46 protein-coding genes and 3 pseudogenes (2 of these 49 running past the window's edge) are annotated in these 57671 nt (G+C 51.7%); 24 read left to right on the top strand and 25 right to left on the bottom strand.

Translation table 11 applies throughout. The features are described 5' to 3' along the window. A protein-coding gene (locus WC598_RS03050; RefSeq protein ID WP_372959995.1) for a type II toxin-antitoxin system RelE/ParE family toxin crosses the window boundary here: on the bottom strand, positions 1-275 show its 5' portion. The gene continues 58 nt to the left of window position 1, outside the view; 275 of the gene's 333 nt are visible here — the first part of the coding sequence; its start codon is at positions 273-275; its stop codon lies beyond the left edge, outside the window. 670 nt (positions 276-945) lie between these two features. On the opposite strand from WC598_RS03050, the pseudogene WC598_RS03055 reads away from it, so the two are divergent. Next, positions 946-1922 (top strand): annotated as a pseudogene (locus WC598_RS03055) (IS5 family transposase). An 18-nt stretch (positions 1923-1940) separates the two neighbouring features. Here the strand turns inward: WC598_RS03055 and dpdA are convergent. The 6 genes from dpdA to WC598_RS03085 all read right to left on the bottom strand — a co-directional run bounded on the left by dpdA (position 1941) and on the right by WC598_RS03085 (position 10201). Beyond that, entirely contained in the window at positions 1941-3665 is a 1725-nt protein-coding gene (gene dpdA, locus WC598_RS03060) for a tRNA-guanine transglycosylase DpdA (protein ID WP_372959996.1), read from the bottom strand. Between the two features lie 58 nt (positions 3666-3723). Continuing rightward, positions 3724-4707: a PD-(D/E)XK nuclease family protein gene (locus tag WC598_RS03065; RefSeq protein WP_372959997.1), complete on the bottom strand. Its 984-nt coding sequence runs from the start codon at positions 4705-4707 to the stop codon at positions 3724-3726. Between the two features lie 10 nt (positions 4708-4717). Continuing rightward, positions 4718-7018 (bottom strand): UvrD-helicase domain-containing protein, encoded by a 2301-nt coding sequence (locus WC598_RS03070; protein WP_372959998.1) that lies wholly within the window; start codon positions 7016-7018, stop codon positions 4718-4720. Between the two features lie 138 nt (positions 7019-7156). After that, positions 7157-8338 carry a BREX system ATP-binding domain-containing protein gene (locus WC598_RS03075; protein WP_372959999.1) on the bottom strand — a complete coding sequence of 394 codons (1182 nt, stop codon included), beginning with the start codon at positions 8336-8338 and terminating at the stop codon, positions 7157-7159. Next, positions 8331-9173 (bottom strand): hypothetical protein, encoded by an 843-nt coding sequence (locus WC598_RS03080; RefSeq protein ID WP_372960000.1) that lies wholly within the window; start codon positions 9171-9173, stop codon positions 8331-8333. The genes WC598_RS03075 and WC598_RS03080 overlap by 8 nt, the downstream gene beginning before the upstream one ends. Continuing rightward, the gene (locus WC598_RS03085) at positions 9170-10201 is read right to left on the bottom strand and encodes a tRNA-guanine transglycosylase (protein ID WP_372960001.1); all 1032 of its coding nucleotides are present in this window, start codon (positions 10199-10201) and stop codon (positions 9170-9172) included. The genes WC598_RS03080 and WC598_RS03085 overlap by 4 nt, the downstream gene beginning before the upstream one ends. A gap of 78 nt (positions 10202-10279) precedes the next feature. Between WC598_RS03085 and WC598_RS03090 the strand changes: the two genes are divergently transcribed. From WC598_RS03090 to WC598_RS03100, 3 genes and pseudogenes are all read left to right on the top strand, one after another. Continuing rightward, positions 10280-10561 carry a hypothetical protein gene (locus WC598_RS03090; RefSeq protein WP_372960002.1) on the top strand — a complete coding sequence of 94 codons (282 nt, stop codon included), beginning with the start codon at positions 10280-10282 and terminating at the stop codon, positions 10559-10561. Next, entirely contained in the window at positions 10558-11214 is a 657-nt protein-coding gene (queC, locus tag WC598_RS03095) for a 7-cyano-7-deazaguanine synthase QueC (RefSeq protein ID WP_372960003.1), read from the top strand. Before WC598_RS03090 ends, queC begins: the two co-directional genes overlap by 4 nt. A gap of 99 nt (positions 11215-11313) precedes the next feature. Beyond that, positions 11314-11700: pseudogene (locus tag WC598_RS03100) on the top strand (hypothetical protein). Between the two features lie 256 nt (positions 11701-11956). Here WC598_RS03100 and WC598_RS03105 read toward each other — a convergent pair. From WC598_RS03105 to WC598_RS03115, 3 genes are all read right to left on the bottom strand, one after another. Further along, positions 11957-15049 (bottom strand): DUF3427 domain-containing protein, encoded by a 3093-nt coding sequence (locus WC598_RS03105; protein WP_372960004.1) that lies wholly within the window; start codon positions 15047-15049, stop codon positions 11957-11959. Positions 15050-15868: 819 nt separating this feature from the next. After that, positions 15869-16129 carry a helix-turn-helix domain-containing protein gene (locus WC598_RS03110; protein WP_372960005.1) on the bottom strand — a complete coding sequence of 87 codons (261 nt, stop codon included), beginning with the start codon at positions 16127-16129 and terminating at the stop codon, positions 15869-15871. Between the two features lie 211 nt (positions 16130-16340). Then, positions 16341-16649, bottom strand: coding sequence for a hypothetical protein (locus WC598_RS03115; protein ID WP_372960006.1), 309 nt, complete (start codon positions 16647-16649; stop codon positions 16341-16343). Positions 16650-17126: 477 nt separating this feature from the next. Between WC598_RS03115 and WC598_RS03120 the strand changes: the two genes are divergently transcribed. After that, entirely contained in the window at positions 17127-17414 is a 288-nt protein-coding gene (locus WC598_RS03120; protein WP_372960007.1) for a hypothetical protein, read from the top strand. Positions 17415-17445: 31 nt separating this feature from the next. On the opposite strand, the gene rhuM (WC598_RS03125) is transcribed toward WC598_RS03120, so the two are convergent. The 4 genes and pseudogenes from rhuM (WC598_RS03125) to WC598_RS03140 form a co-directional block, all read right to left on the bottom strand. Beyond that, positions 17446-17919, bottom strand: coding sequence for a RhuM family protein (gene rhuM / locus WC598_RS03125; protein WP_372960008.1), 474 nt, complete (start codon positions 17917-17919; stop codon positions 17446-17448). A gap of 52 nt (positions 17920-17971) precedes the next feature. Continuing rightward, positions 17972-18436: pseudogene (gene rhuM, locus WC598_RS03130) on the bottom strand (RhuM family protein); the annotation flags it as partial. Positions 18437-18655: 219 nt separating this feature from the next. After that, complete coding sequence (locus tag WC598_RS03135; protein WP_372960009.1) at positions 18656-18796, bottom strand: hypothetical protein; 141 nt, start codon at positions 18794-18796, stop codon at positions 18656-18658. 69 nt (positions 18797-18865) lie between these two features. Continuing rightward, complete coding sequence (locus tag WC598_RS03140) at positions 18866-19006, bottom strand: PIN domain-containing protein (RefSeq protein ID WP_372960010.1); 141 nt, start codon at positions 19004-19006, stop codon at positions 18866-18868. A gap of 67 nt (positions 19007-19073) precedes the next feature. Between WC598_RS03140 and WC598_RS03145 the strand changes: the two genes are divergently transcribed. After that, positions 19074-19211, top strand: coding sequence for a hypothetical protein (locus WC598_RS03145; protein ID WP_372960011.1), 138 nt, complete (start codon positions 19074-19076; stop codon positions 19209-19211). A gap of 118 nt (positions 19212-19329) precedes the next feature. On the opposite strand, the gene WC598_RS03150 is transcribed toward WC598_RS03145, so the two are convergent. Continuing rightward, entirely contained in the window at positions 19330-19587 is a 258-nt protein-coding gene (locus WC598_RS03150) for a MarR family transcriptional regulator (RefSeq protein ID WP_372960012.1), read from the bottom strand. A gap of 109 nt (positions 19588-19696) precedes the next feature. Between WC598_RS03150 and WC598_RS03155 the strand changes: the two genes are divergently transcribed. Both WC598_RS03155 and WC598_RS03160 read left to right on the top strand, forming a co-directional pair. Then, positions 19697-20548 carry a hypothetical protein gene (locus WC598_RS03155; RefSeq protein WP_372960013.1) on the top strand — a complete coding sequence of 284 codons (852 nt, stop codon included), beginning with the start codon at positions 19697-19699 and terminating at the stop codon, positions 20546-20548. Positions 20549-21147: 599 nt separating this feature from the next. After that, entirely contained in the window at positions 21148-21957 is an 810-nt protein-coding gene (locus WC598_RS03160) for a MarR family transcriptional regulator (RefSeq protein ID WP_372960014.1), read from the top strand. A gap of 320 nt (positions 21958-22277) precedes the next feature. Here WC598_RS03160 and WC598_RS03165 read toward each other — a convergent pair whose 3' ends face one another. From WC598_RS03165 to WC598_RS03185, 5 genes are read right to left on the bottom strand one after another with little or no spacing between them, the layout of a single operon-like run. After that, positions 22278-23264 (bottom strand): hypothetical protein, encoded by a 987-nt coding sequence (locus tag WC598_RS03165; protein WP_372960015.1) that lies wholly within the window; start codon positions 23262-23264, stop codon positions 22278-22280. Next, positions 23261-23695 (bottom strand): type IV pilin N-terminal domain-containing protein, encoded by a 435-nt coding sequence (locus WC598_RS03170; RefSeq protein WP_372960016.1) that lies wholly within the window; start codon positions 23693-23695, stop codon positions 23261-23263. The genes WC598_RS03165 and WC598_RS03170 overlap by 4 nt, the downstream gene beginning before the upstream one ends. 9 nt (positions 23696-23704) lie before the next feature. Then, on the bottom strand, positions 23705-25555 hold the full coding sequence (locus tag WC598_RS03175; protein ID WP_372960017.1) for a type II secretion system F family protein: 1851 nt from the start codon (positions 25553-25555) through the stop codon (positions 23705-23707). Then, on the bottom strand, positions 25539-27614 hold the full coding sequence (locus WC598_RS03180; RefSeq protein ID WP_372960018.1) for a type II/IV secretion system ATPase subunit: 2076 nt from the start codon (positions 27612-27614) through the stop codon (positions 25539-25541). The genes WC598_RS03175 and WC598_RS03180 overlap by 17 nt, the downstream gene beginning before the upstream one ends. After that, complete coding sequence (locus WC598_RS03185) at positions 27611-28498, bottom strand: hypothetical protein (protein ID WP_372960019.1); 888 nt, start codon at positions 28496-28498, stop codon at positions 27611-27613. The genes WC598_RS03180 and WC598_RS03185 overlap by 4 nt, the downstream gene beginning before the upstream one ends. 342 nt (positions 28499-28840) lie before the next feature. Between WC598_RS03185 and WC598_RS03190 the strand changes: the two genes are divergently transcribed. The 13 genes from WC598_RS03190 to WC598_RS03250 all read left to right on the top strand — a co-directional run bounded on the left by WC598_RS03190 (position 28841) and on the right by WC598_RS03250 (position 40042). After that, positions 28841-29473 carry a type IV pilin N-terminal domain-containing protein gene (locus WC598_RS03190; RefSeq protein WP_372960020.1) on the top strand — a complete coding sequence of 211 codons (633 nt, stop codon included), beginning with the start codon at positions 28841-28843 and terminating at the stop codon, positions 29471-29473. Next, entirely contained in the window at positions 29470-30144 is a 675-nt protein-coding gene (locus WC598_RS03195) for a type IV pilin N-terminal domain-containing protein (protein WP_372960021.1), read from the top strand. The genes WC598_RS03190 and WC598_RS03195 overlap by 4 nt, the downstream gene beginning before the upstream one ends. Positions 30145-30266: 122 nt before the next feature. After that, positions 30267-30632 carry a hypothetical protein gene (locus WC598_RS03200; RefSeq protein WP_372960022.1) on the top strand — a complete coding sequence of 122 codons (366 nt, stop codon included), beginning with the start codon at positions 30267-30269 and terminating at the stop codon, positions 30630-30632. Positions 30633-30819: 187 nt separating this feature from the next. Next, the gene (locus WC598_RS03205) at positions 30820-31767 is read left to right on the top strand and encodes a FecCD family ABC transporter permease (protein ID WP_372960023.1); all 948 of its coding nucleotides are present in this window, start codon (positions 30820-30822) and stop codon (positions 31765-31767) included. After that, positions 31764-33059: an ABC transporter ATP-binding protein gene (locus tag WC598_RS03210; RefSeq protein WP_372960024.1), complete on the top strand. Its 1296-nt coding sequence runs from the start codon at positions 31764-31766 to the stop codon at positions 33057-33059. The genes WC598_RS03205 and WC598_RS03210 overlap by 4 nt, the downstream gene beginning before the upstream one ends. Beyond that, entirely contained in the window at positions 33056-33805 is a 750-nt protein-coding gene (locus WC598_RS03215; RefSeq protein ID WP_372960025.1) for a sugar phosphate isomerase/epimerase family protein, read from the top strand. The genes WC598_RS03210 and WC598_RS03215 overlap by 4 nt, the downstream gene beginning before the upstream one ends. Continuing rightward, on the top strand, positions 33806-34843 hold the full coding sequence (locus WC598_RS03220; RefSeq protein ID WP_372960026.1) for an ABC transporter substrate-binding protein: 1038 nt from the start codon (positions 33806-33808) through the stop codon (positions 34841-34843). 115 nt (positions 34844-34958) lie between these two features. Then, positions 34959-36296: a cobyrinate a,c-diamide synthase gene (locus WC598_RS03225; protein WP_372960027.1), complete on the top strand. Its 1338-nt coding sequence runs from the start codon at positions 34959-34961 to the stop codon at positions 36294-36296. 94 nt (positions 36297-36390) lie between these two features. Then, positions 36391-37500 (top strand): adenosylcobinamide amidohydrolase, encoded by a 1110-nt coding sequence (locus WC598_RS03230; protein ID WP_372960028.1) that lies wholly within the window; start codon positions 36391-36393, stop codon positions 37498-37500. Positions 37501-38178: 678 nt separating this feature from the next. Continuing rightward, a complete protein-coding gene (locus tag WC598_RS03235; RefSeq protein ID WP_372960029.1) occupies positions 38179-38388 on the top strand; it encodes a hypothetical protein in 210 nt (69 codons plus the stop codon). After that, positions 38385-38771 carry a hypothetical protein gene (locus WC598_RS03240; RefSeq protein WP_372960030.1) on the top strand — a complete coding sequence of 129 codons (387 nt, stop codon included), beginning with the start codon at positions 38385-38387 and terminating at the stop codon, positions 38769-38771. Before WC598_RS03235 ends, WC598_RS03240 begins: the two co-directional genes overlap by 4 nt. Before the next feature lie 133 nt (positions 38772-38904). Continuing rightward, a complete protein-coding gene (gene nikR / locus WC598_RS03245; protein ID WP_372960031.1) occupies positions 38905-39327 on the top strand; it encodes a nickel-responsive transcriptional regulator NikR in 423 nt (140 codons plus the stop codon). Between the two features lie 379 nt (positions 39328-39706). After that, positions 39707-40042 carry a hypothetical protein gene (locus tag WC598_RS03250; RefSeq protein ID WP_372960032.1) on the top strand — a complete coding sequence of 112 codons (336 nt, stop codon included), beginning with the start codon at positions 39707-39709 and terminating at the stop codon, positions 40040-40042. A gap of 345 nt (positions 40043-40387) precedes the next feature. On the opposite strand, the gene WC598_RS03255 is transcribed toward WC598_RS03250, so the two are convergent. From WC598_RS03255 to cobN, 3 genes are read right to left on the bottom strand one after another with little or no spacing between them, the layout of a single operon-like run. After that, positions 40388-41113 (bottom strand): ABC transporter permease, encoded by a 726-nt coding sequence (locus WC598_RS03255; RefSeq protein ID WP_372960033.1) that lies wholly within the window; start codon positions 41111-41113, stop codon positions 40388-40390. After that, positions 41110-42066: an ATP-binding cassette domain-containing protein gene (locus WC598_RS03260; RefSeq protein WP_372960034.1), complete on the bottom strand. Its 957-nt coding sequence runs from the start codon at positions 42064-42066 to the stop codon at positions 41110-41112. The genes WC598_RS03255 and WC598_RS03260 overlap by 4 nt, the downstream gene beginning before the upstream one ends. Positions 42067-42106: 40 nt before the next feature. After that, positions 42107-45913, bottom strand: a complete 3807-nt coding sequence (cobN, locus tag WC598_RS03265) for a cobaltochelatase subunit CobN (protein ID WP_372960035.1) — start codon at positions 45911-45913, stop codon at positions 42107-42109. A 230-nt stretch (positions 45914-46143) separates the two neighbouring features. Here cobN and WC598_RS03270 point away from each other — a divergent pair, with 230 nt between their 5' ends. From WC598_RS03270 to WC598_RS03280, 3 genes are all read left to right on the top strand, one after another. Beyond that, complete coding sequence (locus tag WC598_RS03270) at positions 46144-48093, top strand: putative cobaltochelatase (protein WP_372960036.1); 1950 nt, start codon at positions 46144-46146, stop codon at positions 48091-48093. Positions 48094-48161: 68 nt separating this feature from the next. Next, complete coding sequence (locus tag WC598_RS03275) at positions 48162-49334, top strand: FecCD family ABC transporter permease (protein WP_372960037.1); 1173 nt, start codon at positions 48162-48164, stop codon at positions 49332-49334. Between the two features lie 10 nt (positions 49335-49344). Then, on the top strand, positions 49345-50112 hold the full coding sequence (locus WC598_RS03280; protein ID WP_372960038.1) for an ABC transporter ATP-binding protein: 768 nt from the start codon (positions 49345-49347) through the stop codon (positions 50110-50112). Positions 50113-50292: 180 nt separating this feature from the next. On the opposite strand, the gene WC598_RS03285 is transcribed toward WC598_RS03280, so the two are convergent. Both WC598_RS03285 and WC598_RS03290 read right to left on the bottom strand, forming a co-directional pair. Then, a complete protein-coding gene (locus tag WC598_RS03285; protein ID WP_372960039.1) occupies positions 50293-53508 on the bottom strand; it encodes a DUF3344 domain-containing protein in 3216 nt (1071 codons plus the stop codon). Between the two features lie 547 nt (positions 53509-54055). Then, positions 54056-57671: the 3' end of a DUF2341 domain-containing protein gene (locus WC598_RS03290; RefSeq protein ID WP_372960040.1), read on the bottom strand. It continues 3842 nt past the right edge of the window; only the last 3616 of its 7458 coding nucleotides appear in the window; its start codon lies off the right edge, out of view; the stop codon is at positions 54056-54058.

Here is a 57671-nt window from a genome sequence, read left to right on the forward strand (position 1 = left end):
TCAATCCTGCCATCTTTTGTTGGAACTGGTGAGTTCGCCGGTACGAATGTTAATCGGACAAGTCCAACAAGAGATAATGAATACTCTCCAGCACGCTCTCTTTTAAGTTCATGAGGATTTCCGGCGGGTAAATTTGTCGCAAAAGGAGCAGCCTGAATTTCTGAAAGACGAGTTCTCAATTTTTTTGCACAGGGAGCACCGAGTTTACGATTGGCTTCTCTTTCGCTTTCACAGATCGCCTGCAGCTCCGGAGTTTTAAAGCCCACGATGTCCATTTACGGCAAGATATTATTTACCTTGTAGGTAAATAACACTGTCGCTAGAAACTTACTGATTTGTCAATTTGAAATTCTAATGGCGAGGTTTGGGATGAATTGAGATTGCTCTGTTACGATCAAGATCCAAACGGAAACCCGGGACAAACTTGCGGATACCTGGAAAAAATCGGAGAGCTATGACACAACTCACATTCCGTAGAGGTTCCAACAAAGCTAAACATTTTGCTAACGCATCCCACGGGAGTGTCTCTCGGGCATGCCAATACGGGCCCGATACGGGTCCCGATTAGCCGTTTCCGGATCCAGACCATCCACTTACTGCAAAAACGCAGCCATTTGACCCTCCCTTTACCCGTGGAAATCTGCGGATTTCCGCCGGAATTCCATCCCCCCTTAACCATCCCCATATGGGTCAATTGGGATGGCGGAAGTCTCCTCAAATCGGACATCTGGGGGGGACCGGAGATTGGAGCGGGGTCCGGGAGACCTCTCCCCGGTACCTTACCATCATATGACGGAGATCGGTTCATGGTGGAAAAACGTGAGGAAGATCGGGATTTTGGGAACGGGTTGTTAAAAAAATTGCTCTGTAGAAAAGATTTCTTTGAGTGAGAATCGAGCAGAGATTAACCAAAAGATCTAAGGTACGGTGTCTCCTTACAATGTTATGCGAGTAACGAATAAGGAGACAATAAAGAAATCGTCAGGCCGGTTTATCAGTTTTATCAAACATGCATTCTCGTTAGTACGTTCATCTCATCTCTCGCTGTATTCCTGCAAATATTCGAGAAGAGATTATACCCAGCATCAACTTCTGACATTACTTCTCTTCAAAGAATATCGAAAAGAAGACTACCGAACGGTTATCTGGAATCTCGAAGAGATGGACCGGATCCGGGAAGCCTTGGTCTTACGACAATTCCGCACTTCACCACGCTTCAGAAATTTCTCTGCCGAATCAAACCCATCTACTTCGATATTCTCTTAAAATGTACCCTGAAACTATTCTATTTCCCCGAAGACACAATTCCGATTACTGCCATCGATTCATCCGGGTTTACCAGCGGATATTGCAGTCATTATTACTCGGAAAGAACCGGAAAGATCCGAAAACATTTCCTGAAAACTTCGATTGTTGTCGATATCGAACTGCAGGTTATCATCGGATTTATGATATCGAACAGCCGAGTCCATGATTCCCGACATGCTTTCTCTCTTCTGAAAAAATGTCACAAACTCCTTAAATCGCAGTGTTATGTCATGGACCGTGGATACGACTCCGAGAAAATGCACCGGTTTATTCGCGAATCTCTTCATGCAGACTCGATTATTCCAGCTCGTTCTCATCAATTTTCCACGAATGTCTGGGGGAAATATCGAAAGGAGATGACCGAGAATTTTGATTCAACTCGCTATCGAAAACGGTTCCTGGTCGAAACCAAGTTCTCCGTCATCAAACGGAGGTTCGGAGCTGACCTGAAATCCCGAAAATTTCAGACCCAGATGAAGGAAATCTCTTGCAAGATCATTCTCGCTAACATTGACAGGTTCATACAATTTGTTTGGAGAATGGTTTTCTACAGAGCAAAAAAATTATGCGTGACCAGGAGATCTGAGAAATGTTGGGTTGAAGTATTCTTGTGACATTTTCTATTTGATTATTCAATCAACAAATTCGGCCAATTTTTTATTTTTTGGAACAGCTTTCGATACAATCTGTATCATATCTCCGATACCTTTTGCCTTGATGAATCTAAATTTATTATTTACTAAATTTCCGAGAACAAGTCGATACTTATCCCCAGCAATAACCGCGATCGTATCATATTGAATGAGATCTTGTTTCAATTTAATTTCAACATTCGGGCGGATTTTTTCCACGTCACAAATAGTATTTAGGCGTTGATCATAAGTCTCTAGGGAGAACTCTGGAGTTATTAACCCATGTTTTGCTGAAATAATACGATAGTCAAAATGCATAGCTTCTGCATAAGCACGTACTTTTTTAAACAGGGTTCCTTGGTAGAGTTCTTTTGCCATTACCTTGCCGTTTGATCCCTCTTCACAAGTGAGTTTGTTTTTCGAGCACCCGGTAATTACTAAAACATTTTCTTTCCCTTTTAAAAAATCCAGATTTGTTCGTTCGAGTGATCTGATTTGTTTCTCTAACTCTTTCTTTTTACACCGTTCCCATTTTGCTTTATCTTTCAAAATTTCATTAAATACGAACACATTATGAAAACCTCTCCTCCGGTTGCGATTATTTCCACGAAATATCACGACATCAATTTTAATTTCCTTGCAAATTGGGCAGGAGCATTGTTTCCAAGGTTTAGATTCCAATGTCCGTTGATAATACTTCAATAACTCTGGGTCTTCATGCATTCGCTCAATAAATTTTTTTAATTTTTCCATGACTTTCTTAAGAGAGATCTCATCGTCATCGAATTTTCTTAAAGAGTTAAGACAATCGTTTGATAAACTCGCATATTCATCAGGGTCGATGAATTCTAATTTTTCTTTCGTTAACTTTGATGGTATCCGGATTGCTGAATACCCTGTCCACGATTGATCTATATAATTAAATTCTGTATGTGCAGAAGTCAACCACGCTTTTCGGAGATGTGATGATGAATCAAACGACGTGGAAATTCCCATATCATCAAGCTCTTTGAATTTAGAGAATAGTGAATATCGTGCCACTCCGAAAAAATGAATTAACTCTGGCTTCTTTTTTGTTTTATTGATATCTTCAATTAAGGCCTCGATTAGTTGAATAATAAATGTGGTTTGTGTTCGTACCAAACCACCAAATGCGAAATGTCGAATTCCATTTTTGTAGAACTTATTGAACATTAGAAGATAATCACGAATTTCAGCACCTTGAACCGCAACGATTAGCTGAAAATCTTCCTTATACTTATTTTTCCACTCATTATGTGCTTCAACACCGTTTTTGAATGTAATTTCTATACGTTGTTTGTTTTTTTCCTTATGCATAGGAACAACTAAATGGTCAATGCTAACTCCATAATTGAAATCTAAGTCGCTGTAAATTTTTAAAACATCGGATGTTTTATAGGGAGGAATTTCTTGATCGATATATGAAAAAGCGCCACAATCCGCGAGAATTTGAAAATCCTGTGGTAGTCCTAAAAAGCTATGAATGCCTTTATCGAGAATCGATTTGTATTTTCTTGTGTTTTGCTGAAGATTCGCAATAGAGACAAGAACTCCATCAAAAGGGACTTTTTCTTTCTCGAAGATATCCCACATATAGGAGTCGTTTTCCATAGGATTTGCATTATGCATCGCAGAATGGGAATCGGTTGAAAAATCATAGCCGGGATCGACCCGGTCGTCCCACTCGGGGATGAAAAAGCGCATTAATATGATTCTGTTTCGGATAGTGAAATTTGTTTTTATTTTATGTATTATGGATGAATTACGGATATCTTAACTCATGAGGACTGCTCGGACAATCCCATCGTTTATCACAAGTTGTACAGGTATCATCTCCAGGAAGGTTCTCCGCAGTTGGAGCATCCCAACGTTCAACTTGTTTACAGTGTTCAATATTTTTAACAGTATGGTGAAATTCGTCGAGCGCTTCATGAATATTTTCTATATTTGCGGGATCAGTAAAATCTAATGAAAAGATTGCTTTCTGTCGCATCATTAAAATTTGTTGTTCTGATGGATTTGGAATTGCTCGACTGGATAATTCATTTAAAAAATATAATACTCCTTTTTTTGGGTATTTTCCAGTTTTCAAATGATACATATAAGCGTAAACAAGTAATTGAAAACGATAATTTTGCATTCTTCTTTGATTTTGTTGATTTTGTGGTTGATGCAATGGATTTTTTGCAGCTTTATAATCCCAAATTTCTACTAGATCATATTCTTCTGGGATCTCTTCGTCAGATGTATCTTTTAGTACGTCAACAACACCCTGTAAGATATACCCATTCTGTTGATTCTGAAACCGGTATTCAGTATCTCTAATATTGGGATAAAGGGATGCACCTTCGATCGCATTAAATTGCTGTAATATTCTTAAAGCATGTTGTTCGTCGCCATCTCGGTCTAATGTTCGACTATATGATTTAATTCCGCGAACTCGCAAACTTTCATTTATCTGAATAAAAAAAACTTCAACATCATTTTGGGTGGGGAGTTGTCCTTGGCGTTCAGGATTCAAACGACCTTGATATTGTTGATGTAGTTTATCAAGAACCTGATGAATAATTGTTCCAAACCACAGTTGAATATTATGAGCAGGGGTATAACCTCGTTGTGAAAAAAAGCCATACTGTCTTGGACAGGTTTTATACGCCAAGATATCTCCAGTGATGCTATATGTGGGTAATGGTTCGTGAAGATCTCTTCGTGTTACAGTTATGGAATTAAATTCTTCAAATGGCATGAAATTCCCCCTAAATAAAATGAACAATTTGTCGAAAACGATTTGGATCTCTTCCAATAATACCAAATCCAGTTTGGTTATCACCAGTTCGACTTATCCGAAGTTCCTGTTGTGTCAATAAATGAATCAATGCGCATCTTGCTCTTGAATAAGCTACAAAATAAAATCTTATTTTGTCTTGAGCGGATTTGTCGTGACATGCAATATTGTTTTGAATTTGGTTTTGACAAAATGGTGCATAATCACATTCAATATGAATTGATTCATCTTCATCGTCTTCTTGTTGACTTAATCCCCAAATAAAAACAAAATCGAATTCTAAACCTTTTGCTTGGTGAACAGTCATAATTGGTAAGTGATTAGGAGGTGCGATAATCTCATCATCCTCAGGATCATTTTCGCCGTATGCCATTAGACGAGTAACAAAGAGTTTATAAAAATCCATTAACCATTTATGACTGGCATACCCTCCCCGACTACTCGCCCAAATTTCTCCACGATTCGATCTTCGATTTTGATCAAAATAAGGTATTGCAGAAAATTGTTCAAATAATGATGATAATTTTCCTAATCGGTACGTTCGTTCAGGATCTTCTTTCCAGTTAGAAAACGGTTGCCGAGAAATAATAAGATAGAATAATTCCGCCATTGACAGTTTTAGTTTTTCTTGAGGTTGTTTTTGTCGAATACGCCTAGTGGCTTCGTTAACATACATCGATAATTCGGCAGAATTAGGTGCAATTCGTTGATATTCCTGGATCCATTGCTGTACATTTCTTCCAATATTATTTTTTACCGCCGTTCCTCCTCTCATATACCTAATTCCTTCCAGGTCAGGATCAATAATTGATATAAATGCTCCAAGAGCAACCGCAATTTCTTCTTGAACCAAAAATTGTCGAGATCGGGGGTTATAAGGAGTGATTCCTTGATTTTTTAATTCATTTACAAATTGTAATGCATGTCTACTCGTCTCTCTAACGGATTTCATTAAAAGAACGCATTGGCTATAATCTTGAATTTTATTATTGTCATGTAACCATTTGACCATCGAAGCAAACTGACGTGCAGTATCAGATTTTGTATTCGTGCGAATACAGGTAACAGAGGGATAATTTCCATGAACTTGTGAACCGAATACCAATCTCGGTTTGTTTTGGATTCGAGCTCCAGGCATATTCATTTGAGGAAATGAAAGAAGATATTCGTTACAATATTCAACGATTTTTTCATGTGAACGATAATTTGTATTTAAGTAACGAGATGTACATTCGACGCTCCATTGTTGTTGACATCTTTGACTAAAATTAACAATGCATTCAACAGTGCCTCCTCTGAAACGATATAAGGCTTGATCATCATCACCAACAATACAAATATTATGAGGGGCATTTCGTGACAGAGAGAAATAAATTAATTCCTGGATTGGATTTGTATCTTGATATTCATCAACCATCAAATACTCAAGTCGAGGATACATTTCATAATTCTCGGGATCTCCATCGACAAACAACCGTCCGTGAGGGGTGTTAAGAAATTCTAAAAATTTTGATTGTAACGTTGAAAAATCACATCTTTGAAAATGTGTTAATTGTTCTTGATATTGCTCGAATCCCTCAACAAGAAGTCGCCACGAATCCCCAGATTCGCGCATTAAATTTAAGTTAATTCGATATTCTGTAATCCGGTTGAATAAATTAATTGCAGCTCTCGTGAGCGCCCATTTATTTGGTGGATATTGATGATTATTCCACCCTCTATATCCACTTACGGGGTCATATTTTTCAAATAAATAATCAAATTGCTCGTAAACAGGAAGATAATGATCATCTTCTTGAACGAGATTCGAATGTTCAAATGTGAAAAGGAATTGTTCAAAGTCATCCATTAATCGGAAATTTTGATAATCCGGTGAATGATATTCTTGCATCACATCATTACAGAGACTATGAAGAGTACAAATTCTAAGATTGTAAATATCAATTGATTCCTGTAATTTTGGATGGTGCTCAAAAAAATATTCTGCGCCAGTGATAATCCTTTCTTTGATATTTTTTGCAGCCTTTTCAGTGAACGTTGTAACAATTATTGATTTGGGATCAACATTTCGAACAAAAAGAAGATAAAGCGTTCTTAAAACAAGCGTTTCAGTTTTTCCCGACCCAGGACCAGCAATTATGTGCAATGGACCATTTGTGTGAGTGATGATTTTTCCTTGTTCATTTAATATAATCTCACCGGCGGCATTCGTATTATAAATTCTATATCCTAAACGAGGTTCCAATAATTGACTGAATTCTTGAAATTCCATGTTATCCATCCGGTGGTTGTACTTGTTTATTACGGATGTCACCGATAAACTTATTCATTTGGTGACCATTTAAACGAAAATAAGTTTTTAGGGGAATGATTATCATCAAAATATGTAAAAGTTAATCACCGAAAAAATTTAATTAGAAATAATCGAAATTAAAACATCTTGCTCTATCGATTTTTTATCCAGATCTAAAGATACATCTAATGCTTGACTGGAAAGCGAAATGACTCGTCGTGTATTTCCCTGCGAATGGATGTAAATTTGTTCAATGGATCTCTCAGTAAATGGAGAGAATGAATCATTTTTCTTTGTTCGTTTGTTATTCAGATAGGATATCAAGAGCATCCGGATCTTTTCCTGATCAAGAGGTTTGAGATTCGCTTCTTTACCGATTCGTTCTGAGAACGCATGATACTCAGCAACAATATTCTGCCAGACTTCCGGTGCACAAGCGATGATGAGGGATAATCCCTCCCCGTTGAGATCGATAACGTGCCGGAGATAATTGAGCATTTTTTGTTTCTTCAATGAAGGGAGTGTTTCTATGTATTCAAATTCATCAATGAGAAGTATGAGCGAAGAAAAACCAAGCTCCTTAAGAATAAATTTTAGAGATCCCAATGCTCGAATTGAATTGGTATCATTGATATTTTTTCCAAGAGAAAGCTCCTGCCGTTTTGTATATTCTACACCCTCCCCACATAGCCACTCCCAAGAATAGATGGAGTTTTCTTCATAGGATAATGCAATGAAAGCACGTGTATAATCGACGAATTTAATTCCATCATTAAGTCGTTGAATAGCCTTTGGAACAATATCTGAGATAAGTACATCTCCTTTTTCAATCTGTTTCCAACCTTGTCCTTTCCGGATTTTTTCTTCGATCAATCCTTCTTTCGATAATTGGTACGCGATAAGGCCGAGATATTCTTGGGAGATATGTTTGACAAATGAATATCCAAGATCATACATAAATTTTGTATAGATATCGAGAAAATTCTCACCAGGTTGAGAGACATATCCAACACAGATCGGGGTATCGGATTTTTCCGAGAATTGATCTCGGATATGAGATTTAATGAATTTCAATGTATGACTTTTTCCATTCCCATATGAGCCTGTCACAATTATATGATTTGACTGTCCAGTGAGGACTGTCGATGATAATACCGAATTAATTTTTGTGAGAACCTCATCCTGTCCGATATACACATTGGGATGTTCATCAGGAACCCCGGAAAACGGAAAGGGGTTTCCAGTTAGCCCGTACTTTGAGTAATCTTTATTTTTTAATGTCAAAGTAAATTCAGTCAATTAGTTCACCGCCGTGATATGCAACATAGTAGTATGATTTTGGTCCAACATTCAGACCGTTGAGATACTGATTTGAGGATAGTTTCATCGTTATTTTATCAGGGAGTTCGAGGAAATGTACATTCTTCACTTTGTTAGCTGATCGTTTGGCGTGGGTTGTGACCGGAGCTCCTGCAAGCTCAATCTTTCCGATATTTTTCATACACAGCTGAATGAATCGTGAATCAAAGGAGTCCCGGGAAATCCTCATATTCTGGCAGATATACTCGCGGATCTTGGGAATTTCTACATATCTTTGCCGGAGAGAAAGTCCGGTTTTGATATTGAGCGATTGATAGGAATCGAGAAAGGCGGGGATAATAGAGGATGATAACTCAGTGATGGTAAAATATTGGTTGGTGAAGATATTACGTTGAATGGATCCGATACGTTCTCCCCAATCGCATAATACATCACAGGAGGCCTGATTGAAGTGAACCGGAGAAGATTGCAGGCAAGTAAGAATCTCTTCAGGTGTGGAAGGTTCAATTGATTGAAGTTGAGTGAAAAATGTCTGATAAAATGAGTAATCCATCATCAAATTATGAATACTAATCCAATTGTTTGTCCGAATATCATCTAGAAATTCAGAACCTTTTTTTGTTTCATAATATTGTGTCCCATCTTTTTCTAACAACCCAATATTCACAATCTCATCAGCAACATCTTTTCCGCGCTCTTCAGAAGATTTTAGAAATGTCGTTAGCTCTTGTTTTGAAAACGCTCTTGTCATCTCGGCGAAATAAAGTGTTTCCACAACACGACTCAACGTGACCGGGCGCATCGTAAGCCTCATACAAAACCTCCGACTTTAGATTTTGCATATTTGTACGCAATTTTAATCTGAGCGCTATTCATGAAACGATAATCAAGGTACGATTCAAGATCGCCTTCAAGAATGTGCATCTTCAATTTTCTGATTTCATATGAGATCATCCAGAGGTTATGCATCCCGATAAGTCGTCGTTGAGATCGAACTTGTTCAAAGGAATTTTTACTACAAACCGGACAAACACAGGGAAGCATTTCAGTTTGTGGCAATTCATTGAATGCAAATGATTTCTGTTCCGGAGCAAAGTATACCCGATTTGATCCGGCGGATAGGAAGGATGATGAATCGAATGAATCAACACCAAGGTATGTCAACAAGGGAATCATTGCTGGTCCACCTAATCCGAACACATGCAATGGTTTCTCCCCGGTCCGTTTTCTGATAGCGAGGATAAGGTCAATAAGATGACGATAATTCGATCGTTTTAAAATTAATCCCCCGATTGCAAATCCATTAAAATTTCCTTTACGGTTGAGATAATCGATCATATTCGTCATTACTTTGATATCATTGCCGTGAATGACTGCATAGAGGAGCATATCTTCTCGCTCTCGGTTTTTCGAAGCGAGGAGGGCATTTTTTACTGTTCTTTGGATATACTCAGCATGTTTATCGTCAGAAATATTGTCAGTGATGAAAACAGGTGCATCGAGTGTTGCGGCGATATCGGCGCCAATTTCTTCCTGGATTCGTAAAATTTCTAGTGGATCTATAATTGCATTATTCAAACGACTTTGTAATCCGCCACTATCTGCAAAAAAGATCCCGTTAAATTGGAAATGGTTATGAAGTCCTTTTGTACTTATTCGTTTGAATTTTTCTGATTTACTTATATAATGGGCATTCACAAGCATTGTTCTCATTTCAGGAATTTCATTCCAATATTTCGGAAATGATCCGGTTCCTTGTTTATTCAGATGAAATACAGGAAAGAAGATCGGAGTTTCTAAGTTACCGTGCGCAGTTTCTATAATTTTAATATTAAACGGCATTTGAAATACACCACTTATTGATTAGCCTAATTTATAGTTTAGCTAATCATAACTATAAGTATCTTTTGAAATAATGTTGTGAAGGATATGGTATCATTTATTCCAAAATTTCTTTTAACAGATCTCGCGGTGTTATTTTCAAAATTTGGTTACAACGAATTTGCTTTTCAAAATGCACTCGAATTGCTTTCACATGATTATAGATATACCTCAATAATTTTATCAAAACTTGAAAAATCGGGATATATTTCAAAACGTCAGGATCCTTCAGATGGGAGAAAAAGATTCTACAAAATTAATAAAATTAATTTTGAGGATATCATGAAAGAAATAGGAGGAAACAGGAGGGAGAGTAAATGAACTCACGTGCTGTGATAATTCTATCCGGGGGAATGGACAGTACAACTCTTCTTTATGATCTCATCAACCAGAAATACTCAATCCATGCAGTCACTTTCGATTATGGACAGAAACATAAAAAAGAGATTTCCTATGCGATAAAAACCTGTGAGCGATTAAAAATTCCACAGAAGATAATTGATATAAATATTCTGAATGATCTCGCACCATCTTCACTAACGCGAACCGATTGGGAAGTCCCTGAGGGGAATTATGCAGATAACAACATGAAGCAGACCGTTGTTCCCAACCGGAACATGGTTCTGCTTAGTCTTGCTGCAGCTTTCGCAATTGGGATCAAAGCCACTCACCTATATTACGGTGCACATTCTGGAGATCATGCAATTTATCCGGATTGCCGACCGTCATTCGTTAGCGCAATGGCGACTGCATTTCATCTCTGCGACTGGGATGATCTGACCTTATCTGTACCATATCTTCAGATGTCCAAAGGAGATATTGTCAAACGCGGATTGTCCCTCGGTGTTGATTATTCCAATACATGGACGTGTTACAAAGGAGAGGAAAAATCCTGTGGAAAATGTGGCTCGTGCGATGAACGATTAGCTGCGTTTCGGGAAGCAGGTGTAGACGATCCGTTGGAATATCAATAATTTCCCATTTTTGCATATCAATCTCAAATTAATCACCGGATTTAAATATTTGATTCGCATGATTGTTAATTAAAAAAAACCATCGTGTGATGATGACCTATGGGTAGATATGGAGAATGTGCAATTCTTGCAACAAAATTCTTAGCAGAAAAGAATATAAAAAATCCAAGGGACGCATGGGAACTAGCTATTTCTAAATTAGTGAAGAATGACCCGAGTGAATGGGTCATGAAGAAGGGATGTCCAAGAGCTGCATTCCTTAGCCTTTGTGAGGAGGGCCTTGTTCGAGGAGTGGACTGTGGAAAATATACGAGATCAACTAAAAATTAGGCATATGCATTAAATGCTGTAAAGGAATTAGGTCAAATCTCAAAACCAGTTAAACAATTGGAATTATGGCGAAAAATAGGAAATCAATTTGCTCATTCAGGACAGATGGACGTCGTTCTATCCCTATGGGACAATGATCTAATTTTGAAAAAATAATTTTTTTGGGATCCAGTCCTACACGGATCTTCTTTATTGGTGTTAAATCACCAGTCATCTTAAAAATTATATCTCTTTCATGCTTCTTCATCCAATCAATCCCCGATTATCCAACCATAACAATCTTCCCCCCCCCGCCCCCACAAGCGCCGCATACGTTGTCTCCATCTCAACCTCATTCGGCATAAAAAGAAAAACTCACCCGGCCCCGAGTCCAGCCGAAAGTTATTCACTAGCAACCGGTGGGGTACTTCGCCTAAATCCCCTTCCCCGCCTTCTTCATAAACCACGCCGGAATCTCCGCATCCAACCGCCACACAATACTCATCGGCTTACTCCCCTCGTGACTCACATACCTCGCCGTACCTAAGCACACAAACGGCTGCGAAACATTCCCGACCTTATTGAACTCCCGGACAAACAGCAGCACCTTTGAACCACTTATGTACCGCTGCCCCGTAGGAGACGATGCCGATGTTGTGCTCTGGGACTGCCAGTGAAAGAGCCGCTCGCTTATCGCGTAATCGTTGTACATCGTGGACGGCGAGAAATGCTTCTCGGATTTATTGAGCGTGATGAAAAACACATCCAGATTCTTCTCCCGGAGATACAACACACCCTCGCGTTTGCCGGCAACGCTGATCTGGAATGGCGTCCAATGCCCGAGCCCCGCAAAGATCTGGTCGCGGGAATAGGTACAGTGAAGGGACAACCCGGCGGGGAACCCGAGGTCGAGCGGGCCTTCGAGCACTTCGGTCTTATCTTCCAAGTACGCAAGGAGGCTGTCAATCTCGCGGGTCATCCAGTCAACCGAAAGGAACGGCTGCATACCCGTGAGGAGATCCGTGGTCCCCGCAAGTGGCTGCGTGTGGAATGAATAGTAGAGTATCGCAAGACAGGTGTCACGCCGGGGATCTTCCTTTCCGGCAAACTCAAAACTTTTCATTGCAAGGAACTGTCGGATGAACCGGATCATCGAGACCGAGTTGAGCGGCAGCAACCGTCTCGCAGCAGTGACAATGCGTTCCTCCTCATCGGGCGTAGGAGCGGAACACAGATGAGCCTCAGCACACAATTGCCGGAAACTCGACCGCCCGTAGATCTCCCGGGGTTCGAGCACAAAATATTCTAAGAAATTCCCAACCTCCAGCGCCTTCCCGGACTCCGCTTCGAACCGGGCAATCTTCTGCACCAGCCCCTTCCGTCGGGTGAGCGATTGTTCAATATGCGCAAGGACCGTCTGTTGCGCAACCTTCTCCAGGCTGATGAAACAACCCCGGGGAAGGGAAAATGTATTCTCCCGAATCTGCTGCACGAGCGGCACATGCGCATCCGCCAACAGGGCCCGGTACTTTGCATCGAAATGATAATTCGCATGCTGCCGCCCGACAAAATCCAGCACCGTGAGACATTCCTTCCCCTCACAGAGCCGGAGCCCCCGGCCCAACTGTTGGAGAAAGACGGTCATGCTCTCGGTGGGACGGAGGAATAGGATCGTGTTCACTTCGGGAATATCCACACCTTCGTTGTACAGGTCAACAACGAAAATAAACCGGATCTCTTTTGCCCTTAATTGTTTCTGGACCGATCTCCGCAAGTCATCCAAGCTTTCGGAACTCAAGGAGACTGAGGGAATACCAATTTTCGTGAAGATCTCCGCCATATAGTTTGCATGCTCGATACTCACACAAAACCCGAGGCCGATGATATCGTCAATATCTGTGACATATTTCTTGAGCGAATCCGCAATAAGACCCGCTCGGGTATCATTCCCCGTATAGCGTTTCGAGAGTACGCTCTGGTTGTATCTTCCTCGGGTCCATTCCACATCATCGAGATCAACCGAATCCGCGACACCAAAATAATGGAAGGGTGCAAGGAGATTTCTCCCAATGGCTTCCGCAAGCCGAATCTCCGCTGCAATCCGGCCATCGAAATATCCCATGATGTCCAGATTATCCATCCTCTCGGGAGTTGCTGTCAGCCCCAACAGAATCTTCGGCTGGTAATGGGATAGGAGACGCTGGTACGATGCCGCTGCCGCGTGATGGAATTCATCCACGATGATAAAATCATAATGATCGAGTGCAGTCCGGTCGGAAAATTTCGTACTGTTGAACGTCTGGATCGACATGAAGACGTGATCGGTCTGCGCAGGAATCCTACCCGCGACCGCAATATCCCCAAAGTTCTGGTCTTTCAAAATTCCCCGGAATGTCTGGAGACTCTGCTTTAAGATCTCCTCGCGGTGCGCAACGAAGAGCAGCCGGGCCCGAGGATTCTTCTCCCGGAAGCGGCGGAAGTCGAATGCCGAGATAACGGTCTTTCCGGTTCCTGTTGCCGCCACGACGAGGTTCTTGTAATGGTTGTGGATCGTTCGTTCCGCTTCAAGGCGTTCGAGAATCTCTTTCTGGAAGGGGAATGGGGTGATGTCGAAAAAGTACGAGTTGCCATCATCTCCGGGTACTTTCCGTTCCTTGCGAACCGCCTCTTCAAAGGTTGCCCGGTCGTTCTCTGTATATCTCAAAAACTCCGGGTCATTCCAGTAACTCTCAAACGATGCCTGGATCTTCCGGATGAGCGGCTTTGCATCTTTCTCCGTCAGCTTGACGTTCCACTCAAGTCCCGACGTGATAGCGGGATTCGAGATATTCGATGACCCGACATATGCGGTCGAGAACCCGGACTCCCGTTCGAAAAAGTAAGCTTTGGCGTGGAGCCGTGTATGTGCTGTATCGTAGGAGATCCGTACCTCTGTATTCGGTAACGAAGAAAGGAAATTGATTGCCTTGATTTCGGTTGCACCCGTATAGGCAGTCGTGATCACCCGCAACCGGCCCTTTGTACAGAATTGTTTCAGTTCCTCCATGAGAAGCCGGATACCACTCCATTTAATGAATGAGACGAGGAGATCAATCCGGTCAGCCGACAGGATCTCAGCCTTAAATTCCTGAATCAGGTTGGGTTCAAGTGAGGAGCCGGTGAACAGGCTGCTTTGCGCAAGGGGGGTGACGGGCCGGGCTGATGATCCTTTTTCGTCGCCGACCGAAAAGAGAATTTCTCCATCGCCCGATATCACACACTCGCCAAGACATTCTTCGTTCGTAATCGATGCAAGCAGTCTGATGATCTCATTACAGCAGGTGATTTGTTCTGTGGCTGACCCTTCTGAATTCTCCAGGAACGTGAGAGACTTCTTTAGGATCGGGCCGAGGTACTGAGCGAGAAGAACGGGCGAATCGAAATTTTTCAGGGTGTCCTTGCGGATTGTTTTATTCTGCCCACGAAGTTTTTCTTCAAGATGAGTGTTGATCAGTTGTTCGTAGAGACCAGGAGGGAGTGATTTCATCAGACTTGCCTTTTAGTGAGATTGTATTTGGGAGTGATTAAGATGTCAGGTTTTACTTTTTTTCACTCAATCCGATCTCCTCAAATTATCCTTTCATATTTTTTATTTTACTCTCAAAAACGTGGAGTTTTTTTAAAATCCTAAAATCACTTCGTCACCATCACATTTACAGGATGATTCAAGTGTTCCAACCGGTTTACGTCCAGCACAGGCTCTATGGCTTATCTATACGGCCCCAGTTCTCTCTGGCCGGGGCAAAGCCCCCTGGAGCGTCTCTCCTTCAGCAAAACCCAAGCCCCCTCTTCGCGAGAGTACTATTCCAGCCCACGGGCCCGGGGGCAAAGGAGCCAGCGAAAACAGGGCCGATTTCGTACAGACCCGGGGGACCCGGAGAGCGGCTCGCAAACCCGCGACCCCCATTGCAGACGTGGCAGCGTTTAACACGATCGTCCAGTCGGTTCTTCCCGACAACCCTGCTGCGAGAAATCATATCAATTTTTAATTTCAGGGACGCCCACCCCGGCCGGGGCAAAACCCCGATGAGCATCAAACCCCCCACCGGTCCCCACCCAGAATTGCACCCTGTTTCGGAACCACCGTTTCCTCTGTAATATGGCTACATATGACCTCTCATTTTCCGACGTAAAAACCCTGAAAAAAGATGGTTACTCTCCCTCTTTTTCGGGTAATATGACCTCCCGGGTCCCCAAAGTGGGCAATCGGAGCCCGCAGAGGGCCCGGATTAGTCTATCCCAAAAACAGGGGTTTTCCGCAGGAGAGTGGAGTTTCCGGAGGTGATGGGCGAAACCCAGATGAGCGTTACTCCTCCCCCTTTCCCTCCATCAACTCCAAAACGGTCTTCCCGGTCTCCGTAGTCCGGTAATACCGGCTCATCTTCTCATCCGGTGTCAGACACTCCACGAGCCCGACCTTCTCAAGCGCCTGTATTGTCCGGCTGACAGATGACCGGTCAATATCAAGAGTTCTCGCAAGATCCGTAGGAGTGTTCGGCCGGAAAAGGCCCTTGAGTACTTTTTTTCGTACACTGCCACGGGAAACGAAACTTACGAGATTGTACATCAAAAAAATTGTATGTACGAATATGTGTAATACACGCGTATTATTGGTGTTGTAGTGGTGTTGCAAACGTGTGGCAAAATTAATGGGCTAGTACACCCAAACATCTCCTGTGGATGTGTGCCGGAGAAGAAAAATGCCAACCGCCCCCAGAACCAATCCCCCTACGCATAACCCCGCGACCGATATTTTCCTCTGCCGCTCCCCACCGGTGTTAAACGGTCCCGTCATGCCGGAAGGGAACTGCACGAGCCTCTTCGCCCACCCGGAGCCTGGAGGCACAACCTCCTTTTATCTCAGCTACCGGCTCGACCCTTCCGAGCCACTCTTGATCCGCCTTCTCGATGACCCGGTCGATGCAGCCGCATACCTCCTCGGCATGGCAGGACCCGGGCTTGCGGGAATTTTGGAACCGGAGCGGATCCGGATCCGGGAATTTTTCCCGGGATGGTTTGGTTGCGCAGATGTAAAACACGATAAACCCGAACAGGCCGCAGGAGAAAATCCACGCCGCCCCGGTCAATCATCTGAACCCGGGCTCACAACCGCCCGGCGCCCGGAAATACCGGCAGGATCTTCTGCAACCGCACCGGTCCTGGATAATTTCCCGAAACAACCATCCGGACCGGATTCCTCCGGAGGCCCGGAAATACCGGTGGGATCTTCTGTGAACACCCCGCCCCCGGATAATCCCCCGGAACCACCGTCCGGACCGGATTCCTCCGGGTGTCCGGAAATACCGGCAGGATCCTCTGTGAACACCCCGCCCCCGGATAATCCCCCGGAACCACCGTCCGGACCGGATCCTTCCGGGTGCCCGGAAATACCGGTGGGATCTTCTGGAAACGCACCGGTCCCGGATAATCCCCCGGAACCACTGTCCGGACCGGATTCCTCCGGGTGTCCGGAAATACCGGCAGGCTCCTCTGTGAACACCCCGCCCCCGGATAATCCCCCGGAACCACCGTCCGGACCGGACTCTCCGTCACCCGCATTGGACATGGAGAGTTCCATTATCCTTTACCGCTCCCTGCGGTACGACCTCCGCACCGGAGAGAGAAATAAACACGGCACAGATCTCTGCGCAACACGGGAGGAGGACGGATCGATCATCCACTGGTTCCGGCACTGGACGGCGAATCCGAACGAGACCCCTGTCCGCGTTATCACGTCCCGGAAAGAAGCGGCCGGTTTTATCCGGGAGCAGTTCTCACAACCGGGCCTTTTTAGTGGATGGAACCACAAAGGTCTGCACGAGTTCCTGCCGGAAGTCTATAGGAAGAAGTGACGGGATGAAGGAAACTTACCGGCGGGTCTTGTCATGGAGATTTATCCGGCTGATCGTCCCGGTCCATTTTTTCCGGCAGTTCTGTCTCTTTTAGCATACGGTCAAAATCGCTTTCAAAAAGCCGGTCCTGAACAATACGGTATTTTTCAAATTCAGACTCCGCAGCCTCTTTTGCCCTCTCTGCCGTTACTTTCCCGCCATCTTCAAGCAGTTTACGGTCATCAAATAATAGGAACAGGTCAAGACGTTGTGCCCAGTCTTCCATGGTCATTGGTATCTGTCGTCTGGCACGATTTTCAGCTAGATCCAGCCAGGCATTGACAATCCGGCCGAGTGATTCGAGCTCTTGCGAAGTCAGGTAATTTTTCGCAACCAATACATCGGTTTTTAAAATTTTTCCGTCGGGACTGTTCTCCCACGATGTCAGTCCCATGTGATCGTTTCTGCTGTCGGCTCGCTTTATTATCAGTTCGGCTGCAGTATGGCCGTGAATTGCGAAATGCAATTTGTTCTCTTACTTTTGCAAAAAAATCGCGGGTTGTCGGGGCATTCCTGCTGTAATCAATACTCGTGGCATATATGTCGGTGATCTTCTGGTAGAACCGTCTCTCGCTGAGGCGGATCTCCCGTATCTCTGCAAGTAAGCGCTCAAAGTAATCTTCACCAAGAAACGTACCGTTTTCCATCCTTTTTTTATCAAGTACGTATCCCTTGATGGCAAATTCCCGCAATACCCGGGTTGCCCACTGACGGAACTGGGTGGCTCTCGTTGAATTGATGCGGTATCCGACCGAGATTATGGCATCAAGGCTGTAGTATTCCAGATTCCGTGAAACTTCACGGTTTCCTTCAGAACGAACTATTAGGAATTTCCTAATAGTTGCCTCACGGGTCAGTTCACCGCTCTCATAAATGTTTTTTAAGTGTTCGTTTATTGTCGGAATCCTTACATCAAAGAAAGCCCCACTGCGACAAGTCGTTCCTTCGTCTGGAAATCTTTGGCGAATGTCACGCTGAACCAATCCGGGTGTGCAGGAAATTCCGGTACGGGAATCCCATGATTCAACACCATCCGCCCGTGCAGCGGGTTATCCACGTCATGGGTTATCCGGTGTGAGTGGCTCCTTCCCGGTTCCCCGGCCATGATAAAAAAAGAAGGATTATTCAGAATGCGAAGCTGGTTTCGCCTGTTTTTGCATCTCTGCGATCTCACTGCATATCTCGTCGAGATCATTGCTTAACTACTGCCTGCGCTCTTTGGTATAATCTCCTTTTCCATGATCAAACATCTGGATGAACCGGATCATGTCAACGGGACCAAGTGTCTTTCGGAGGACATCAATTCCTTTATCATGAATTTCATGCAGTGTCTTCACGTTCATTCCCGGTCACCTCCTCGTACCATGCAGCAGGGTTTACGATTCGTATGGAAATTATATCGCTGTGGTTGCTCATAATGTTTTCAACGCATCATCAGTCGTGACAAGAACCATTGCACCTGCCCTCTCTGCGCAGGCAATGTGCAATGCATCAAGAGCTTTTACTCCGGGGTTCATGATCACGGTTGCCCGTTCCTTTATTGCCGGGTCCACCGCAATATTCGTCGTTGTCTTTGCTGCGATGGAACTGATGTACTGTTTTTTGTCGTGATCGGGAATTTTGGCAACCTCGTACGTGATCGCGGAACTCCAGACCAGTTCCCAGTCCCGTGAACACCGGTTAAGGATTGCTATAACCGCTTCACTCTCATACCGGATTCTCGGGAGGAGCTGGTCATCGAAGATCTTCCCGGATTAAAACCATCAATTGAAAACGCGGTAAGAAAAACCGGGCAATAAATTGTCCCGGATCGTGTCCGTGTATTACAGGAAAACCCGGACGCGGCACGAGGGCGTCAGAGTATCAAAACTGATTTTTATTCCTCTTTTCCTTCAATGATATTGACAACTTTCTTCCCAACCTCCGTTGTCCGGTAGTAGCGGCCCATCCGTTCACCCGGCGTCAGGCACTCGACGAGTCCTTTCTCCATGAGAATAAGAATTGCCCTGCTGACAGTGGAACGTTCGATATTCAGCTGCTTCGCCAGTTCGGTTGGGGAATTTAATTTGAAAAGAGCCTTGAGTACTTTTTTCCGGACACTCCCCCTGCCAACGAAACTCACGAGGTCATACATCTACGGTGAATGGGAAAAAATATGTGATGAATTTACGTAGCAAATACGTAGATTATATTACCTCCACAGACATCAAACTATTTAACCGGATATGATCCGGAGATGACCCATGCCCGAAGAACCCAGTCTCAAAATCCCACCGCCCGATCCTGAAAAAGATATCCGCCTCTGCCGTATTCCTCCGTCCCCGCACAGCTTCGGCATCCCGGATGAAGATGACACTGAGATCTTCGCACATCCGGTCCCCGAAGGCCCGCCCCTCTTTTACCTCCGTTACCTGGATGAATATTCCGGCCGACAGATAATCTGCCCGTTTGCCTCAAACATGGATGCAGCCGCATTCATCACCGGCCTGGCTGGGATCGGACTCCGGAAGATCCCTGAACCGGACCAGGTTCGGATCCGGGCATTTTTCCCGGGATGGTTTGATTGCGAAGATGTGGAGCACGATGATCCGGTAAACCTGGCGAGTAAAGATTCCTGCAGCCCGGTGCAATGTCATCATGCCGGGGATAAATCTCCCATGTGCCCGGAAATTCTGGCAGGACCTTCTGGAAACGCACCGATCCCGGAAAAATCTTCCGGACAACTCCTCATACCGGATACCGCCGGACCCCCGTCATCGAAGTCCCCCGATTGCACATGCCGTAATTCCCCATCGCCCGCTTTGGACGTGGAGAGTGCTGTTATCCTTTACCGTTCATTGCGGTACAACCTCCACAATGGTGAGAGAAATGATCGCGGCATGGATCTCTGCGCCACCAGGGATGAGAAGGGAGCCAGCATCTTCTGGTTCCGGCACTGGACGGCAAAACAGGACGAGACCCCCATCAGGAAGATCACATCGCGAAAAGAGGCGGCCGGTTTTATCCGGGACCAGTTTTCACAACCGGGTCTTTTTTCCGGCTGGAACCACAAAGATCTGCACGAGTTCCTGCCGGAAGTCTATGGGAAGAAGTGATGGGATGAAGGAAACTTACCGGCGGGTCTCGTCATGGAGATTTATCCGGTGCAGAGGGAACAAACCCGCCGTGGAGAAGACAAAGGATCGCATCGCGGTACCGGGATTCCCTTTCCGGAAGCGGGCAATGTAGACCTCGGTTCATCAGGATTGGGATCTGGCTGACCTTCAGGCACTTCCCTCATATCCGATATGTACGATGATAACCCCGCAAAACGCCCGGTTCCGGTTCCTGCTGGAAATACGTCTCATCTTTGAACCGATTGCCAAAATACGGGCGGAAACGCCATCGTTTAATGGCCGTTAAGGGCCTTCCGGTTGAGGTTGTTTCAGTCCTGTAATTTACTCCATCCGGACAATGGAAACCCTGCCGGAACGCAACTATGTGGGTCGTTTTTTCCGGGGTACTCGTAAAAAAAGGCAGGACCGACGATTTCTCACGGTATTTTCAACTCATGTCCGGGAAATAATGCGGGTCTCTCATAAAAAAAATCCGTGAACACCGGATTAAAGCAATATTTATTTAATTAAAGCAAGTAAAGTTGATCCAATAAAACCATGCATGCCAAGGAAGATTTCTTACACGATGAAGGTGCTGCTTGACACAGGGCGTCAAAGACCCCCTCACGTCTATCCTGCGGAACAAGCGGGAGGTTTCCCGTTTCCAGATTCTCGCAGAGATTGCTGAGCACCAGCCGGCCGTGCGCCAGCAGGAGATTGCCGATAAACTCGGTGTCACCCCTCAGGCAGTCTCGGAATATATCCGCGAGCTCGCAGAGGAGGGCATGGTCTCGGCAAGCCGCCGGGGCAACTACGAAGTAACAAAAGCCGGGGTCGAATGGGTGCTGGCGCATGCCGAGTCCCTCGAATCCTATGCCCGGCATATCCGGCGCGACATCATCCAGCAGGTCTCGATCTGGACCGCCATTGCTGCCGAGAATCTCAAAGCCGGGGACGAGGTGGGAGTGTACATGCAGGACGGGTTCCTGTATGCAGCGAAAAAGCCTGCGGCCGCGACCGGGTCCGTCATGGCGGATACAATGAAAGGTACGGAAGCCGGGGTTGCGCACTTAAGCGGGATCATCGAGCACCACGAAGGGACTATTCACGTCTGCAAGGTGCCCCGGATCCAGTACGGCGGTTCGCGCAATGTGCAAAAAGAGCAAATCAGGGAAATTATTGCACATACCGGGCTGGTTGCGGCAGTGGGCCTCGAAGCCTATGTCGCCCTGAACACCGCTGGCCGAAAACCCGACATGTTCTTTGGCGCAAGGGAAGGCGTGATCGAAGCGGCCTTCCATGGTATCGACTGCGCAATCGTGATCGTTGACGAAGAGTTCACGGACCTTATCAAACGCCTGGATGGGGTGAAGCTTGCGTACGTGATCCATGACCTGATCGTACCATGAAGATTTCCGCCCGGCTCCGGATAAAAAAAACAACCTACCGGAAACCGGTTGTATCTTTTATTGAAGAACTGATGAGAGGGCAGGCAACGGTATACAGAGGAGCCGGCTGCCCCCTCTGTGAAAAATTCGCAATCAGGCATTACCAATAAACAAAATGTCCGGTACTATCCTGAAATATGGATCGCCGGTGAAGATCTTTGCCTTGTTTTTGTACAATGTATACATTATACAAATAAATATTCCGACGGAAGATGATTCAGGTAACTATCACGTTATCAGGTGAGTATACAGGGTTCATCAGGGAAATATATCCGGTTAACTCAGTATGCGCTTATTTCAATAGTCACGACGCTGAGCGTGACATTGACCGGACTCACGTCCTTCCGGATGGAGTATACACTGAAATCGTTACCGGAATACTCCGGCCGGTACGCGATATTGTTCTCACAGGCAGCGGCGAGCTTGCTGAAACTTGCATTCCAGTTCCTGAACGTGGCGTTTCCAAATGGGTTCCCGCCGGCATAAAACGTTATATTGGAGACCCCATAATACGGCACCGCAGTTACATTGGTGGATACCTGGAGCGTCCCGAATCCATTGCTGCTGACGAACCGGTGATTCGGTGAAGCCGAGAGGTTTACCGCAGAGAGATCAATGCCGGAACAGGTTCCCGCAGGCGGGGTAAAGGTGAACCGGTTGTTGATCAGGTCCGGTGTCGTGTTCTGGACCGGCGTCCGGTTAATCGTGTATTCAACCGCCACAAATGAACCCGCAAATACTGCGAGAGATCCCGCATCCCGGAAGTCGTTGGTCACATCGGTCATGTTGTAATACCGTAACGGGGACCGGAGCGTGCGGTGTTTGGTCACATTGAGGTACCCGTACTGCCAGCGGTATCCCTGGTCCTGCCAGAAATTTCCCTGCGGTTCGTACGAGATAGTGACCAGCGTTCCATCCATCTCCCCCATAACCCGGTTGTTCGCATCATAGTGGGTAAGGTAATACACCGGTTCGGACTCGTTCCGGACCGCGAGGGAACCGCTGGACCGAAGCGTGTTAAAGAAGAACTCCCCTCCCCCCAGCGGTACCGGTTCGCTTAAGGTCAGGTCATCCTGCCGTGTCGATACTGCCCGATCGATATCCGATGAGATGTGCAGGAACGCGGATTCCACGGTCTGGAGGTGACTCACTTCAGTAGATTGTTTCATGGATGGGACATAGACCGCATTCCAGATTGAGAGGAACGTGACAATCGCTGCAAGGATCAGCATCACGGCAATTACCGGTGCAACGGCATCGTCCGTCATGGCAATCCCCGCCCGATCCTGCCGGAGAAGATTACAGCCCGGTCGGTTGCAAGGACAACCTGCTCGTCCCCGATGAGCGGATGGCTCCGGATTATGGTGATGTTGCCGTCCAGATCGAAAGCCTGTGTGCCGGGTACGGGAATGAATGGCGGGGTACTCCTCATCGTAGAGACATTTGTCATGCCGTTTGCATCGGTGATAATTACTTTCAGCGCATCCGTCTTTACCCAGTCCCCGCCTTTATGCCAGAGGGTGATATTCCCTGCGGTGTCATTGCTCATCAGGATGGTCACGGTCGGGCTGCGTTCGGATGGCAGGTAATTCGAGAGCGAAGCAGAGAAAACCGCAACGAGAATGAGGACAATACCTATCATGAGCATCTCCCCGACCACTTCTGAAACTGCGGTGCCGGAACTGTCAGTTGTACGCATCTCTCTTCCTCAAACGATGAATACAAACATCGCTACCGTTGCCGCGAGCAGGACGATGCTGTGCTTGAACCCGGCAAGGATGCTGTTCGAACTGAACTGCCCGGCCATGATGCCTGAGAACAGGCCAAGGATGATGCCGATCCCAAACATATCGGTGATATTCCGGGCAAGATTGAAATTGAGATTGTACGTTGTGAAACTCGACATGAACGGCCCGTTGAGCTGGTACGCCGTGTAGAGGTAAATGCCGAAGGACAGGTAAATGATCATGACGTAAACGATCGCTGTATTGGATCGCTCGCGCTTCATCCGGAGATAATGTTCAAAGTCGGTAATGGCGATCAGGATTATCTGGCTTAAGTTGGAGGTGATCTCGCTCGCCTTGACCAGCAGCGAGATCGCCCGCTTGACCGAGATGAGGCCGATGCGCTCTTCCATCCGCACCAGGGCAAAATTGACATAGGCACCGGTGCCGACATCCCGGGATACGTGCGAGAGCTCCGAGCTCAGAATGCCCAGTTTGGCGGAGGAGATCCGCGAGATGGCATCCGGCAGCGTGAGCCCTATATCTTTCATGTCGGAGAGTTCCCGCAGGAATTCCGGAATATTCTTCTCGATATTATTAACATACCACCGGCGCCCTTCATACGCAAGTGAGACCGGTGCCATGAATCCGATCAGGATCAGGCAGATGGCCGCGTAGAATGCGTTTTTCGGGAAAACAGATTCGAATGAGCCCGTAAAAAGAACCATTACAAAAAGCCCGGCACAGGCAATGCCGGCAATAATCCCGTAGGTGTAATGGGAAATGTAGGTGCGAAGCGGGTGACGCAGCTGATCGCAGAGACGGAATCGCTTTTTCTTCGCCTCGATATGCTGGTAAAATTTCTGATCTCCCCGGGCATCTTCTGCCAGTACGGGAACACCCTCACCGGAATCATATTCCACGGTCCCGTGCCGGCTGATCTCAAGATTTTCCGAAGGCAGCATGAGGGAGAGGATCCAGATCATGAGGATTGCGCCTGCAGGTATGCAGAGGTACATGAACGGCACGAGCCAGTCCATTGTTCCCGCGCTGGTCATGCCCTGTGCAACGATCATGATGATGAGCGCTATCGGCCCGGCGACAAAGGCCGAGACGTACACTTCGGCCATGATCTCGATCGTCTTGAGCACGAGGTCGAGTTCCCGCCGTGCCTGTTCATGGAAATAATCTGTTTTTGACGAGAGGTATGCGGTGATGTCGCCCCCCCTCTCAAAGACGATGGTGAGGTCGTTGAGAAAATCCCGCATGACCGGCGAGGGGGTGGTCTGCTGGAGATTCTGCATGGCGGTTATCAGGTCGTCGCCAAACATCTCCACATCCCGCACGATCTGACCGAACTCACAGGAGACTTCCCCGAACATCGCCTTCTCTTCATAGATTCTTCGGATAACTTCGAACGGGGACATGGTTGTCGAGAGTGCCTGCATGTAGGAGACGGCATAGGAGAGTTCGAGATCGATCCGGGTCTGCCTGCCCCGGGCAAGAATAACCGGGTAATAGACCTGGAACAGGTACAGCCCGGGCACCATGCCAATGAACAACAGCACCCAGAAGAGGACCGGCGGGATGAATCGGAAGAGGCCGAAGTCGTAGCCGGTCGATGAGACCAGCGCGAAAAATGCAAGGAAAATGGCAGCTGATGCTGCAAGATTGTTCCGGGTTCTGCGGAGGTACTGCCCTGCGGTCACCGGCAGGTGGGCCGACATGAGATCCCGGCCCAGGTGTGCGCCGATGAGGACCATCTCGAAATTCTCAAGACGGCTGCCGGTGCCTTTGAGGAACGACAAAACGCCCATATCAGTCACCGAGATCATGGATAGCATTCGCGAGATCGTGGATATCCGGGATGGGAACTTCGAGGGCGGTTATGAGAAACTCCTCGCGTTTTTTCAGGGCATCGGTCACCTGCTCAGGTGTCCATCCCCTTATTGCCGCAATCTCGTCGAGAACCCGGGAGTGCCGGTATACTTTCCGGAATGCATCGCTGTTGACATCCCACTCGTACAATTTCCGGGGGAGGATGGTATCCCCCTCCACCGCGATCTCATGGATGGCCTGGCAGCGGCGTATGCGGCTGTTGCCGTACGTTGACATCGACTGGTTGATCACCAGGTCGAGCGCGGTGAACATGACAGGCGGCACGCTGATGGGTTCATGGGTGAGCCGGTTGATCGTTTCCTGGACGCTGCCCGCATGGATTGTCGAGAGGGTTGCGTGGCCGGTATTCATTGCCTGGAAGAGCGTCTGGGCTTCCCTGCCCCGCACTTCCCCGACGATGATATACTCGGGGCGCTGCCGCATGGAGGATTTCAGGAGCGAGAAGAGATCGATATCTCCCTGCACTCCCGGGTTGCTGAGTTCCCGCGTCCGGGTGGCAAGCCAGTTACTGTGCGGGAGCTGGATCTCGTGGGTGTCTTCGAGCGATACGATCTTCGCGTTCTGGGGTATGAAGAGCGAGACCGCATTCATGGTTGAGGTCTTCCCGCTTGCGGTACCCCCGGCGATGACGAGGCTCCTGCGGTGCTCGATGACCAGCCAGAGAAATGCGAGGATCCCGGCGCTGTACGTACCGAACCGGATCAGGTCGAGGGGAGTCATCGGTTCGGCACGGAATTTCCGGATCGTAAACGAACTGCCGTTCAAGGATACCACATTGCTGTACGTGACCTGGACCCGGGAACCCCCGGGAAGAGTTGCGTCCACCATAGGGTTTGTTAAGGAGATCTGTTTGTTGGCTTTCTGGGCAAGTTTTAAGACAAACTGGTTGAGTTCGCCTTCCCGGAAGAGGACACTCGTTGGCAGGCTGCCCCAGGTGCGGTGAAAGATGAAGACCGGCATGTTGTCCCCGTTGCAGCTGATGTCTTCGAGGGCCGGATCATGCATGAGGGCTTCGAGCGGGCCGAATCCCGAGAGATCGCGCCGCAGGTAGTAGGAGAGAACATCCAGCCGGTCAGCGGTTATCTCCGGGTGGAATTCCCGGATGAGGCGATGAATGAATATCTTGTCAAACGAGTCCCCTGCATTTTTTCCGGGGTTATCGTATACGATCACTTTTCGTAAGTGAATGGCAGTCTCGCGCAACACGATCTGCTCCCGGGGAGTGATCGCGGGCTCGACAACGGTGTACGTAAATCCCTGGTTTTTCTGCCGGATTATCTTTATGTACACATGTGGGGCTTCGATCCAGTAGGTATCGAGCGTCCCGACAGCCCGCTCTTCCGGTAGTTCCGCATGAACCGGGCCGGGAAACGGCTTGTGTCCGGCAGTTATTGCCGGAGCCGTTTCCGACAGGACCGGCGCGGTTTGTATGACGGGTAGTAATCGCTCCAGCTTTCCCGGACAGAACCGGAAGGTCAGGGCGACAGAGGCGAACGCCAGTAACACGAGCGAGAGGATCCCGAGAAGCGCAAGGAAGAGGACCGGCATATCAATGAAGAGGCTGGTATATCCCGTGACGATCGCACCAATCCCGGATACCAGGATCAGTACATCGCCCCGGATAGTCCGGCATCCCATTGACCGGGGAAGTCTGGTGATGAAGGCCGTGAGATCATGGAACCCTTTCCGTTCTGTATCCGAACGGGTTCGTGAGACCGGAGATATTCCGACTCCGTTGGGAGAGGGATTGGAGAGCCGGGCCCGGGCCGCAGCTGCAAACAAGATCAGCGCGGCAAGAGAGATGACGGACAATACGCCCATCAGGATAATGGGCATATCGACGAAAAGCACAATGGCACCGGTCCCAAACGCAATGAGCGCAACTGCAATGAGAAGGACAAGCCCCTGTATCGTCCGGCTGGCAAGAGCTGCAATGGCATCCGGGAAATATTTTCTGGACCCGTCACGAGAACGCAAATATGCCGGAAGCATCATTCACCCCCGCTGTCGGGTCTCATGCCCGGGGGAAACCGCCGTACCGGTGTGGATGAAGGGACCGGTGTTATACCTGCCGAAGTCTGTTGTATCGTATTGATGTCCGGTGAGTCTCCGGTGATGACCGATACGGTCACATCGAGATAGTTGCCGGTCATCGTTACCTGGAACTGCCCCTCCCGGTAAATGGCAATATACCGGGGTCCCGCATAGGCAACGACCGTCCCGGTATTCTCGGTGGGATCATCCCTGATTCCTGAATAAACCGTCCTGCCATAATTACCGGTGTCCGAACTATACTCCCCGGCATACCCGTTTTCAGCCACGATCTCATGGGTCTCGTTGTCCCGCACGGTTATGGTCAGGTACGGGCGGTTGACCGGGATGTTCAGGGTCCCCCTGCATGAGTCCGGATCTTTGAGGCAGTCGTGTTTGGGGGTGACGTTATACCGGATGTAGAGCGGGCCCTGCACCACGTTCACATAGAGGCCCGCCGCACTCCCGTTCAGCGTGTATTTTTTGGTAAACGCCGGCTGCCGGTAGAGGAATGGATATGATGACGTGGAATTAACCCGGACCCCGTGGATGACCGGGTAGGGATCGGGTGTTGGAACGGGTGTGAACTCCGATACCCCACTGGTTTTTATTGGCGTGGGTTGTGACATGTGACTTTGTGGTGCGGGACGCGGTGTCTGCAGCGCAGGTGCCGGTGCGGTTGCATTTTCTCTTACCGGGTCTGAGCCGGACGGTGTCACGATATATCCCCCTTCCGGGGATTTCGTGATCATATTGATACAACCGGCCGAACTGAGCATGAGCATGATGACCGTGGCAAGAATAACCGGGATATACCTCACGGGGCTGTTCCTTTTTTCCGGGCTCATGCGGTATCCCCCGCAGCATGGGTTTCCGACAGAATAATGAAGCACGGGATGCTGAGCAGGGCCCGGATGAAATGGATGAAACAATCTTTTTGCCGGTCTGATTTGCGAGTATAATCTGTCGACATTGTGCACTCTCATTACCCTGAAATCCCTGGAGCACTAATGGGTTGGGCCGCCGAATTAATAAAGTTTATTTGTTTTAAAACAAATTAAAATGATCAATTAAAATAGTTTTAACACAAGCTAATTTGTTCAAGTCATCTACGGTTGGACCATGTGGTCACTGGCGCCCGCACGGGTGTCTTTACTCATCGCATGATGGCCAGGAATTGGAGATGAAGAATGAAAAATAACAGAAAAACGGTACAGGAGCACGCAGTGTCGCCCGTTGTCGGCGTGATGCTGATGCTCGTAGTGACGATTATTATTGCAGCGGTTGTCTCCGCGTTTGCGGGGGGGATGGGATCCGGGGCCCAGAAGGCGCCGCAGGCATCGATTGAAGTAAAGATCGATTCTGCTGCCGATAACACCATGGGGTCATCCAGCACTGTGATGACATTTACCGAACTCAGTGGCGATCCTATCCAGACAAAGGATCTCGCCATCATTACATATTACAAGAATAAGGCTGGAAAGACGTACAAGAACAAGCAGACCATAACCAGTCCTGCAACAGTACTCTATTCGTATCATACAAACACACCCACCAGAGTACCCTTTCTCAATGATATGAGATCCGGATATAACTATGACAATCCGGCAACAATGGATTTCGGGAACTTCACGTGGAAAACCGGGGGCATACTCAGCACAGGTACTACTGCAGGAACGGCGTCTCTTCTTGCGATAAATTCCACTGCAATACCCGCGACCATCGCCGATAATGACTTTGGTCCCGGCAGTATCGTGGATGTCAAGATCCTCCACATACCCAGTGGCCAGTACATCTTCAACAAAGAGGTGATTGTCCAATGATCCCGCATAAGGATGCAGCGGTATCGCCCGTTGTCGGCGTGATGCTAATGCTCGTTGTGACCATCATTATCGCCGCAGTTGTATCAGCATTTGCCGGGGGTATGGGAAGCGAACAACATAAGACCCCTCAGGTGACGATAAGTGTCAGGAGTGATATTCATAATATCCAGGGCACCATTTCCCCGACTTCTCCTTATACTTTAACCTACCCGCCAGGGTTTACCGCTGCCAATGGTCTGCTGTTTGAGAATACCGGGGGAGACACTTTTACCCTCAATGATATTGAAATTCAGTTGCAGCACGCAGATGTCATGTACCTCATCAAGCCGACCGACACACCATCTCCCGCGATTGCCTCGGAAGATTATCCCGGAAGCATCCTGACACCGGGGATCACAACAGGCGGGTACTTCGGGAAGATCGGGAACACCTCGACTTCGGATATCACAATCGCACCGGGTGACAAGTTCAAGCTTTATGCCGATGGTTGTGCACAGGCTGTCACCTACACGTGGGCAGGGGGTTCGAGTTATTACGGTCCGAAACTATCCTGGAGACCAACCGGCACAGAGAGAGGAATTGCATTCTACCTGGACGATAAGATCCAATATAAACTCATTGACCGGGCCAGCAGCCGGGTTATGGCAACCGGTGAAGTTGTTCTGACATAGCCCAAAACAAGGACTCATTCCATTCTATTGTCAGGCTGGATCATCTTCCGGGGCGCCAGCCAGCCCCCGGGATTTTTTTCCTGAACCAACCCGAGAACCCGAGATGTAAATGGAGGATTATCATGTCAAAAATCATCGGAATCAAACCCCAGCCGGCCACAAAACAGCTCATCGAAAAATTCGAAGACGAAGTGGTGATCCGGCACAACAACCAGCAACTCATCGGCAACGTATACGTGGACATGCAGCCCGACCGGTGGGCGGTTGCATTCGCGTACAACTACACCCGCAGGCCCGGCATACACGGGCACGAGAACCCGCTCGAAGTGCGGTATTCCTGCCCGGCGCAGGAACGCGGCAGCGTGCGTATGTTCCGCTCGGATACCGCGGATGAGAAATCCCTGGAGACCACGCCGCTCAAGGATGGCGATGAATTCATCCGGTATGTCCTTGCAGAGGAACGCTCGCAGGTCGGCAGGGCCGCATAACCGGGGGTATACGTACGACGTACGGATGTTCGCGGGGTACCTGCCGTGGCTGTAACCAGCCGTGCCGGATGACCGGCAGGCCCCGGACCCGGCATATCGGCTGCTTCCGCATTGCGAACCGGTGTGCAGCACCGGTGTTCCCCCGGGGGATCTGCTGAACCAGAAGAAAACGGAGTGACTGGATACTTTGACCCGAACCCTTCCCCTTATTCTTGGCATGATTGTCGCTGCAATCCTGACCATCATCCTCTGCACGTTCATCGGCCCGGCCGGCTTTGGGATACCGGCGGTTGGCCCCGGTACCGCAGATATCGTTGGCGGCATCCGGCTTCCCCGGGTTCTCTCCGCATTCTTTGTCGGTGCCAGCCTCGCGGTTGCCGGAGCCGCCATGCAGTCGCTCTTCCGGAACCCGATGGCCGATCCCTACATCCTCGGCACATCGTCCGGCGGTGCGCTGGGCGCATCCATAGCCATCGTCTTTTTCGGGGGATTTTTCGTCCCGGTCTTTGCCTGGGCCGGCGCTGTTGTTGCGATCCTCCTCGTCTGGTCGATTGCCAGCCGTCAGGGCGTGGTCTCCGTAGAGACCCTGCTGTTGACCGGCATCGCGGTCTCGTTCTTCTTCTCGGCCCTTGTCTCGTTCCTGATTGCAATCGCCGGCCAGAACGTTCACCAGATCATCTTCTGGCTTATGGGCGGTTTCTGGAATGCATCGCCGTCCGACGCGATCCTGTCGGCCTGCATTCTTCTGCCGGCCGGTCTCCTCCTCTTCTTTATGGGCCGCGACCTCAACGCCCTCTCGCTTGGCGAGGAGACGGCAGCCCATCTCGGTATCGACGCAACCCGGGCACGCTGGACGGTGCTTGGCGGCAGCACCCTGCTCGTTGCGGGAGCCGTCTCGATCGCCGGCTCAATCGGGTTTGTGGGTCTCGTCACTCCTCATGTGGTCCGGATGCTGTTTGGCCCGGATAACCGCATCGTAATCCCTGCCAGCATCCTCGCCGGCGGCATCCTTCTTGTCCTGTCCGACACGCTTGCCCGCACGTTCTTCTCGGACCTGCCGGTTGGGATCATCACGGCTTTTATCGGCGCCCCGTTCTTCATCTGGCTCATCTACCAGCGGGGGTCGGTTACATGAACAACCGGACCCGCAGCATCAATGCCGACAACCTCCACGCGGGGTACGGCACTGATGACATTGTCAAATCGGTCAGCTGCACCTTTGCACCGGGAACCTTTTCCGGTATCATCGGCCCGAACGGTTCGGGCAAGACCACGCTCCTCAAGGCGTTCAGCCGCGTGATCCCGTCAAGCGGCATCCTCGAACTGAACGGAAAAGCGGTCAGCGACTATACCTCCCCGGAACTCGGCATGGCGCTCGGGTTTGTCCCGCAGGACGAGGGCCGGCCGTTCTCCTTTACGGTGATCCTGGTTGTCCTGATGGCCCGGTATGCCCGGACCAGCAGGCTTGCCTCCCTCACACCGGGCGATTATGCCCGCTGTCACCGGGCCCTCGAAGAGACCGGGATCGCTCATCTGGCCGACCGGTCGATCCGGGCCCTGAGCGGCGGCGAATGGCAGCGGGTGCTCATTGCCCGCGCCCTTGCCCAGGACACCCGGGTCCTCCTCCTTGACGAGCCGACTTCCCATCTCGACCTGTCCCACCAGGCCGGGATCCTCTCGCTCATGCGCAGCCTTGCGGCATCCGGTTCCACCATCATCGGGGTGTTCCATGACCTCAACATGGCTGCGCTCTACTGCGACCGGCTTATCATGATCCGGAACGGGCAGGTCGTTGCCGATGATATCCCGGCACAGGTGCTGACCCCGGAAAAGATTCACGAGGTCTATGGTGCGGACGTTGTCACGTCCCTTCACCCGGCAACCGGCCGGACATTCCTGATGCCCCTCGATACCCCGTGCCAGAGAACTGCACCGGATACCAACCGGAATATCCTTGTGATCTCCGGCGGGGGGAGCGGCACCGGTCTCCTGTACTTCCTTTCCCGACGGGGATATATCGTCTCGGCCGGTATCCTTGCCACTACCGACACCGATTACATAACCGCAAAAGCGCTCGCGATTCCCTGCATTGAGGTCCAGCCCTTCTCGCAGATTACAGCCCCGTTGCTGGAAAAATTCCGGGCCCTGCTGGTCCGGGCTGACCGGATTATCGTGTCCGTCCATCCCGTGGGGACCGGCAACCTCCCGGTGATTCTTGCGCTATCTGAAGCATTCCCGGCCCGGATCATCCTCCATATCCCCGAAGGCCGTGATTTCGCTTCCTTTGATTATGCCAAAGGAGCAGCGGCAACAGCCTTCTCCGGCCTTTGTTCTGCCGGCGCACACTGCACTACCCATTTTGGAGGAATTCTCCATCTTCTGGAATCAACACCTGCAAAAAATGACATCTCTCGGAATGAACCATGAACACATCACCCCTTTTTATCTCCACGTTCTGCTGTATCGACCATCCGCTCGACACCGCGCTTGAGACGCTTGCCTCCCGGACATCCCACGTTGAGATCCTCTCTGACGGACTGCATGATCTTCTCACGGACAGCTCCCCGTGCCGCGAATACCCGTTCGCGTACAGCGTCCATGCGCCATGCAGCGAAGTCAACATCGCCGCGGTCCATGAACGCATGCGGGAGGCTTCGATTGCGCTCCTCGATGAAGTTCTTGCCGCATCAGCCCGCATTGGCGCAGAACATCTCGTGGTCCACCCGGGCTTCTCTCCCTACGAACAGGTGACGGATCGCTCTATTGCATCCCTGCTGCGCTCGCTCGATGACCTTGTCCGGCTCCAGGAAGAGCACGGCGTCCGGGTCTGTATCGAGAACATGGGAACCTGGGAATGCTGCCATTTCCGGACCCCCGCATTCCTGCCGGAACTTGCTGTAAGGGACCTTGGATGCACTCTCGACATCGGCCACGCCCGGCTCAACGGGAATCTCGATGAATTCCTGGCAGCCGGGGGATTCTGCCATGTCCACCTCCATGACAATGGCGGGACCGTTGACGATCACATCGCATGCGGTGCCGGCACCATCGATTTCCCCGGACTCCTGAGCCGGCTCCCTCAGGGGGTAACCCTTGTTGTGGAGACACGGGAGCTTGCTGCTGCCGGAGAGAGCGTCCGGTACCTTTCATCGCTTCGGAACGGGGAATCGTAAATGAATCCGGAACACTTCCCAAAAACAAACCTCCTCATCCTGCTCATCTTTGCTACAGCGCTGGCATTCTGCATCCTGCCGGTATCGGCAGTAACTGTCATTGATGACTCCGGCACGGTCATAGTCCTGAACGCGACTCCCCTTAGGATAGTCTCGCTCTCCCCGTCCAACACCGAGATCCTGGCAGCTCTCGGCCTTGCCGATCAGATTGCCGGGGTGACCGATGTCTGCGATTATCCTCCGGCTATGAAGAACAAGACCCGTATCGGGGGTTACTCAGCTATCAGCATCGAGAAGGTAGCCGCTGCCAGGCCGGATCTCGTGCTGGCTTCCGATCTCACGCCAAAGGAGACCGTGGGCCGGCTCCGGGATCTCGGCCTGACCGTAGCGGTCATTGCGCCCCGGAATACCGATCATATGATCCGCAATCTCCTCCTGGTCGGAACACTGACCGGCACGGAACGCCGGGCCGGCGAACTGGCTGCAAGCCTGTCAGACCGCGTTGCCGCTGTCCGCCCCTGCCCCTCCGCAACCGGCCGTCCGACCGTTGCCCACGTAGTCTGGCACTCCCCGTTCTACGTGAGCGGCAATGATACACTCCAGAACGATGTCATCACCATGACCGGTGGGGAGAATGCCTTTGCTTCCATGAACAGGTGGGGAACGGTATCGCTCGAAGAGTTCCTGGCAAAGAACCCGGACATCATCCTTGTGAATGGTGGCGGCGGGATGGATGCATCACAAAAAGATGTAATCCTTGAAGCGTTCATGAACAACCCGCAGTACTCGTCACTCTCTGCGGTGAAGAACAAGCGCGTCTATGCCGTTGATGCCGACATCATCAGCCGGCCGGCCCCCCGTATTGTTGATGCAATCGAGACCGTGGCACAACTGATACACCCGGAGTGTTTCACGCAGGCCTCACCTTCCCCAGAGGCAACAGCGACTTCCCCGGTAAAATCGTCCGGGTTCTGTGCGGGAAGTGCGGTTCTGATAATCTCCCTGATAATTCTCCTGCACCGTGGAAGGAATGACTGATGGAACAAAGTATCAGAGGCTGGCATGGCAAAATCCGTCCCTGTTTGCCTGCGGAAACCGGCGTGCCGGGAGCATTTACCGGTATCGCCAGATGGTCCCGGCGTGGGGGGTTTGTATGCCGGTAACCATCCCACGGATCGTTATTGCCGGAACGCACAGCGGCTGCGGCAAGACCACCGTCGCCAGCGGCCTGATGGCCGCACTCACTGAACGCGGGCACCTTGTCCAGCCGTTCAAGACCGGGCCGGATTTCATTGATCCCTCCCACCACGCCGCAACCTGCGGCAGGGTCTCCCGCAATCTCGATCCTTTCATGATGGGAGAGACCGGAATCCTGCGGACATTTGCCTCTGCATCCGGCGATGCGGATATTGCGGTTATCGAAGGGGCCATGGGCCTCTTTGACGGGATTGATGGCACGGACTTTTCAAGCACAGCCCATGTTGCCCGAATCCTCCATGCGCCGGTCCTTCTGGTTGTGGATGCATACGCGGCGTCCCGCAGTGTCCACGCGGTGGTCCGGGGTTTCCAGACCTTTGATCCCCGCATACGGATTGCCGGCATTATTTACAACCGGCTGGGATCGTGCAAGCATCGTGAGATGATTGCAACAGAGGAATTTGTTCCCGCACTCGGGTGGATTCCTCACCAGCGGGGATCGGAAGTGGGAAGCCGTCACCTTGGCCTCGTTATGGCGCACGAATCCGATGGGATGACCCGGTATGGCCGCATTGTCCGGGAGTCGTGCGATCTTGAGAGGATCCTGGATGTGGCACGGAATGCCCCGGTGCTGATCGTTCCTCCGTCAACGAAAACACCCGTGGTTGAGAGAAAGGCGGTCATAGGTGTTGCCCGCGATGACGCGTTCTGTTTTTATTACCAGGATAATCTCGACCGGCTCGTCCGGGCCGGATCAGAGATCCGGTTCTTCTCACCCATGCAGGATACCCTGCCGGACGTGGACGCTCTCTACCTTGGCGGGGGTTACCCGGAACTGCATGCCGGAAAACTCGAAGGTTCCAGGTGCCGGCATGCCATTCACGACATGGCGGGCAATGGCATGCCGATTTATGGCGAGTGCGGCGGGCTCATGTACCTGTGCAGATCGGTTACCACCGACCGGGATTACCAGATGGCCGGCGTATTGCCCGCCCGCGTCGAGATGACGAAAACGATCCAGGCACTTGGGTACGTGAAGGGGGCTTATTATGGGACATCAGGATTGTGGGCAGGGACGGTAGCTCTTCGTGGGCACGAGTTCCATTTCTCCAGGGCCGTATTCGATCCCGATGCACGGTTTGCAATCCAGCTCGTGCAGGGAAATGGGATCCATGAGGGAAAAGACGGGCTTCTCGAAAAGAATGTCATCGGGGCATACACTCATGCATATTTCAGTGATTCATTCTGCCGGCGTTTCGTTGCGGCTGCTGCGGAGTTCCGGGGGACCCGTTGATGATGAAAGACGGGAGCAGAATGACTTTCGGATCCCCGCACCATGATTTGAGGACTCCTCTGGTTTTCTCACAGATTTTTGGGAGCCGGTTCATATGATTCTTTCAGGAAATGAAGAGATAGAGCACCGCGAATCCTCGCTTATTGTCCGCTTCCCCGAACCCCGGGACGTGCTCTCCACATCGTGGATGAACGGGGGATACCGAAAAAACCAAAAAGCGATCTTCAATCACCAGATTCCGCTTGAAGCCTGTGAAGCCTGCCATGCCAATGGAGGCGTGAAAACGTATCTCGAAGGTGTCGCAGAGTCCCTGTTACTGGACCCGGCCAGCACAAGCGGTCTCCTCACCCGGGCAGAGATGAAGAATGCAGCGATAATCTCGGAATCATTCCGGGATCTCACGGTTACTGCGATCGTGACCGCCGGTATTGACAAGAACGGCGGGAGGGCCGGTGATCCGGCATCATATTACGAGAATGGGGATTCTTTTGAACCGGTTGGCGGGACCATCAACACGATCCTTCTCATCAGTGCCGACCTCCCGGAGTACGCCATGGTCCGGACCATGATGACTGCCACCGAAGCAAAAACCGCAGCGCTCCAGCAGCTGATGGCCCGGAGCATCTACTCGACCGGTATTGCCACCGGGTCCGGGACGGATATGATCGCGGTGGTTGCAAATCCCGGCTCATCACTCCACGTGTCCGATGCGGGGAAGCATTCGAAACTGGGGGAACTTATCGGGAAGACGGTGATAGCTGCCACGCAGGCTGCACTGGAGATGGAAACCGGTCTCTCCCCCGGATCACAGCGGGATGTGCTGGTACGGCTGTCCCGGTTTGGCGTGACCGTGGAAGATATCTGGGATTCCGCCATGGTACGGTATGGGGAAATACTTCCGGAAAAGCTGTCAAAAGAAAAATTCGTTTATTGTTTTCGAGAAAAATCACGAGACGCAAACTTAGTATCGCTGGTATCTGCTGTCCTCCACATTGTTGATGAAGCGACCTGGAACCTGCTGCCGGAGGATCAAGCAAAAATCACTGCCTGCCGCGTGATCCGGCAATTATATGATCCTGAACTGATGATTCATGGCAACAACAGATCAAAACCTGCACAGGAAGAGATCCTTTCGTGCCTTGTCAGGGCATTAGCCGATCTGGTTCTCCATGAGATCAATGACGGGATTTCCATTTCGGGTTGAAGCCGGATAATGGCACTATCCGGGTCCGATTAAAATACGCCCTGTATGGGTCCTGATTCCCTGTTTCAGGTACCAACCTCTCCTGGAAACGCCCGTAAAACGCCCGGTTTTGGTTCGCGTGGAAAATGGGCTTGAATTAGGGTCAGAGTGCCAAAATGCGGGTGGAAACGCCCGCTCCGGATGGCCGCAAACGGCCTTCCGGTTGAGGTTGTTTTCTCCCTGTATTTCACTCCATCCGGCCACCGGAAACCCTTAAGGAATGCGGGATAACGAGGTCATATATTATGAAGAAAATGAATAAACGGCTGGCAGGTGTGGTTTCAGGAATTCCCTATATATGATTGTCTTCTGTTCTCTCACATAATGAATAACCCGGACCTGGGATATGGTCCCCCAAATCTGTACCCTGTTTTTGTCCCTCCGTTTCCGCTGTAATATGGCTACATATGACCTCCCCTTTTCCGACGTAAAAACACGAAAAAAAGATGATTACTCTCCCTCTTTTTCGGGTAATATGACCTCATGGGTCCGGAAAATGGGCAAACGGAGCCCGCAGAGGGTCCGGATTAGTCCATCCCGAAACTGGGGTATTCCCTCCCTTCAGCAAAATTCAAGACCCCTTTCCTACAGAGTACCTGTTTTAAGCCCCGGGTGCCGGGGCGAGGAGCCTGTACAAAAATGGCAGATTTCGTAACGAAGAGGGTAGTAACAAGCGGGATTTGTGAACCCGCACATCCGATTGTAAACGTATCGACGATCAATCCGAATGTCCTGCCGGTCAATTCCGACAACCTGTCAGCCTGTGCTGCCGTTGCCTGTTTTATGAGTCGCACGACTGCACAATTCGCGTGTGGTTGTAACGGTGAAATGACGGAGTCCAACTCATGACCCGGCTCACCCGTCTCTCCCCCGCTGAACGGGAAGCCCGTAATATCCTCGTGTCCGAAGGATACCGGGTATTGCCGGCACGGCGCTGTTTTGTCTCGCGCTATAAGCCGGTCAACCTGATTGGGATGAGGGGACCATATGAGATGATCTATCTCCGGCTGAAGTATATTGCAGGTATCCCGGATGATCCCGCTGCGCTTGCTGACTTCTGCCGGGAGGAGGGAGAGTCCCTCCGCACCCTCTTCCCGCTGGAGACCGGGTTCATCCGGCTTCACCGGGAGATCTGGGTCCGGCCCCGGTCGGGTGGATTTTGCTGTTTTGAGATCCAGCCGGATGGGATGATGGCAGTGACCCATGGAGGGCCGCAGAAGATCCCGGGTTGACGGGAAATGAACCCCCGGACTCTCCGGCATCCGGGGATTATTTCACAGACCGGCATTACATACCAAGTACAACTAAGCCATCCGTTTTTTCAAAACCTTAAAAAACTATCAGCAATGATATTCACGTACTGATATGACTATGGATGACGATCTCTCACGGATTGGAATATCACTTCCCAAGAATCTGCTCGACCGGTTTGATGAAATCCTGAACTTCCGTGGTTACTCCTCCCGCTCGGAAGGGATCCGCGATGCCATCCGGACCTACATCACCTATTACAAGTGGATGTCCGATGTCAAGGGTGAACGCGAAGGCGTCATCACCATGGTGTACGATCACGAGCAGCGCAACCTCCTCACCACCATCACGGAAATCGAACACGATCATCACGAGATCATCAAGGCCTCGCTCCATTCCCACGTCACCCACGACCGGTGCCTCGAAGTGATCCTTGTCCATGGGGATGGCGAGCAGCTCAAGTCCCTTGCCGAGCATCTCATGGCCCAGAAAGGAGTAGAATCGGTAAAACTCACGACAATCAGTGTTGAGGATTAAAGAATAACCCGTGCCGGGATTGCATTCCCTTCGGTTCCGGTATTCTGGCAATATCTTTTATTACCTTTTTTGGGAGATTACCTGGTTCTCATTTTACCTGTATTCCTGGTTCCGTAGCACCCTGGTGAACAGGAGTTTTTTGATGCCCTCTTAGAACCCGCACCCCGGTGTGTAATATAAATTTAAAAAATTTACATATTTAGTGCTACAAAAATAAAAAAGTATAATAACGACGACCTCCAATACAGGAAGCAGGGTATGACTGAATCTTCAGGAATCACCCGCACCTTCGACAAGTGCATCGCATCAGGGCTGTGCTGTACAGCCGGTTCCGGGAACCGTGGGGAAACGGGTTCCGGTTACAGCAGGAGTTGAGTTGATGAAGACAATTCTGTATGATGGCAGCCGGAAGACCCGGGTCGATACCGGACACGACGAATGCCTCTATTCGGCACCGCGACCCGCAGGTCATCTGCCCGATATCCAGCGGCAGGGAAAAGATCTTTACATCCACACCAATGCGGAAAAGAAGATCACGTATTACCTGCATCTCTGGTCATTTGGAAAAAAGAGCGCTGATAAGATCATGCCGGTCTCACCGGCTACTGCGGAACGGTTCCTGCGAAGCAAGGGACTTGTCTGCAATCTCTTCCCGAAAAACGATCCCATAGCTACCCTTTATGCCTGGGGATATGGTATCGCGGAAGAATTCTGATCTTCCTCTCCTCATTTTTCCGGTTACAGCGGATCTTTCCGAACCGGTTTTTGCAACGTAAAAAAAAATCCGGCTCCCGATTGATGAGAATCGCTGTTCTTCCCTCTTGAGGAAGTATTGCACATCCCCTTTTCCGGTGCTGCGCAAAGGGCAATAGGCCCTGTAATACGGCATCGTTTCCGCAGAGAACCGGTCAAATAAAGGCCATACCGGCGGATTTTCCCGGCCGGTCCCAAACGGAGCCCGTACAGGGTTTTTCCCCGGTTCACCTCAGGGAAAATACGCCCGTACAGGGCCCGGTTTCGTGCATCCCCTCTCTTGTGGTTTCCAGGTTATGCCACGTCGCTATACGGTCATTCTCCGGAAGACATGCGTGCAGATCGCAAGGACAACACCACACAGGACGACAAGGATCCCGATCTGGAGGAGCGGCACAACGCCGTATTCCACGGACCGGATTGCATCGATGGCAAAACTCAGGGGATTGACGCGGGCAATTGCCGCGAGCCAGGGGGGCATAACACTGTAGGGCATCAGGGCGCTCGACGTGAAGAAGAGCGGCATCGAGATCATGGTATTGACAGCAGCGTACGAATCATGATCCCCGACATAGAGCGCAAGCGTTGTCGCAAGGCCCGAGAGGAGGATCCCAAAGAGGATCAGGATCAGGTAGATCATAGCGTACTGGGAGAGAGACAGGATGGTCGCGCCGATCAGGGTGGCCACGATCAGGATGACGGTTGACTGGATAACGCCCCGGATGGTGATGAAGAGGATCTTGCCAAACAGGATGTTCTCCCTCGGGGTAGGGAGCGCGAGGAACTTGTTAAGAAAGCCTAAGATCTTGTCGAACATCAAAAGTGCCCCGCCCTGCATCGAGGACGCAAGCATGGTCATGACGAGGATGCCCGGCGTGATGAAATCCAGGTAATTCCCGGTGAACGTGACCGGCAGGGCAAGGCCGACAAAAATGAGCCACGCAGCGGGCATGACAAGCAGGGTGAAGACCGCGATCTTCCCGCGCAGCCATTTGATCATGTCCCGTTCCATGTAATACCAGAGGCCGCTCATTTCCGCCTCCGCAGCATGGTCCGGAACTGCTGGTCGTTGAAGGACCGGGGCTCATCCTGGTTTCCCACCGCATGGAGAAACACATCATCGAGGCTTGGTTCCCGGAGCGAGAGCGAGTGGATAACCGCACCATGATCGGCAAAGGCCCGGGCAAGGATCGGCAGCGCCTCTTTCCCGTTCTCTGCGGCAAACGAGAGCTCGTCTTCAACCTGCCCGACAAGACGAATCCCGTCTATTGCGGGAATATTGAGCGGGCCGGAGATCCTGGCCGTGATGACATCGGTCATCAGCCCGGATTTCAGTTCGGACGGTCGGCCGAGCGCAACAACCTTTCCTTTGCTGACGATACCGACCCGGTCGCAGTACTGGTCGGCCTCATCCATGTAATGGGTGGTGACAAAGATGGTCATCCCGTTCTTCCGCAATACCCCGATGTGCTCCCAGATCTTTTTCCTGGCTGCAACATCGAGTCCTATCGTGGGCTCATCCAAAAAGAGCACTTCGGGTTCGTGCACGAGGGCCTGGGCGAGTTCGAGCCGCCGGCGCATTCCGCCGGAGTAATTCTTGACCAGTTCGTCCGCCCGGTCGGTGAGTTCCATGATGGCGAGGACCTCGTCAACTTTGTCTTTTGGCCGGGGAATACCGTAGAGGTGGGCAAAGAAGAGCACGTTTTCCCGGCCGGTCAGCTTGATATCGACTGCCATGTCCTGCGGCACATAGCTGAGCTGTTTTCGGACATTTTCCGCATCGCGGACAACATCGTACCCGCAGACGCTCGCCGATCCTTCAGTTGGTCGCAGGAGCGTTGTGAGCATCAGCACGGTCGTTGTCTTGCCGGAACCGTTTGGGCCCAGCAGGCCGAAGATCTCGTTGTCGACCGAGAGGGTCAGGCGATCCACAGCACAGAGTGCATCGTAATACCGGGTGAGGTCGTGGGTTTCAATTGCGTTCATCGATCATCCTTTTTCTCGATAACGCTGTATGGCACTGCGATCATCGTGAATGTTTTGCATGCACCTGTTTCAACAGGTCTTTCATGGTGTTTCCCCAGAGGGCGTTGTCGTCCATAGTCACGACATCCACGTTCCCGCCCTGGTAATCCCCCGCTCCGGACTGGTCCTCCATCCAGGACTCGATCTCCAGGTAATTCTTTTTGAGATCGTCGAGCACGCGGGGATCTGCGTCCCAGAGGCTGCGCTGGTTTGCCTCAAGAAGCCTTCTCGCGATCTCTTCGAGCGCATGGGGGTTGTTCTCTTCAAAGAATTCCCGCATCTCCTCGTTGTTGACGAACGTATCGGCAATGTCGTTGAAGATCCAGTCGTCCACTTCCTGCGTGGATGCCGACCAGCCGTACACCCGGGTCACCCGCTTCATGATATCGGAGGCCCCCTTGTACCCGTGGTCTTTCATGCCGTTGATCCATTTAGGGTTGAGGAGTTTTGTCCGGACAACCCGTCGGATCTCGTCGGCAAGATCCCGCACTTCAACATTCTCCGGCTCGCGGGTGTCGCCGTAATACGGTTTCACGTCATTGCCCGAGTAATGGCGGGCGGCTGCCGTAAAACCCCCGTGGGTGCCAAAGTAACAGCAGCAGCCAAGGAGGTCGTGCTCGTCGGATTGTACCTTGTTGAACGTGACCGATACGGTCGACAGGCTGGAAGCGAGCTGCTCGTGGGCATCCTTTCCCTGGACGTCCCGGCCGTACGCGTACCCGTTGTACGCCACAAAGATATCGGCAAGGTCAGCCTGGGTTTTCCATGCGCTGGAAAGGACTGCAAGATTTACGCCGCTCGCATACGAGCCGGGCCGGGAGGAGAAGATGCGCAGCGTTGCATCCCGGAACCCGGCCCCCTCCCCGACCATGCTCTTCTGGGCATGCCTGCGCACGAAATTCTTTTCCAGCGGCTCATCGAGCGCTGCCACTGCCTGCACGGCATCGTCGAGCAGTTCATAGCAGTTGGCAAAGTTGTCCCGCAGGATGCCGGTGGTCCTCACCGTGATATCGATCCTGGGGTGGCCGAGTTTATGAAGCGGAATTATCTCAAAGGATCTCACCTGCCCGTTCTTCTGCCAGACCGGCCGCACGCCAAGGAGCCAGAGCATCTCGGCAAACATCTCGCCGTCCGAAGCCATGATGTCGCCTGCCATCCAGTAAAACGCGACATTCTCGGGAACCGATCCTTCTTCCCGGGAGTATTTTTCAATGAGAGCATCGGCAAGGCGCTGGCCCACCCGCCATGCAGCTTTCGTGGGAACGCGGTACGGGTCCAGGGAATAGAAATTCCGGCCGGTGGGAAGCACATCCTCGTGCCCCCGGGTGATCTGGCCGGATGGCCCGGCGGGAATATACCCCCCGTCCATACCGTGCAGGAGGGATTCAATCTCCCGGGACTCATCGATCCGGCGGCTGATATCGATGATGCGGGTCCGGAGCGAATCGAGGGTTTCCACCAGCCCGTTCGGGATGCGTTTCCCGAAGATCAGGGGAATGGGAAGAGTGGGATCATCCAGCACGGAACTGATGAACCGGTCCAGTTCCAGATCGACCCGTTCGAGGATTGCTCCATAGGACATTTTGTGTTCTTCCGAATACCGGTCCTGCCCGGAAAGCAGGTCGGTCAAGTCAAATCCCAGGACGCCGGCGATAATCCTGCGTGGGGACGCGTTGCCGCTGTCGAAGCGGACAATGGAACTGATGAACCCGGAACGACGCTCTCCCGAGGGTACTTCGCCAAATACATGCATCCCCGCCTGGATCCGGGTGTTCCGGATCTTCGAGAGAACCTCGTGGGCTTTTGCAACCATCTCGGAAAGAGGCATCCCGTGGCTTAAGTGCAGGTCCTTGTCCAGGTTTGCGCGGATGAGGGTATCGTTAAGCTGGTGCTGGAGGGCATGGGCGCGGGCGGGATCGTTCTTAGTTGTCTCGTACTCGGTGAGCAGGGTATCGATCTCCTCCAGGTCATCGTACAGCCCGCTTACGGTCATCACTGTCTGCATGTGGTCGACTATCGTTGCATAGCTGCGCCTTTTCGCAATGGTTCCCTCAGCCGGGTTGTCGGAGTTGTAGATGTAGATGAACGGGGTGGTCCCGACCGCAATATCCGGGTAACATTCCTGCGAGAGACCTACACCTTTGCCCGGCAGGAATTCGAGGCTGCCATGGGTACCGACATGGACGATTACATCGGCCCTGTGGATCTGCTCTATCCAGTAGTACGTTGCCAGGTACTGGTGCGGAGGGGGACATTTTGGATCGTGGAGGATCCTGCAGACCGTGCCATCGCACCGCGAGCCGTAACACCCGCGTTTGGGCTGGACGTGCACGGTGGCATTGCCAAACGAGAGACCCGTGATCAGCATTGTCCCGTCGAGTACCATCCCCTCGCCCGGGGGTTCACCCCACGTATTGGTAACCTGCTGCTGCACGGATGCCGGCAACGAGCGGAAGAACGGGAGGTAGGTGTTGAGGTCCATCCGGGCCAGTGCACCCCCGTTTGCCACGATGTCCTGGACGCTCGTCCACCGGAACTCCGAGATCGCCTTCTTTTTCTGGATGGTTTCAACAAGTTCCTTCCCGGAAGCCGGAGGGGAAACCGCATACCCGGCATCCGCCATCTGCTTAAAAATCCGTACAATGCTTTCAAGTGTGTCGAGGTTCGAGCCGCCACCGATATTCGCTTCGGTCCCGGCGCAGGGGTTGTTGTTGAGGATGAACGCGACTTTGCGTTCCGGGACCGGTTTTTTCGCAAGGGCAATCCATTGTCGTACTCTTCCCGCAATCTTCGTGCACCGGTCCGGCACAGCCTCACGGGTCTTTCCGCCATCCGGTTCGCTCCGGCTCGTGCCGATGAAGACCGGCTCGATCACGCCCTCGAACTCCGGGAGTGAGACAGCCCACCCGACATCCATGGAGAGGCCCTCCGAGGACTGCCATTGATCGAGGGTCATGTACATGGAGACCACGGGGGAGAAGACCGGGACATCGAACAACCGGAGGAGGTCGATACCTCCCGAAGTATCTGTCCTGCCGGATGAATTGTCGCGCACCGATCCAAAGAGGAACGGGATGAGCTTGACGAGAGCATCCACCCGCGGGGATCCGTTTTTAAAAAGGTATTCAAAAACCACCTGCGTCATTCCCCGGGCACCCAGGGCATCGTCCTGGATAGCATAGGTAAAGACCGGGACAACACTGAGGCCCTCCTGTTCGAGGCTGTGGATGAGCATATCTTCAAGGGCAACATTCCCTGATGCCCAGGATGTCCGGGAAAAGACGAGGCCCACCCGGAATTTTCCGTAATCGCGACCGGCATACCAGGCCAGGTACTCGTCAACGGTGCCAAATACCCGCGGGGCTTCCGGATGGTACAGCCCTTCCCAGGGAACTTCTGCAGGAGGAGCAACCGGGCCGTCTTTTGCGAAGAGTTCTTTTTCAATATAACGGAGAAGGTTTTCAAAATTCTCATCGCCGTTATTGGTGATGTAACGGTGACAGGTCGTGACCATTGGCGGCTCGACCGTTGACTGGGCCCAGAACGAGGGATCGGGGCCGAGCGAGATGACAGGGACCGTTTTCCGGATCCCCTCGATATCCCGGTTCATCTGTTCCCAGAACATGTCGGATGTGTGGTACAGGAGGATAACATCCGATTGTTTCATGGAGGCGATTGCCTCGTCCCGCTTTTCCGGCATGTCTTCCAGCACCCGGGTAGGATAGATGGTACAGTCGATACCACAGGTTCTGGCTGCTCGTTTGAGTACCGGGGCATAGGATCCCCACATGATCGAGGTGATTTTCATGGATTTTTCCTGCCTGTTTCCTGATGTGCGGAAACAGGTGTATAACGTACCTTGAAATGTAATTCATCTTTTGTTAATAATTTTTGTATTCGTGCTATCGAATTATAACAAATAGAAAAAGGTAATACCATTTGATAATAATATGAGAAATTACATTATCTGACATACCCGGAATATCCCACAGACAAAAACACCGGGATAGCAGTATCCGGTTTTCCAGGAGATCCGCCGTGAACCATTTCGAAGCCATCTACCCATTCTCAGCGATTGTCGGCCAGGAGCAGATGAAATTCGCGCTCATTCTCAATGCCATCAACCCCGGTATCGGTGGCGTCCTGATCCGGGGCGAGAAAGGTACGGCCAAATCCACGGCAGCCCGGGCGCTCGTGCACCTCCTCCCGGAACGGTGCGTTGTGGATGGCTGCATGTTCGGGTGCGACCCCTGCGATACCAAACGGATGTGCCGGGAATGCCTGGAGAAATTACCGGCCCTCGTCTCCAAATCAGTTCCTATGCGGGTAGTTGAATTGCCAATCAGTGCTACTGAGGATAAAGTAGTGGGCAGCCTCGATATCAGCCACGCTCTCAAGACCGGGAATAAGAAGTTCGAGCCGGGCATCCTGGCGGAAGCCAACCGGAATATCCTCTACGTGGACGAAGTGAACCTCTTGAACGATCACATCGTGGATGTCCTTCTCGACGCAGCGGCAATGGGGATGAATTTCATCGAGCGGGAAGGTGTCTCCTACTCGCACCCGTCATCGTTCATCCTGATAGGAACCATGAACCCGGAGGAGGGAGAACTGCGCCCGCAGCTCCTCGATCGCTTCGGCCTCTGCGTGGATATCGAAGGGATACGGGATGTCGAGACCCGTATCGAAGTCATCAAGAGAAGGCAGGTCTACGAGAGCCGCCCGGAAACCTTCGTACCTTCATGGGAATCGCAGGAGCAGGAGGTGCGAAAACGTATCCTTACGGCAAAGAATCTTCTGCCCCGGGTCAGGGTGCCGGATGATATTCTCCGGATGATAGCCCAGGTCTGCATTGACATGGCCGTTGACGGCCACCGTGCTGATATCACGATGATGAAGACCGCTGCAACGATAGCGGCCTGGAATAACCGGTTGGAAGTGAACGAGGAGGATGTGCGGGACGCGGCAAACCTCGTCCTCTCGCACCGCATGCGGCGCAAACCGTTCTCGGAGCAGAAGATGGACAAACAGAAGATGGAACAGTCCATCCGGAATTCCAGGAACGAGCACAAACACCCGGAACAGAAGAACGAACCGCCCGACAACCCGCAGTCCGAGGAGTTACGGGTGCCGGACAGCTCGGCCACCACCGGATCCGCTGAAGGGTCTCCGTTCCGCGTGGACCAGCAACGTCTTGACCTTCCGCACCGCATGGACTCCGCCAAACGGGATGGAAGTGGAAAGAGAAGCATAACCGAATCCCGGGACGGCCGGTACGTCCGGAGCCGGGTACCGGAGACGCCGAATGCGGATATTGCCTTCGATGCAACAATCCGAGCCGCTGCACCGTTCCAGAAAGGACGGGCGGGAGATCTTGCCATCAAAATTGAACTCTCCGAGCTGCGCGAGAAAGTCCGGGAACGAAAAACGGAAAACACAATCCTGTTTGTGGTCGATGCCAGTGGCAGCATGGGGGCACAGCAGCGGATGACTGCTGTCAAGGGCGCCATCCTCTCCCTCCTGATCGATGCCTACCAGAAGCGGGACCGGGTGGGCCTCGTGGTGTTCCGCGGCTCCGGTGCAGAACTTCTCCTGCCGCCCACGTCAAGCGTTGAACTTGCCCGGAACTGCATGCAGACACTCCCGGTCGGGGGAAAGACGCCTCTTGCCCACGGCCTGGCCAAAGGGCTCGACGTTTTGTTACGGGAACAGTCAGTCCGCCACAACACCATCCCCCGGCTTATCCTGATCTCGGATGGAAAAGCGAACGTTGGCATGGGAACCGGGACTCCCCTCGATAATGCGAAAGAGATTGCCTCGCACATCCGCGACGCACATATTCCCTCGCTCGTCATCGACCCTGACCAGAATTTCCTCTCGTTTGGCTATGCAGAGGCACTTTCTGACGAGCTGGGCGCACGGTACATCCGGCTCGAAGACCTGGAGGCCGGGCAGCTGGCAGGTCTCATCAAAGGTATCGGGATGTAAGCCGGCATTTGGCGATACCGGCACTTTACGCAAGGATCACATCCAGAAAATAAAACGACACAGATATCATGGCTACTGACTCATCTGCGGATATCCGGGAAAAGACCAGCGTACATTTCCTGTACCATGCCGGCAGCGCACGACGCATTGCCCTGATTGCGGGCCTCACCGTCATCGTGATCGTCTCTGCAATCCTGTCCGCCGGTATAGGAACGGTTGCCATCCCGCCCGGGGATACGATCCTGGCAATTGCCCACCCGCCGGCAGCAGCCCTCAATGATTTCCTCTCTTGCAACCTGCCGGTCGGGGCATCCGTGTTTTCCGGCATCCTGGCTGTCATCCCGGCCCCGGCCAACCCCCAGGCAGAACTCATTGTCACCGGTTTCCGCCTGCCACGGATCCTCCTCGCCATTCTCACCGGTGCAAGCCTCGCTGTTGCCGGGGCAGTGATGCAGGGACTCCTGCGCAACCCGCTCGTCAGCCCTTTTACCCTCGGCCTCTCCTCCGCTGCCTCGTTTGGTGCCGCTATCGCGATCGTGATAGGCCCGGGGATCCTCGGGGCGTGGTTCCTGTTGAGCGATGATATCTTCATCGTGGTCATGGCGTTTGTCTTTGGCTGGCTCTCCATGCTCCTCGTGTACGGGATCTCCCGCTCCCGGGGAACCAACCAGTCGACTCTCATCCTGGCGGGCGTGGTCATAGGGTACCTCTTCCAGGCGGGGGTCATGGCCCTCAAGTACGTGACCAACAATGACAGTCTCCGGGATATCGTGATCTGGCTTATGGGCGGGATGTGGGGTGCGAGCTGGACTGCCGTCCTCCTGCTGCTGCCGATGTGCCTGATCTGTTTTTTCCTGCTCGAACGCATGGCCTGGGACCTCAATGCCCTTGCGGCCGGGGACGATGTGGCAAAGAATCTCGGCATCGATGTAAAAAAATTCCGGCTCACCGGCCTGATGATAGCAACATTCGCTGCTTCGTGCTGCATGGCATTTACCGGCATCATCGGTTTTGTCGGTCTCATGGCACCACACATCTGCCGGATGTTCATCGGTACCGATCACCGGTACCTGATCCCCTGCTCTGCCCTTCTCGGGGCAGCCATTCTCCTGATCTCCGATACGGTGGCCCGGACTATCATGAGCCCGGTCGAGATTCCGGTGGGCATCATCATGTACATAGTAGGGGGAATTTTCTTCCTCTTCCTGATCCTGAGGGGACAGGGACGGGGCCTGTATTGATGGAGATCTCATGGAACTCAACGTTGAACATGTGAACAAGGAGTTTGGAGATCAGCGGGTGCTTGAGGAGATCTCGTTCTCGCTTGGGCCCGGGAGGATCCTTGCCCTTGTCGGCCCGAACGGTTCGGGCAAATCCACGCTCATCAAGAGCTTAACCTTAATCCACGAACCAACGTCAGGATCGATTGCGGTTGACGGGACGGACATCCGCAGGATCGATCCTATTGATCTTTCCATGAAAATCGGGTATGTTCCCCAGCATTTCACGTATACCCTCTACTCCACGGTTTTCGAGACGGTGCTTCTCGGAAGGCGGCGGTACATAAAATGGTCGGTCTCCGAAGAGGAACTCTCCCGCGTACAGGGTGCACTCGATGCCCTTGAGATGGGGGATATGGCAGGGAAGTACATGGACCAGCTCTCGGGCGGCGAACGCCAGAAAGTGTTCATTGCCCGGGCCCTTGCCCAGAATCCCTCCCTCTTCCTGTTCGACGAGCCGACAAGTGCCCTCGACATCCGGTACCAGATCGAGGTGATGGAGACGATGCGGCGCATCACGCTGGAGCAGGGTTCGTCGATGATCATTGCCGTTCACGACCTCAACCTCGCATACCGGTACGCGGACGAGGTTCTTGTTCTCAGTAAAGGCCGTATGGCAGGTTTCGGGAAACCTGAGGCTGTCCTGACACCGGACTGTATCCGTACCGTATATGGGGTCGAATCGGTGGTGATCGAGAACGAGTACGGGAAGTTTTTTCTTCCGCTGCGGGCAACCTGAGCAATGCCTTTTTTGTTTGCTGGGTTTCCCGGCTGCCGGTGCCGGGAAGAGAGCTGCATGCGTCACAGGGTGATGGTGAATTTCTCACCAGCGTTACACTCAGTAATTTCACAATAGCCAGGAGGGTTTCCGGCGTCTGTTGGTTTGTCAGAACCAAAAAAGATGATGGATCCGATGGCGCTACCAGATCTCCTGCTGCCTCTTTCGTTTTTTTACCAGAACAACCGCTGCCGACCCGATGATAATGAGCACGATGCCTGCAATGATCCACACAAGATTGCTGTGCACACCGGCCGGCACGTCCCGGAGGATTGAGTGTTCCGGTGCAGCCGGCTGGGCTGCCTGCGGGGTGCCCGGTTCACCAGACTGGGCCTGCTGGATGACGCCGGAACCGGATTTTACCGTGACCAGGGTGAAGGTACAGAGTCCCTTTGGGGATTTTGCTCTGAAGACAATATATTTGCTGTCCGTGTCGTACCGTGTGAACGCTGTATCAAGAATTTCAGCATTTGCTTCATCGTCTATCCTGAGAACCTTTACCTGGGTGATCCCGCCGTTTTTCTTCACCCATTCCTGCGGTGCGCTCATCTCGATAACCGCATCCTTTGTCTCCGTGATGCCCTCCTCATTGACAACCATGGAGTATGCGACCTCGCCGATCTCAAGCCCCCGGGAAGCGAGGGCTGACCGGTACAGGGACCGGGTCTTGTCAGGAAGTGCCTGCACGATGCTGGTCGTGATCCTGCCGCCGCCATCCGGTTTCTTGGGGATATCCACGGTCCATCTGGCCTGGATCTCCGGCATCGTCCCGATCTCGGCAGTCAGGGGCTGGCATCCGAGTTTTCCATTCTCTGTAACAGTGGTCTTCTGAATCCATGCATATGAGGTGACCGGAGGAGCCGCATAATCGTAAACTTTACCTCCTTTGCTTGAACTGCTGCTTATATGGCTGCCGCCGCTGTTTCCCCCGCTGTCTCCGCCACTCCCTCCACTCGATGAGGTAGCTGAGACCGAAGACAGGATGAACGTGGAGAGCCCATCGGGAGAAAGGGCGGTAAATAGTTCATTCCCGCTGGCATCGATTCCCGTGAACTGCGTTGTGAGGAACCGTGTCGTGCCATCATCCGCTCTCCGCATAATCACGATATGATCGCGGCCTCCGTGGGCTGTAACCCAGGCCGAGCTGACCGCCATGCAGAGGGTGGCGTTGAGGATAGAGCCCCCGCTATCGTGGTTGGCGAGGCTGGTTTTGTTAAAATTCACGGAATACGCGGTTGCATCTATCTGTTTGCCGGCACCGGTTGCCGCAAGCGTGAATGCACTTTGTGCGGCAGCATCAGGATCTTTTGTTATGGTCATCGTGATCTGTGCCGAACTGTCCGGAACTTTTCGGAGATTGAGGGTATAGTTGACAGACGGTGTCCCGACATCTACGATCGGGACGGTTACCGGAGCTCCACGGGCAATTACTGATGCGACCGAACCGGTGAGGCTGGTTCCATTATTCTCCGGCAGGGCCGTCAGGGTAATATCCATGATGTCCCAGCCATTGCCGATGCCGGCCATGGATACCGTTTTTCCGGATACGGTGGTATTCACTATACCGACCGTGACATTCTGGCCTGCGGCAGTTTCGGTAGTGGTCAGGTTCGCTACCGCAAAGGATTGATTCGCGATAGTATGGGCAATGACCAGGACCGTTGTTGAGTATGTTGTGGAACCGGCAGTGTTTGCAGCCGTGAGTTTTACCGAATAGGTTCCTGCTGAAGAATACGTATGGACCGGGTTCTGTATCGTTGATACCGGGCCCTCTCCAAAGTCCCATGACCAGGATTCCGGCTCTCCTGTTGTTGTGTCGGTGCATTCAATGCTCAGCGGTGCGTCTCCGGTAGTTTTGTTGACCACAAACGATGCAACCGGGATGGGCTTACTGACGGTGACAAAGGAATTTTTCGTAATTGTGTTACTTCCTTTGCCATTGGTTGCGGTGAGGGAAACGGAGTAAGTGCCGTAGTTTGTGTACACGTGGGTTGGATTCTGCCCGGTTGCATTTGTGTTATCGCCAAAGTCCCAGAGCCAGCTTGTCGGTGACCCCGCTGAGAGATCCGTGAACCCGACTGCCAGGGGTTTTTGTCCCCGGGTCACGTTCGATGAGAAGGATGCAACGGGCTCCCCCGCTGATGCAGATTTGTATTCGACTTTGAGGATTGCGAGGTGCGGTTCCATGTCCATGTCATTAGCAATGAGGCTCCGGAATCCAGCCGTGTTGCCGGTCGATACCATGTATGGCGTGACATCGGTGGTGTTCACGCCAATCTCCGGGCCGGCCAGGGTCCAGTAGTTGGGATATTCACGGCCATTGAAGAGCATCGTGCCCCGGGTATCTCCGGACAAACCCTTGTTGATAAATGTGGTGAGCACCGCCTTGTTGACGCTGCCCAGGTTGATCGCAGGCCCGGTGAATGGAGCGTACGCTGTTGCGGTCTCTTCCGTTGTATAGTACGTGGGGGAAGCAAACAGGAGATCGAAACCTTCATTGACGAAGATCAGTTTTTCGGTTGCGGTCGGGTCTTCATAGATTACCACCAGTTCCATTCCCCGGATAGGGGGAATTCCGCTGGCCGACACAGAGTTGCCGGCCGCATTGAACTGGCCGGTTACATCGTAGATGATCACGCCGAATGGATACGCATATCCCCCCCAGTTCTTCTTGTCGGAGTAGAAGGCGTCGTAGGATTTCAAAACCCCGTTGAAGGTGGTGACTGCCGCACCCGGCATCGCATTCCCGTTATCCCAGCAGTAGGTGATATAGAGCCGGGCATCCTTCACGGTCGCCCCGGCCGGTATCGGCAGGTCACCTGCCGTCCAGGTGGCGGTACCTGACCCGTAGGCGCTGTTCCCGAGGGAGTATATGATATCGCCATGAATGGCAGTAGTTTTCGTTGTCGTGATATCCGGTCCATCTCCCCAACGCATACCGGCATACCCGTTGCGGATAACGCCTGCACGGTATGAATACTGGTTATTGGCTTCGTTCGTCTCGGCAATGACATTTTCAGCATCGGCAGCTACCGTGACCGGTACGGATGTCCCGACTGGCCGGTCCACGGTATCAGAGGTACTGACAACCGTGCTGGCACCGGCTGCAAGTGCTGCAACATTTACCCGGGTTACGTTCCCGTCGACATTGAAGGTAATAGTGAAGGAACCGGCACTCTGTCCACCCTGGTTCTTAACCGTGGCGCTGATGCTGTTGGCGGTGTAGTGGGCGAACAGGTTCGGGGCCGGTGATGAGGCGGAGGTCGGACCTGCGGATACAGTAAGGTCCGCATTGGCAGCAGCAGTTGCGGGAAAAACCAGCAACGCACTGCACACCATGATCCAGATAAGAAGCACAGCAATAGCAAAAAACCTGGATTTATGCCGGGTTTTTTTACCGTTTACTCCGTGTACAATGCCGGACCTGTTATAACAAATTTTAAAATTCATAGCATTCAATCGCTACTTAAGTAATAATTGTATGAACAATTAAAATGTTTTGAAATAATATTGTAAAAAATTGTTACCGTGACATCACTGCAGCGCCCGCTGGATTGTCTTGCTCTACCCAATCGAGCATGGCCGAAAAAAGATCTGTTATCCGCCTTCTCGCAGTCGTTTGTAAGATCCTCCGAATTACATATGGGGCCGGTCGCTGCTGCTGTTGCCTTGCGGGGCATTTCAGGGCCTCGTTTCCAGGGTGATTTTAACCGATGGTGCCCGAACTGACGTTTGTTTTGGATGGAATTCAACACGGGCATAATACCATCGTTTCCTGGATGCACCCGTACCGGAAAAGGAGAACCGGGGGCCGGTTCGGGCCCGGCGTTGAGCGGGATACTCTGACATCCCGGTGTCACATACCCGGTTCAGGATGCAGGGTACGCTTATAAAAAAAAGGGTTTTACTTATACTCTTTGAAGAGTGCGGGGTTCTGTCGTCTGACCCACCAGCGTTTGCCGATGACAACGGCCATGATAAGGACAACGATTCCGGCAACTGCGACAATGAGCGTGGGGATGGGGAACCCGGCAGAGGGTTCGGGGACCGGAGCCGGAGGTGCGATGGTTGTCTGGGCTGCGACGGGTTTAGCGATCGTTGCTTTTGTGGTGACTGCGGCGGCCTGTAATCCGGAAGTACTTTCAGCCATTGGTGCAGCCGTTGTCGGGACGATGGTAGCGGCAGCGGTGACGGATGCGGCCGGCGTACTCTTGACCGAGATTGCAAAGAGCGAGAAGCCGGGGGTTGTGGCGGTATAATAGTACGAGTCGCCGGACTGGGATTCGAAGGTAGTCGGGAGATCGATCCACTGTCCGTTGGTATTGTGGACGAGCACGACATCCGCCGGAGCGATCTTGTTGGCCGTGAGCCACGAGCTGCTGACCGCAAACGAGATGGTAGCGTGGTCGATGGCAGACGGGCTGACGCCGACCGGTACGATCTTCTCGACGCCTGCGACCGGTCTGCCGAGCGTAGATGCCAGGTTGCCGAGGGGGTAGTCCTCGACGATCAGGTCTGTCGAGCCGAGCGTCTTCGATGGCACGATGCTGACGGAGCGGATGCCGGCCGGGGCGCTGGCTGAGACCGGCTGGGAGACCGTGAACGTGGTGGTCTGGCCGGCCAGGGCACCGGATGAGGTGACGGCAGAGGATGAAGCCCTGCCGGCGGCCTTTATCACAACGGTCGGGCCATCGGAGCCGCCGTCCAGCACGCTGCTGCCGGCAGAAGAAGAGCCGGACGAGACTGCTGATACGGATGCAACCGAGAAGGTCGAGAGCCCGTTGGGCGAGATGATGATTAAGATATAATTGCCGGATGCGTCGGGGCCGGATATCGTGGGTATCAGGATCTGGTCGGCACCGCTCTCCGGGTGGCGGAGGATTGCAAGAGCACTGGTGCCGCCATGGGCATCTACCCAGGTCTTGCTTACGGTCATGGTCAGGGTGGCGGACTGGATGATACCTCCATCGCCGGCGTTTGCCAGGTTGGTCTTCTGGACGTTTAAGGTGTAGGCGATCTCATCGATCTGCTTGCCTGCCGAGCTGGCGAAGAGACTGAACGAGGTCTGGGCGGTTGCGTCCGGGTCTTTTGTTATGGTCTGGGTGATTGTCGCAGTGGTACCGGGCATCCCGCTCATGTTGAGCGCGATCTGGACCGTCGGGTTGCCCACGACCGGAATGGGTGCCGTGACCGGCTCGGTGACGGCCCTGACCGTTTCAACCGTGCCGTTGATGGCGGAGCCGGAAGTTTCCGGAGTATTATCCAGGGTGATCTCCATGTGGTTCCACCCGCTGCCGACATTTGTCATGTTGACGACATTGCCGGTTTGAGTGACATTTGCACCGGTAATGATCGAGACGTTCTGGACGCTGCCAGCGGTGGTTGTCTGGACTCCGGGGATCGTGAAGGTGTTGGTCTCAACGACCGGTGCAATCACCGATATATATCCGGTTCTGGTAACCTGGTTGCTGCCGGCGGTGTTGGCTGCCGTCAGTTTCACGGTATATGTCCCGTTATTCGCAAACGTATGAACCGGGTTCTGTTCGGTGGATGAACCACTGTCGCCGAAGTCCCATGTCCAGGATGCCGGTGAGTTGGTTGAAGCATCGGTAAATTTCACGGCCAGCGGTTTGTCACCGACCGTCTTGTTGGCGCTGAACGCCGCAACCGGTGCGGTTACAGTACTCGTAACGGTAATGTACCCAAATTTCACGAGCGAGTTGCTGCCACCGGCATTGGTTGCCGTAAGGTTGACGGTGTATGTTCCTGCTGCTGCATATGTGTGAACCGGGTTCTGTACCGTAGCGTTGGTGGAATCATTGTCGCCGAAGTCCCATGTCCAGGATGCCGGCGAGTTGGTTGAAGCATCGGTAAAGGGTACCGTGAGCGGAGCGGCCCCGGATGTTGAACTGGCAGAGAACGCTGCAACCGGTGCCCCGGTAGCAGCTGTTACCGTGAAGAGGCTTTTTCCCTCCGTGAACGACCCGGGATTGGTCACGTCAACTTCCCAGAGGCCCGGTGCTGCACCGGTCAGGTTGAACGTGCAGGTGATCCTTGTCGGGGACTGGACCACGACATTGGTTGCATTGATAATGGGCTGTCCCTCCCTGACCAGGTCCACGATAGCCCCGGAAGCAAAGTTGGCTCCTTTCAGGTCGCTGATAGTGACCGTTCCGGCATTGGTCCCGCTCGACGGGGTTATGCTGGTGAGCGTCGGGGGCACAGGGGCTGCACTTACGGTGATGAAACCGGACTTCTCGAGCGAGTTGCTGCCACCGGCATTGGTAGCCGTGAGGTTGACGGTGTATGTTCCTGCCGATGCGTAAGCGTGGACCGGGTTCTGCACCGTAGCGTTGGTGGAATCATTGTCCCCGAAGTCCCAGATCCAGCTTGTCGGCGAGTTGGTTGAGGTGTCGGTGAAAGTGACCGTTAATGGTGCGGTACCTGAGGCTGGCGTTCCGGAGAATCCGGCAATTGGTGCGGATGGGGCGGTCGGGTATTTCACCGTGAGGGCAGCGAGCGTTGTTTTGAATGAGGAACCAACCGCGGTGAATCCTAAATTACTGGATGATCCTGCGATCAGATTGTTCGTGACATCGAACGAGTTGTATTTCCAGTACGAACTCGATCCGAGAGAGGTTTTCGTGATGCTGCTCGATGAATCCGGGAATTTATAGGTGGCATCCGAGCTGGAGAATGCAACGTTTTTCAGATTGGCACTTGTCCACCCGCTGGCGATTGAACTGGTATCAAAGGTGGTAGAACTGCTGGTTCCGGCCGGGCCCATCCAGTCATTGCCGTGATTCACGACATATTTCACGACATCGCTGTCGCCATCGTTGTAAGCGACCACAAGGGTGATCCCCTTGATCCTGCCGTCAAACAGATAGCCGGCAATGGCGGTATCGGTGACCGTGACAACCGGGCTCGCTGAGCTGATCCGATCTTTCACATCATAGACCGCTTCGTAGTCCGAGTAGACTTTCATGACATGGTCGTTGACCGGGTAAGCGGTACCGTTTGTCTGGGAGGCAACGTTCAGGGTCTCGGTACCAAGAACGGTCCCGTCAAGAGTGACAACGGAAGTAGCGCCGTAACTGCTGTTTGCATTGCCCGAATAGGTGGTAACGTACAGCCGTGCCCAGGTAATGTTGTTCACCGATCGTGCCGGCAGGGTGAATATCGTAGTATTCGATGTCGTCCATGGACTCACGGATTTCACATAAAGATCTCCGCTGACTGTTCCGCTGGAAACGGTGGCCAGGTAATCGTGCGCCGTTCCTGCGGCAAGTACGTGGGTTTTAGTCAGGGTGTTGCTCCCGGCCGCGTTGGTTGCCGTGAGCCGGATATCGTAGGTTCCTGCGGCTGCGAAACGATAACTCGTGTTCTGTTCGGTCGAGAACTGTGTCCAGGCACCGTTGTCGGCAAGCCGGAATTCCCATTTCCATGAGGTGGGGGAGTTGGCCGAGGTGTCGTTGAAGGTTGCAGAGACCGGAGCAATGCCGTTCGTGACTGTAGTG

It is taken from the genome of Methanoregula sp., from assembly GCF_041645475.1.
In the GTDB taxonomy this organism is placed as follows: domain Archaea; phylum Halobacteriota; class Methanomicrobia; order Methanomicrobiales; family Methanospirillaceae; genus Methanoregula.

Coding starts and splice junctions, on each gene's coding strand:
- WC598_RS03080 (WP_372960000.1), bottom strand. CDS start 9,173: ATGAGGCTTACGATGCGCCCGGTCACGTTGAGTCGTGTTGTGGAAACA.
- WC598_RS03110 (WP_372960005.1), bottom strand. CDS start 16,129: ATGTACAATCTCGTAAGTTTCGTTTCCCGTGGCAGTGTACGAAAAAAA.
- WC598_RS03155 (WP_372960013.1), top strand. CDS start 19,697: ATGCCCGAAGAACCCAGTCTCAAAATCCCACCGCCCGATCCTGAAAAA.
- WC598_RS03185 (WP_372960019.1), bottom strand. CDS start 28,498: ATGAGCCCGGAAAAAAGGAACAGCCCCGTGAGGTATATCCCGGTTATT.
- WC598_RS03180 (WP_372960018.1), bottom strand. CDS start 27,614: ATGATGCTTCCGGCATATTTGCGTTCTCGTGACGGGTCCAGAAAATAT.
- queC (WP_372960003.1), top strand. CDS start 10,558: ATGAACTCACGTGCTGTGATAATTCTATCCGGGGGAATGGACAGTACA.
- WC598_RS03105 (WP_372960004.1), bottom strand. CDS start 15,049: ATGAAATCACTCCCTCCTGGTCTCTACGAACAACTGATCAACACTCAT.
- WC598_RS03085 (WP_372960001.1), bottom strand. CDS start 10,201: ATGCCGTTTAATATTAAAATTATAGAAACTGCGCACGGTAACTTAGAA.
- cobN (WP_372960035.1), bottom strand. CDS start 45,913: ATGAAAATCACCTCGATCATGTGGGGATCCTATGCCCCGGTACTCAAA.
- WC598_RS03225 (WP_372960027.1), top strand. CDS start 34,959: ATGCCGGTAACCATCCCACGGATCGTTATTGCCGGAACGCACAGCGGC.
- WC598_RS03200 (WP_372960022.1), top strand. CDS start 30,267: ATGTCAAAAATCATCGGAATCAAACCCCAGCCGGCCACAAAACAGCTC.
- WC598_RS03250 (WP_372960032.1), top strand. CDS start 39,707: ATGAAGACAATTCTGTATGATGGCAGCCGGAAGACCCGGGTCGATACC.
- WC598_RS03175 (WP_372960017.1), bottom strand. CDS start 25,555: ATGATCTCGGTGACTGATATGGGCGTTTTGTCGTTCCTCAAAGGCACC.
- WC598_RS03135 (WP_372960009.1), bottom strand. CDS start 18,796: ATGAACGTGAAGACACTGCATGAAATTCATGATAAAGGAATTGATGTC.
- WC598_RS03170 (WP_372960016.1), bottom strand. CDS start 23,695: ATGCGTACAACTGACAGTTCCGGCACCGCAGTTTCAGAAGTGGTCGGG.
- WC598_RS03260 (WP_372960034.1), bottom strand. CDS start 42,066: ATGAACGCAATTGAAACCCACGACCTCACCCGGTATTACGATGCACTC.
- WC598_RS03235 (WP_372960029.1), top strand. CDS start 38,179: ATGGCAGATTTCGTAACGAAGAGGGTAGTAACAAGCGGGATTTGTGAA.
- WC598_RS03230 (WP_372960028.1), top strand. CDS start 36,391: ATGATTCTTTCAGGAAATGAAGAGATAGAGCACCGCGAATCCTCGCTT.
- WC598_RS03280 (WP_372960038.1), top strand. CDS start 49,345: ATGGAACTCAACGTTGAACATGTGAACAAGGAGTTTGGAGATCAGCGG.
- WC598_RS03275 (WP_372960037.1), top strand. CDS start 48,162: ATGGCTACTGACTCATCTGCGGATATCCGGGAAAAGACCAGCGTACAT.
- WC598_RS03210 (WP_372960024.1), top strand. CDS start 31,764: ATGAACAACCGGACCCGCAGCATCAATGCCGACAACCTCCACGCGGGG.
- WC598_RS03240 (WP_372960030.1), top strand. CDS start 38,385: ATGACCCGGCTCACCCGTCTCTCCCCCGCTGAACGGGAAGCCCGTAAT.
- WC598_RS03120 (WP_372960007.1), top strand. CDS start 17,127: ATGGAGAGTTCCATTATCCTTTACCGCTCCCTGCGGTACGACCTCCGC.
- dpdA (WP_372959996.1), bottom strand. CDS start 3,665: ATGCGCTTTTTCATCCCCGAGTGGGACGACCGGGTCGATCCCGGCTAT.
- WC598_RS03195 (WP_372960021.1), top strand. CDS start 29,470: ATGATCCCGCATAAGGATGCAGCGGTATCGCCCGTTGTCGGCGTGATG.
- WC598_RS03220 (WP_372960026.1), top strand. CDS start 33,806: ATGAATCCGGAACACTTCCCAAAAACAAACCTCCTCATCCTGCTCATC.
- nikR (WP_372960031.1), top strand. CDS start 38,905: ATGACTATGGATGACGATCTCTCACGGATTGGAATATCACTTCCCAAG.
- WC598_RS03190 (WP_372960020.1), top strand. CDS start 28,841: ATGAAAAATAACAGAAAAACGGTACAGGAGCACGCAGTGTCGCCCGTT.
- WC598_RS03255 (WP_372960033.1), bottom strand. CDS start 41,113: ATGAGCGGCCTCTGGTATTACATGGAACGGGACATGATCAAATGGCTG.
- WC598_RS03165 (WP_372960015.1), bottom strand. CDS start 23,264: ATGACGGACGATGCCGTTGCACCGGTAATTGCCGTGATGCTGATCCTT.
- WC598_RS03215 (WP_372960025.1), top strand. CDS start 33,056: ATGAACACATCACCCCTTTTTATCTCCACGTTCTGCTGTATCGACCAT.
- WC598_RS03070 (WP_372959998.1), bottom strand. CDS start 7,018: ATGGAATTTCAAGAATTCAGTCAATTATTGGAACCTCGTTTAGGATAT.
- WC598_RS03150 (WP_372960012.1), bottom strand. CDS start 19,587: ATGTATGACCTCGTGAGTTTCGTTGGCAGGGGGAGTGTCCGGAAAAAA.
- WC598_RS03065 (WP_372959997.1), bottom strand. CDS start 4,707: ATGCCATTTGAAGAATTTAATTCCATAACTGTAACACGAAGAGATCTT.